We start from the raw sequence: 42,857 nt of genomic DNA, 5'->3' as shown, positions 1-42,857 counted from the left end.
TGGAGACCCTTCAAAGCAATATCAAAATTCCCAGAAGGATATGAAGTAAGCTATTGTGATGGAATTAACGGCGCATACAAAGGCAGTATTAACTCAAAGGAACCTCTCACAGTATTCTTCCGTAAAGAAGGCTGGATTGATATTGGTGGGAATCGTTGGGCACCAGAGAAACATTTTGACATTGTAGATATTCGATAAAAGGTTAAGGTCCACTCGTATGAGTGGCACAGATTAGGAACTTAATATATCGGATGTAGAATTAGTAAAGAAACAATTGATTAAGTTAATATAGACATTGCATCCACAAAAAATAATGAAATTAAAAAGTGGAAGGTGCTAAAAAAGTATCGTAGTAATACAATGAAGTTTCAAAAATATTAAAGAGATTATACAAACTCTTACTCCAGTGAAAAACACACAAGTAGAAATAGAAAAGCAGTTACTAAAATGAGACAGCCAAATGAAGGATTTAACAAATCTTTAGAAAAAATAAAGAAAAAAGATAGTGAAATCAAAAATAAATTAAACACATCAGAAGAGAATGTTAACGGTATAAATAGAAGATCCCTAAAGCACAATTAAAAACTGAAGAATTAACAAAAATAACAACTGAAAAGAAAATACAAACGGAGCAGCTATAAGCTGCTCTATTTTTGTTTTTTAGGGGGAGAGAACAAGATGACAAATCCTATCCAAAATAAACATCCAGAAGACAATCAATTACAGAGCCAAATTATCAATCAAATCATTCCAATCTTAGAGAAGTTAGTTATGCAATTCATTCAAAATCCAGCCTCGAATGAGGATGCGATTCCAGGTAATGACAATAAATTCATGGAAATTGATGATGTTGTAGATAATTTAGTGAATGCTGGGATTATTACCGCTAGCAATTTTAATGTTAACGTGGAGCTATTTAGAGGTAGTCCAATTACGGTTTCCATTGTCAAATCTGGGGATCCAGCAGTAGAAGTTCCTGTAGAAGTTGATGCTGGGAATTCTATCGAGGAACATATAGATGAAGCAGATAAAAAGGAAGGAACTAAATAATGAAACGGAAAGCCGAGCATATATAATGTAGGCTTTTTTATTTTAAATCAAATAAGAAATGGGAAAGAGGTGGCAATATGGATGATATACAAGAGATGAAAGGTGATGTTCAGGAAATAAGGCAAGATATTAAGGACATACGATTAGAGATTAGAAGTTTAGAAATGCGGACAACAGGTAATGAAAAAGATATTATTAATATCAATAAGCAATTAGATAAGATTAGTGCTAATACAACATGGATCTTACGCCTTATTATTGGTGGTCTAATTGGAGCAGCTCTGACTTTCCTCTTGAAAGGTGGCGGTATGTAATGATTGAAATTACGGCCATAATTGGAGTTGTTGTAGGATTATCACAAATTGCAAAAACAAATGGATTGCAAACAAAATATATTCCGATATTTAATTTGACGCTTGGCATTATACTGGGTGTTTTATTTTTGTCTCAAGATATCAAAATGAATATATTTCAAGGAATGATTATCGGATTGTCAGCAAGTGGATTGTTTGACCATACGAAAATTATGAAAAAGGATGACAATAGGAAATGAAAAAGAAATAGAAGCATATCTTACCCATAGTTGTTGCTATGATTTTAGTAATATCAATTGGAACAAACACATTTGCTGATAGAATTCTACTTATTCCTGATATAACTTACCAACCTTACCGTTATGTTGGTGCTTATGATGGAGTTATGGCACATTCTACAGCTACCCTGAGGCAACAGCAATTAATATTCAAAAATATGAGTCTTGTACATGGCGTTCAGCGTTTGTTCACTATGCAGTTGATGGGATGAAAAGATTCAAATTGCATCCCCATTACGAGAAGAGTGAAGCTGCTAGTTCAAATAGCTTGTTGGTATTATTTTCGATATTTTAAAAAATATACAGGAAAAGCAGATAAGTTAAGAACCTACCTGTTTCTGCTGTAACAAAAGAAAGAAGGATTAGCGGTGGAGACGGCGGATTGAAAATAGTATGTAGTATTATTTAAAAATATTCAAGGGGTGAAGAAACATGGAATGTTTGATAAATGGTATCTATGAAATTAATCAGCTAATTAGTAAAACAAAAGAGAAAAACAATGAGTAAATATAACAATAAGAAAGTTAAACTAGACGGTCATGTGTTTGATAGCAAAGCAGAAGCCGATTATTACTCCAGATTAAAAATTCACCAAGCTGCAGGTGAAATAACAGTTACAAGCTCTTGAAGAAGATTACAGCACGTTATTAAATGAATTCACTGCAATTACTACAGAAAAGGATCATGAACTAGAGCATGACCTTCGAAAAATGCATATCAATGTACGTGCTGTAGAAGAAACGGCTGCGAAAGAAAGTGAACATCGTTTGGAGTTACAAGGTAGATCACAAGCGTTTGGTATGGCGCTTAAGGCAGTCTTGTAGGTGGATGATATGAAACTGAAAAGAGAAGAACGAAAAGAGCTCACATACCAAATTGGCGATATTATCGAACAGAAATGTAGACGTTGTAATTATAATCGCACATCAAACGAATGTTTCAGTATCAATGAATGTAAGGCGTGGCCGACTGGTGAAGAATTACGCTAGTTGGGTAGATATTTTGATACACAACCTAAAAAGAATGGTGGACCTAGACGGGGAGCACCGAGCGGTTTAACACCTGAGGTTGTGAGGAATTTAGATATAAAAGGTATACGGGATAAAGATATTGGTATTATGTATGACCTTAGTCCCTCGTATGTCGGGAAAAAGAAAAAACAATGGAAACAAGCGGGTATTTGGAAAGGTCCCACTGATATGAGAGAAATCAAAATAAGTGGAGCGAATGCCTGAAGTAGTTGTTGTGAAAGCCATGTCGTATGATGAGTTTGTAAAAAGCATAAGAAGCTAGAATACAAGTTTGTATGGAGAAAGCATAGAGCTGTTTTGGAATCGATAAAAAGTACTACGGGCTTAGATGTAGAGGATTTAATTCAAAGTGGTATGTGATTTGAATGATGAAAAGTCCTAGCTTAAAGTGCTAGGACTTATGGAAGTAAAGTTATTACAATTGTCGATTCCATAATAATGACTGTTAGGAACTTTCATAGTATAACTAATTATTTATTATAAGTATATATAAATTTTTGAAAATTCTATAAAATATTTAATTTAATAAAAAAAGCAGTCAGCTTGCGCTAGGCTGCTTTGCTCCTTAATGGCGTTCTCGTTATGTAATTTAGATGAAAATACTACTTACTAGGAATAAAGCTCCTAGCAAAATTCGAGAATCAACTAAAATCAAGAACTGGTTTTTTTGTGGTTTTCGAAATTCCTTTATCAAGCTAAAAACTGCACTCATTACGAAACATATATATAACAAAATCATAATTGTTCCTGTTATAATTAACAATCCTAATATATTGATAATTTAATTATATAACGAAAAGTATATACATGTAAGTTTTTAACAAAATCATTATTTGAATTAAGAAGGGCACCGTTAGGGCGTATGGCGCTCTTTGACCAAGAACTATATTGTATATTTGTTATAGTCCGTATAAGTATATGGAAATTGAAAATAAGCCGTGAATTAAATTTTAATAAAATCGTTATTTGGTTACAGCGTATATAAACAAGGAAGAGCCTGATATGGCTCTCAGGCTCTTCCCTCAATAGCAAAGAGTAAGTCTTTTAATTACTCTTTGTTCATATAGTAAAGGATTGTTAACGAAAATCCAAGGCTCTTTATATTGAGAAATAAAGAAGAATTATTATAAAGAACCTCATCTTTTTTCGTAAATAAAAGAGCAGCAAGCAAAAGCTAACTGCTCAATACAAGGAGATACAAAGAAAACTACTTCAAATGAGTTATGGCATACAGCCTATATACAGTATTGACGGGAAATTTATTTTAAATCCAATTTACTTAAAGTAAATATCCCTACAGAAATAATGGCTGCGCCTACTGCAGAACCTATCCAGTCTCTCAAGCTTAAGGTATTTAAAGGTGTATCTGTTAGATCCATAATTAAAAAGATAGCAAAAATTAATATACCGAATGCCAAGCCTCCCCAAAATGTTTGTAACGATTTAATAATCTTTTTTCGGAATTTGTTCATATAAATCATCCTTACTAATACTTCGTATTTTTATAAATAAATTATTGCATGTGTAAAAATTGAAAGTACGAAATATGCAATATTGCATATTAGAACTCAAAAAAATAATCCATTCATAAGTAAATAAATTGAACGGAGGGGAACCGTATCGTATGAATCAAAAGGAAATTAGTATTATGTATAATCGTAGCTTTACTTATGTTGGAAAGCTTAAAAAGAAGTGGGAAAGTGAGGAGAAATGGAAAATAAGAAAAACTAAAATGGCCAATAGAATGATTGAAGAATTAGACCACTTTTTTTGTTCTGGTGTTCCAGGACCAATTGCTAACTTTTTCCTAGTTTTAGAGTTTAATTGCCAAATCATGCCCAATATGTAAACGATGATAAAAGGCCAAACATTTGGATAGCCGTTATATTTTTTTAAAAAGTAAAAACATTGCTAAACCGGAAATTATTAGCCAAATCCCATTAATCTTTTGTCTAGGGTATTTGTAGGTTTGTGTTTCCATGTTGTATTCTCCTCCTACGAACAGCCATTAAATATGTTTTTTTCAGAACCTCTATGTAGTCAAGCGAAATACCTAGAACATCATAACAAATATAGCTGACTGTGTTTGTGAAATTTTGTCTGATACTTTAGAAAAGTAGTATTGCAGAGAAAAACAGTATTTTTAATAGAGGAACACAATGATTTTTGAAAGGTTATTAAACAGAACTTATTAAGAAAATGTAGGAATTAATAAAACTTAACAAAATAGTTATTTCATTGTAAGTAAAAAGAGCACACATATAAGCATGCTCTTCGATAAGAAAGGTAGATCTCTATGAGCGGAGAGACTACATATAATATCGTATGTTGGTTTCATTTTAATGTGAAGAAAAAATCAACAAAATGTCAACGGAAAATCAACAAAAACGCTATTTTAAATAAAAGAACAGCTAGTGAAATCTAACTGCTCAGTTCTTTGAAAAATAAGAATTAGAATTTGTTTTATTAATGTTTTACATCAATCAACTAAATTGCTTTATAGAGGTTAATAAACTTTTATGAATACGCAATAATGTTTGAACATCATCTTCTTGAAGCTGCTGTAATGCTAGGGACATCGCTTTGTAGGAAGTAGAGTTTTCAATGGATTCTTTCGATGCCTCTTGTCCTTTGGGTGTTACTTTTAATTTTATTTCTCTACGATCTTCATCTGATTGTTTTCGTTCGATGAACTCTAGATTAACTAATTCATCTACATTTACACTCACTGTACTTTTAGGAACTGAAAGACGTTCTGAAATCTCTTTAAGAGTGATATTAGGAATTGCATAAATTGTATTTAAAATACCCATTTGTTGTACTGTTAATCCTAAACTCGAGGCGTTTTGATGTGTGAACTTTATAATTTCTTTGTTAATTGTTACAAATGACTGGACAACTTCTCCCGCTTGTTTGAAACTATGATTTTTTAAGTTCATTATATTCAGTTCCTTTCTTTCTTTTTTAGTTTAGACTAACACAAAATAGTTCATTGTTGAACTATCTATCTTTAAACTAATTCGGAAAAGAAAAAAATATATATTATTAATAGAAAACTTAATAAAAATTTCATTTTGTATAAAAGGGGAATGGATATGTGTTCTTATTGGGAAGACGCAGTTACAGATTTATTTAAGAAGCAAGAGCAGGAACGAAATAAAAGAGCAGCTAGAAAAAGCTAGCTGCTCGGCTGGTTCTCCAAAAAGGGGAAAGGTTAGAGACTGTAGTAAATGAGTTATGGTCATCGCCTAAGCGATATTTTAGCTAACCTAAAAAGAGCACCTTTAAAAAGTGCTCTTTAAGGGAAAAGTAAGATATTAAAAAGAAAATTAGAGTTTTATGCTTCGAGATAATATATGATCATTTCATCAAAATGTGACGATGAATCACAAAAGAACAGTTAACAAATGTTAACTGCTCGTTCTAAAGGTGACAATCTAGATGCATAAATGTAGTATGGCCAAGAGTAGGGATAGCCATTCAAGTAAGTAGATTGAACGGCGGGAAATCGTATCGTATGAATCAATTTTCATTTTTTGAAGACGGAAATGCATGGGATGCTTTTTTCTTTGTTATATAGCAATTATACATTAAGCGTGAATCTGAACAAAATGGGTATTTGAATAGATAATCTTCCTTAAAATAACCTTAATTAAAACATTAATTTTCTAGATATCCTAAATCAAGTTTATTTACCGTTACGTTCATAGGAATCCTGAGTAGTTCAATGGAAATGGTGATGTGAATGAATACAATAATAAGCAGTCAAGGCCGGACATAGATGATGCATGGCATGAAAATGTGTTTAAAAATGAATATCCAAAGCAATATTAAGATTTTGAAGGTTGGAACAAATAAAAGTAGCAAATCAGCTGCTTTTTTATTTAATAAAAAAGCATTTTAAACATTTCTTATAGAATCGAATACTTATGTAAATATGGGAAACAGATTTGATTCTTGGAATGAGGGTATCGATGTGGATATAACACATATTATGGCGAGAATAGTGGTGAATGGGAAAAATCTTCCGTTTACTTCAGTTAGAACCTCTACGTGGATTAATGGACCTGCGAACGATTTAATTGTTACGACTAAGCAAAGAGTGAATGAACTTTATCGGTTTATGTGGTCACGGGTGCCAGTTATTCTAACAATGTATTTCCTTCAGGGTGCTGACGTAATGAGATTTGCTAGGGTTGCTGGAGTTGATGAAAGTGTAACGGGAGAATATATATATCATTTTATTTGGTGATAAGAAAAACTTTAAGTAGCCTAGCAGCTGCTTTTTTATTTTGAACAGAAAAAAAGAACATGCAGTGGCTCCTTTTCATAATGCTATCTTGTACTTATTAATTTTTCGCTTAACATCCATAAAAGCTAGTAGTGCTGCAGTAGCGCAAACACCTTTAAACCAAAGAAATTCAGAAGAAAATAGTCCGCCAAAGAAAGCAACCCAGTGTACAAAACAAGTAATACCAAATAACCAAAGCATGATTTTTAATTCTTTTGAGGAATACTTATAGTTTTTGAATCTTTCCCACATATGTATCAACTCCTATTGTTATGAGGTTCTGTAGTTTTTCTTTTTAAAATCGCGCATGTTGAGGATAAAGAATAAAAGGAAGATAAAAGCTGCGATGCCATTAATTCAGTAGTATGTGCGCCCTGTTGTGAATCCGTTATAGAAGGAATAGACATTCCAAATTATAAGAAGTACTGAACAGATAGTAGAGATTATTAATGAACTAAAACTTCTCATGATTTTCACCTCGATTCAAAATGTTAGAACTTATTTATAATTTTACATTTAAATAAATAGATTTACAAGAAGAGGAATGAAAAAGAACCCGATGGAGTTCGGGTCCTTTCGTGAGTGATGATGTATTTTCGGTTTGGGAACTGAGAAAATACAAAAATATAATACATCGAGATTTAGAGAATTTCAATACTAAATTAGGGATTATCGCGAGGTGGTGAATATGGCTAGGCAACAAAGCTTAAATTGTAAGGTGGATAATTTGTTACTATATTTAAATTTTTACAAAAAATAACCATTTTCTTCAGATTTCAAGAAGGTTTTACAAAAAAATACATAGAAATATAAATATATGATAATGAAATGAGTCGAATTTTCATCATGACTGATATCTATAATATGTTCATTTCAATTAACATGAAATACATATAGAGGAGAGCGATTATGAAAAGGAAAATTGGTACAGCGGTCGTAGGTTTATCTGTTTTAGGATTTGGAATTTTTGGTTTTACTCATGGAAATGGTGGAGGAGTTGTTCAAGCGGCTTCAGTTGGGGATCATGGAGGAGCGCCTGCATATGCGCATGGAAATCATGGAGGAGCACCATCTTATACTCATGGAGAGGGATGGTCTCCGAGTTATGCACATGGACATACAGGAGGAGCACCGTCCTATACTCATAGGCATACAGGAGCACCAGTTTATGGATATGGAGACTATCCAGCACCTTCTTTTAATGGAGGAGACACTCCGGCGCCTAAGTTAGAAGCTGATGGGGATCATGGAGGAGCGCCAACTTATACTCATGGACATTTCCCTGCGCCGAAATCAGAATCACATGGGAATACAGGAGCACCAGCTAATACAGAGCCTGGTGGGGGAATTTAACTAATACTAATATAAAAGTTGTAAGTTTATATATAAGAAAAAAGACTTTGTAGTTTACAAGGTCTTTTTTCTTTGTAAAAAAGCTATTCAAAGAGGAAAATAACCGAATTTCTTCCTAGTTGTATAGAAGGTGGTGGGTGATATGACGTGAAGCAAAAACACGAGTTAGCTCAAGAAGGTACATGCAAGGTATGAAGTACAAGGAACTGGCTGAGAAATACGAGATTAGTATTAATATACTGTTAAGTCTTGGAGAAAAAGGCATGATTGGAATCGAAAAGGGGTGCACCTAGATGCGTAAAGATGAAAGAATGAATCGTTTGGCAGTAACATTACAAACTGATCAATCTATTCTAGGGTTTGTTACAGGGAGGGTACGATGGGAAGAAGAAAGTTCTTAAAATTAAAAAAATCCCAAAAGATAAAGCTGAAAAAATTAAAAAAGGTGATAAATTTGTTACATCTAGTCTAAGTGAAAAGATAATATCTGGTCTTGAAGTAGCAGAAGTGGTGGACTAAGAGTCAGATGAATATGGTCTTACTCAAATCATTTATTAGGGTAAAAAATAATTTATAAGTGCTAACAATTTTGCAAACGAACTTACTAACAATTATGTAGAATAGACAAAAATAATCGCTAATATGTCGTTTTTGAAAATAGCTGTAATTAATTAAATCACACTTATACGAAATGCTCATAATATTATTTGTGATATCAATCATAATGTCTAGAATTGTGTAGTATTCAATTGAGAAATCATCAATTTAAATAGGACGCAAGTAAGTTAATTGGATTAAAATTAAAGCAACAAATCAACGGTAGTAATAATAAAGCTGGATAAAATCAAGTTTTATGTATTAAAAGAGGCAAAACTGCCTCTTTTTTTATTTTTAACAAAATACGGATTTTGTATGGAATTTCCTCCAATGAATTCACCATGAATAGGGTTGTCTCATATCATGTAAGGATTGCTTTATTACGATTATAAAAGGGTGTGAACGTATTGGAAGATGTTTATGCAAAAATTGACAGTTTAAAAGCAGAACAAAAAGAAATTATGCGAGATATTCGTAATTTAGAAACTCGCACAACAATTAATGAGAAGGACATAGCTACAATTAATAAGCAATTAGAAAAGATTAGTCTGAATACAACTTGGATTCTACGAATTATTATTAGCGCAATCACTATGTCGGTTTTGGGTTTAATATTAAAAGGGCTGATTTAAAATTTAAAAATAAAAGTACTTATGGAGAGGGGGACAAGTGTCTCTCTTTATTTTAGCCAAGAGGGTTCCTTTAGAACATGTCATAGGTGATTTGTACGATTGGATGAGAGACATTAGTCATTACTTATCGATGGTAAAGTAGATATATATAATTTGAAAAAGTCCCTCAATAATATTAAAGGTACCTTGCTCACGCAAATGATCTGTAAATCAATTTATTTTTGATATACAGATCATTTGTATGATAATATTTATAAAAAATTGCTAAATCATGAAATTACATAAATGCTTTTAGAAGTTCTTGAATTAATGGTATTGCTCCACCTATAAATTTTAAAACTGCCATTGCGATTTCCATATTATTCTCTCCTCTGTTTTTGTATTAAGATGTGTTGAATCTTTATAACCTTATTATAGTAAGCGCTTACATATATAACAATACATTTTTGTATGCAATATTGCATATTTATACGTTTAGACAAAAATTATATCTCTACTAGTCATTTTTTAATGGTACCATACGGAGGTGAGAGTCTTTAAGGGTTCGCCATAATAGGAGGAAATATGGAAAGAGTACAAGTGATTTACAGTAATCTGAAAATTAAAAGTTGGGCTAAACAGGTATTAGCTGTAGGAGGAGTATTAGGGTTCTGCTACTTGGTGTTATATGTTTTTAGTGTATTAGTTGTTATGTAAATACTATATAACTAAACTAGTAGAGTCTTGCCTTGATAGGTAAGGCTCTTTTGTTATCTGTAATGAGCAAACTACATACAAAACCTTTCAAGTTTATCAGGTACCATATATGGTGCCTTATTTCTCTATATTTTAGAACACTAACTCCTATCATTGAAAGTAAATAAATTTCTATTTAAAAGTACTCATTTATATTAAAAACACAATTTTATTGATAAAAAATGCGTTTTTATTAGATACATCTTAAAAAGACAAGTATAAGTTATATTACGTTTTGGTGAAATTTTTTTATCTTTGAAAAGGATTTAAATCTTACAAATAGTTTTGATCCCTTTCTGTATACCATAATTCCTATATTATCATATGAATATAATATACTGAAAATGATTTAAAAGCAAGAATATTAGTAGTGGTCCGCCACATGTCCATCAACTTAATGTATGTGAAGTCTTTATTTCATAACAAGAGAAAAAGAGCACCTTGTATAAGTGCCCTTTAGAAAATAGCATAAGATAATTACTACATACTTAATCAACTGTAATATTTATCGCAAGAGTTGCTTTCACTATTACAGCAAATACAGAATGTTTTTTCAACGAATATACTAACACCACCATTTTCGTTAGTTGCATTTGTGAAAATAAGACTTTTAAAATCTTCTACTTGAAATATTCTAGTATCAAGCGCCTCCAAAGTAACAGTAATTGGTCTAGAAGAATTCCTTGTCACAATGGTTACTGTAACAGGAGGGAGACCGCCAATAACAAAAAATTGAAGTAATGCTTTATTATGGTTGTTAGTGAAATCTTCAAATGCAGTGATTGTTGAGTTAGGGGGAACAAAAATATCTAGTAGTATATTTCCATTTAAATTAATCCCAGTACCAGATATTGTATGTGTTGCAATGGAGCAGGAAGCTTTTTGCTGTGCAGAATTCGATTGTTTTTTATAACATTTTTTATCGTTTTTGTAAAAGTAATCAGCCATCTTTATCTTACTCTCCTTTTCGAGGTATCAATATATTCTATTTATCAAAAAGGAAAAGTGCTTGTACAAAAATATGAAATCCGCTCTATAAAGCTGAATGAAAACGCTGTTTTAAAAGATATTCTTTGAATTTCTATTTATACTAATATAAATAAAAAATGAATAAACTTGATATAACATACAAAAGATTGTTCAAGAAAGAGCAATATCCATAATAACATTTGAAGGTAAGAATTATGATTGGAAATTTAAAACGCCATCCTCATTATGGTCACACTTTAGCTGACCATCCTATGGAGCATCATCGTCATCCATTATCACATCACGGTCCTATTGTACATGTTAAAGGAATCATAAAACAAGTGGAAGAAGATGATACAAACCCTCAAGGGGGTACTTATCAACATATTATAGTTAATCAAATAGAACTTATTGATGCCCATGGATTACCAGAATCATTAACCATCGATACGATAGTATTTTGTGCAATTCGTTATGGGGATAATTTAGGAATACGAAATCGTATCCCAGATTTAGAAGAGGGAGAAGAAATTGAATTACGAGGTGAGTATTTAGATAAAACTACTGCGACTCCAAGCGAAGGGAATCCTGGGTATGTGGTAATACACTTTACTCATCGCCCTGTAGGATTTATTAAGTATCATGGGACAGAGTACAGATAGAGATTTGAATATCAGAAAAAAACAAAACTAATTTCCAATTTTTCGAATGGAATGTATCACATGTAAGTGATACATTCCATGAATTACTTTATTACTAATAAGTATTTTATATTTAAACGTTTTGCATAACTTTACTCGAACTTTATGGGTGGAAGAGTTAAGGAGGAATCATAGATGAAGAAGGAATTGAAATTAGCGTTTTCTGGAGGTGGGTTTAGAGCGACTTTTTATGCATTAGGGGGATATAAACGTTTAGTTGAATGCAAGCTAGATCATTGTGTAAATAGTATTAGTTCTGTTTCAGGTGGCAGCATTACTGCCGCCGCTATTATGCTTGCATTGCATAAAGGTGGATCATTCCGTAATGTAAATGATTTTGAAGAACGCGTAGTGAATCCATTGGTAAAGTTAGGACAAATAGATCTTCGTACCAAGTTACTCACGAATTCGTTTACAAAACAAGCATTATCTTTCAAGTCTATTCGTGAAAAATGCAGCAAAGCCTTTCCTACAATGTTAGATAAATATTTATGTGAAGGGGTAAGAATGAAGGAATTAGAAAATTCCTCTATAAAATGGTACTGTAATACAACTTGTTTAGATACGATGAGGATGTTTTATTTTTCCAATCAAGAAATATATGGAACACTTATTGGAAAATCAAATGATTTTGATGATATTACAGTTTCTTATGCTGTTGCGACCTCAGCTGCTTTTCCAGTTTTATTCGCACCTATATCACTATCATTAGAGGGAAGAAATTTTAGTGATCCAGAAAATAGAATGCAGGGGAATCCTTTGTTGAAATTTGACACACTTTGGTTTTCTGATGGAGGAGTATTTGATAATATCGGGACTGAGCCGATATTAATATCAGATGGTGAGAACAAAAACAGTAGCTCCTCTTCAAATACAAAACATAGAAAGGAGCCTATGAAATTTATTCCTGATCCAGACGCAGGTATTGATGAAATTTACCTTGTTTTAGACGCTTCTGCATCTGAAAAATTTTGGAAAGAAGATGAAATACCTTCACATTTTGAATTAACTAAACGGATTTTAGATACATCTAATAGTCAAATTGTAGTTTTAAGGAGAAGATTATTAAAAACCTTAGATTCCAAAATATACCCAGGATTGCAACTTATTCTTAGTAAACCTATTCAATCTTTATTCGAAAAAAATAATAATCCTTTTTATAATGATAAAACTCCTTTACCTGATTATAAATTACCAAATCGTTCTAAGGATGTTGAAAGTCTGTTAGCTGGTCTTCGCACTGATTTAGACAGCTTTCATGATAGTGAGATTAATACTTTAATGCGTGCGGGCGAAATAAGAATGGATATCGCGTTAAGGTCGTTATTACCTGAGTACATGGAGAATATAAATACCGTGCCTATTCCTGTATTTCCTTCGGAAGATATGGATGATTTAGAAAAAATATTACGCCGAGGTGGAAAACATAGATTTACGGGAGGATTTTTTGAGAATTTACATGATGTAGATAAATTTTAAAATAATGAAAATGTTTTGTGTAATTTTTATTTTGTTTAAAAATACTAATAATATTCATACGCTTGTAGTTTGAAATTATCAAATGGGGAATTTAAAAAAATAAATTAAAATAGTCAAAATGAGAATTAGCTAAATCAAACAATAGATAAAACTGAATATTATGTTGATAAAAGAAAATCATAGTTGTCATGCATGAGTGATAAAGTTAATCAAAAGAAATTAATAAATTTTAGAAGAGGGATTTTAAAGGGATATTATATAGTCCTACTAGAAAACTAGAGGACATCAATTCATTAAAGCAGCAATGAAAGTTGTTTTAGGAATAGGTGTTCTTTTTATTTTGAAAAGAGAGATGGGAAAATGAAGGTACTAAGAGATCAGTTACGTGAGTGAAAAAGCAATCCAAGAAAAGAAAGAAGAAAAAACAAAAAGAAAAATTAAGTACTCGTGAAATTGGGGGGAATGAGGATGCATAGTCCTTATTATGAACGTAGACGCGAAGCGTTAAGACAAAAGTGATTTTAAAATAAAAAGGAGTGCTTTTACATGATTAAACAATTATCTTTCTTACCAAAAATCGATAGAGCAGCAACGCAAGAGAAGTTAGAGGGTGTTCTTATATAAACAGTTAGGAATGATTTGTAAGGAAATGAAAGTCACTCCTCCTTATGAAAGGAGAGAACATGGCCCTATACATAATGTTGGAAAGGCTTTGGAGGATATAGCGATTGCTAATTTGCAACAAAGTGAGCATGAAGAGTGGCTGGAGTTAATGTCATTTTGTATTGATTAGTTTTTAAGCCGCTTAGATCATGGCTGTACTGGTAAGATACAGAGGGAGATTATTAATAAGCGTTATTTAGAAGAATCTGTATGTGATTATATGGTCTATAGCGAAATTGGAATGGCTGAACGTATTTATCATCGTTGGAAGTTCAGAGCAATTTCTAATTTAGCTTTTGCTCTTAAATTAGAAATTAAGAAGTAATTGATTTAAAGCCAAAAAAAGACCACCCTTTTAGGCGGTTTTCTTATTCATATATTTGTACCACAATTATTTTTTTGTATGTGGTTAAAACTAGTTTTTAAGAAGCATATGCTTTAGCAACTGCAGAAATTCTTTATCACTTTTATCATTTTTTATATAATCCTGTTCATAGTTAAAAATCATTCGCACTAACATAAAAGCTGTTAGCGGTAATGGTACCTTATGAAAAGTCCCTTGCTGATAACCTTTTTCAAGCAAATTACTTATCATTTTAATTGCTTCTTCTTCAGATTTTTTAAAACAAGCTATAATTTCAGGTGAATGGTATTCTTTATATTCTTGAAAGAGTGTAGAAACAAATGGGTCTTGATGATATTCTAGGCTGATATATTGAAGGATTTTTTGTATTCGAAGTAAAACATCCTTTTCCTCTTTATATAAATCAAATAATTGTGAGCGTTTAAGTTGAATATGACGCATATAGCAGTCACATAATATTTGAGTTTTATCTGTATAGTAATAATAAATAGTTCCTTTACCAACTTTAGCTTTCTTTGCAATTTCATCAACCGTTGTGTTACGGACACCACGCGTAGAGAACAGTATTGTGGCAGATTGAATGATTTTCATTTTTTTATTTTCTTTTTCTAATTTTATCATCGTCTACACCCTATCCTTGAGATATTTAGCGAAGTTTTCTGTCATTACATTCTCTATCAGTCTATTTGTCATTTATTAACGCCTAATAGAAAGTCCTCTAGTTGCTTCTTATAGAATAACACACATCATTCCTATATCTAGTATATAACCATAATAGAATACGATTTTACATCTTAAGAATAGAAATGAGAGTATGAGATCACAGGTTATTAATTGGATGATGAGAATTCAAGTGAAAGGAGACGGCAATCTCCTCATCGATTGAATAATTTGATTTTTTACTCAATTCATTTTATTATATAAACATGACTAAAAGATGTTTTTAGTCGGATTTTTTTTATGAAAAACCGACTGGTATTTGATTTTAGTCGGTTTCTATACTATTTGAGAGAAGGTAGACACTATGTGTGGAATTGCAGGGTGGATAGACTGGTCTAAAGACTTGTCTAATGAACAAGAAACGTTAAAAAAAATGACAGATGCTATCATTCACCGAGGACCTGATGCAGAGGGGCATTGGTTTTCAAAACGAGCGGCATTAGGTCATCGACGTCTCATCGTTATTGATCCTGAAGGTGGCCTTCAACCTATGCTGTATAAAGATGGAAATGATACGATTGGTCTTACGTTCAATGGAGAAATTTATAACTATCAAGAATTACGTAAAGAACTTGAGGAGAAAGGTCATGAATTTCAGACAAAGTCTGATACAGAGGTATTACTACATGCCTATTTAGAATGGCAAGAAGATTGTGTTCAACACTTAAATGGGATTTTTGCTTTTGGTATTTGGGATGAAAGATTTGGGAAATTGATGCTTGGTCGTGATCATCTAGGTGTGAAGCCTTTGTTTTTCGCTCAAAGAGGAAGTGCAATTTTCTTTGGTTCAGAGTTAAAAGTTTTACTTTCGCACCCACTTGTAGATGCAGAAGTAGATAAAGAAGGACTTTCTGAGATATTTTGTCTTGGACCAACACGTACCCCAGGTCATGCGATTTTCAAGGATATACACGAAGTGCGTGCTGGCCATTATATGACGTTTACCTCTAATGGCTCGAATACGACACAGTATTGGAAACTTGAAAGTAAAAACCATATAGATGATATTGATATGACAGTGGAGACAATCCGCTCCATTTTACAAGATACGGTTAAACGTCAGTTAATTGCTGATAGACCAGTGGTATCTATGCTTTCCGGAGGGTTAGATTCAAGTGGTCTAACAGGTTTAGCAAGAAACGAATTTGGGAATAAAGGGGAACACCTTCATACATATTCCCTGAATTTCATCAATGATGAAAAAGACTTTGAGCAAGACTTCCTTCGTTTTGATCGTGATGAACCTTGGGTGAAACGTGTGGCTGAATATGTAGGAACAAAGCATCACTCTATAGAGTTGGGATCAGATAGTTTAATAGAGCATTTATTAATTCCAATGCGAGCGCGTGATCTACCTGGAGTTGGAGAACTAGAAACATCACTTTATTTGCTATTTAAGGAAATGAAAAAAGACGCAACAGTTGCACTTTCAGGCGAATCCGCAGATGAAGTATTCTCAGGGTATCCATGGTTCCATCAAGAGAAGTTTCTAGATGCAGAGATATTCCCTTGGAGTGTTAATTTATGGTATAGTACAGAAATTTTATCAGAGGATTTTAAAGCGAAGATTAGCCCTGAAAAATATCAAAAACAAAAATTTGAAGATGCAGTTGCTGAGGTTCCCTTTTTAGAAGGTGAAAGTAATCTGCAAATGAAGCAACGTCAAATGTCTTACATGTTTATTACACGTTTCTTGCCATTTATGCTAGAACGAAAAGATCGCACAAGTATGATGAATGGCTTTGAAGTACGAGTTCCATTTTGCGATTACCGGCTTGTAGAATACCTATGGAATGTCCCATTCGAAATGAAAAGCATAGACAATATTGAAAAAGGTATTTTACGTAGAGCTTTTGAAAATGTACTTCCAGAGGATGTACTTTATCGCAAAAAAAGTGCATATCCAAGCACAAAGGATGCTTCATATCTACAAGGTATTAGCGATTGGATGCTACATGTGTTGAACAATCCTGAATCACCTATTTTGCCATTAATTAATGTAGAAAGAGTTCGTGCCATTGCAGAAGGAAAAGACGAAGTAATTTCAGGTAATGATGCACGAGGTATAATAGATTATTTACTTCAAGTTAACAGTTGGCTTCAGGAATATAATATTAAATTAGTATGGTAGATGTAATTTTCAAATAAAGAGAATAGCTGAAACATCAATGACCTAAGTGAACCGCACCTCCAATGTATTAGATAGTTATCTAATAATTGGAGATGCGGTTTTATTATTTTGATTTGCAATAACGCTAATCAGTTAGTAAATTAGAATTGAATAAGGGACATGGAAAGAACTAGGGGGAATAATATGAATTGGAGGTCCCACGTAAAGGAGAATACGATGAACCTTTTAATTAGAGAATTAGAAGTAGATGATTTAGACAATTTACCGGAGATTGATGATAGTTTTATAGTAGACTCTCGGTTAATTCTTTCTCTTTCAAAAGTAAATAAGCAAATAGAATATACAGTAGAAGACGTTCCAAGTTATGAGAAAAGTTATTTACAAGATCAATATAATGATGAATTAGCATACACTGAATATATAAATAAGCCTGATCAAGTAATTTACATAGCAATTTTACATGATCAAATTATAGGAGTAATGCTATTGAAAAAGAATTGGAATCACTATGCTTACATAGATGATATAAAGGTGGATAAAAAATATCGTTCACTTGGAGTTGGTAGGAGGTTAATTGAGCAAGCAACGCAGTGGGCAAAAGAAAGCAATATGCCAGGTATAATGCTTGAAACACAAAATAATAATGTAGCAGCATGTAGGTTCTATGAAAAATGTGGGTTTGTAATAGGTGGGTTGGATTTTTTAGTATATAAAGGGATACATGAAGAAAGCGATGAAGTTGCAATGTATTGGTATTTGCATTTCAAATGAAAGTAAACCAAAACTCGAATATATAAATTCCTCGCTGTTACATTCGTGACAAGCAAATAACTAAAAGAAAAAGGGGGTTTCTTTCCGAGGGTAGGGGGCATCTTTGATCTTGCTACCGATAATCAAATGATATGTGAATTAGATTTGAATAAAATCAATAGGTAAGTATTTACGGTTGCCTTTCTATTTTTTTAGAATTGTTTTAGTGAATCAAAATTCTATTTTTGTATATATCTTTTGTACTAGTAGATATAAGTCTTAAAGTATGTACAATTACACCATTTGGCTAGTGGGTAAATTTTACGAACTGATATATACTAGTATTGTGTCTTGCCTTTTAGGTACAGTACACAGCCGGTGATTGGCTAGTGGATGTTCTTCCATTTTGCCAGTGCCGGTTTTTTATTGGATAATAGAGAAAATGAAGTTTTTATAAAGAAAGAAGGGGTTGTTTTGAAAGATGTAAATTCTATCTTTATGAGAGAAAAGATTGCTAGTTCTTATCTTTATTTTATTTCTTTTCTTGGTTTGGTTACTATAACTATATCTTTACTTGAAATTAAAATCCCTTCTCATCCAACAATACTAATATTATTGTTACTATTTATGGGGATTGCAGAGTATTTTCCTGTAAGATTTTGGAGAGGAACTAGCTCGCTTACCTTTCCAATAATTTACGCTATGAGTTGGCAGTTTGGAATCCATATAACTATTGTTGCTATTGTACTCGTTACGCTAATTATTCATCTGCATCGCCGTTCACCGATACAAAGAATGTTATTTAATTGTACTCAGCATGCACTTAGTTTGATCTTGGCCGAATGGCTCTCAAACAAATGTATGTCCTTATTAATTAATAAAATAGATATGTCGGTTCTGTATGGAAATTTAATATCTTTATTATTATTTTGTGTATTTTTTTGTTTTTTCAACAATCGCTTTTACGATTTGTTAATGATACTTCTTCCGCAGCCATATTCAATTTATCAGTGGTATAAAAAAACTGTAACGGTATTTCTTTGCGAAACTTTTGGTTTCTCTTATGCGGCACTGATGCACGTATTAATTAGTACATATAGTGTGGAAGTAAACGAGATTACAGTATTGTTTTTCTTTTTTCCACTTGTAGCAACTTCAGTGATAAGTTCTTTTTCTGTACGGATAAGGATGGAAAAGGAACGATTATATGAGTTATTTCTTATTACGACCGAAATTAGTCGAGGATTAACCGGAGGAAACTTGAAACATATTAAACAAGCACTTAAAGGTTTTTTTGGCATACAAGCATATGTAATATGGACAAAAGATGATGGGAACTGGAATATTCTGTTAAAAGATGGGAAAGTCCACTCCTATATATCTGATGATTCAGAAAAGTTTAGGGCGTTTGAAGGAATCTCTAAAAATCATGTATTTAATGATTGGAAAGTTGGTACGGCTCCTGGAGATGAAATATTTGATAGTGTTATACGCTCACTTGTATATTTTCCTCTTATAGTAAATGATGAATTAGTCGGAATGTTTGTTGCAGGGAAAAGTAGAAATGCGGGTTTCTTTCCAGAAGATGTACAGTCGTTAGCTACATTTTCTAACCAATTAACTAACGTAGTTAAAACAAGGTTATTGATTTCTGAACAGGAAAAAAGAATGATCTTAGAAGAAAGGAATAGAATTGCCCGTGAAATTCACGATGGTATTGCGCAAACATTAGCTGGGGTGATATTCCAACTAGAATCCGCGCAGAAAAAATACCGTGATAAACCAATTGATATGCAGCAAGTAGTAGAGAAAAGCATAAAAGATTTAAGAGGAAGCCTAGGAGAAGTTCGCTATTCTATTTATGCTTTAAAACCATATCCGACACAACAATTAGGACTTAAGCAGGCGATAGCAAGTAAAATCAAATCTTTAAAACAAGAATATGAACTAGACATTACCTATCATGAAAGAGGTCATGCACGTGCGCTTAGCTTTTCAAAAGAAAGAGTGATATTTGATACATTACAAGAGAGTTTGCAAAACATTGTAAAACATGCACAAGCAAAAAAGGCTGATGTTTTACTCAGTTATCAAAGTGAGCACGTGCTTTTAAGGGTTAAGGATAATGGAGTTGGCTTTTCACTGTTTGAGTCTATGGTTAAAACGAAGAATGAGCCACATTATGGTATATTACATATGAATGAACAAGCTGAACAATTAGGGGCTACTTTACAGATTGATAGTTCTGTAGGGAAAGGGACAGAAATTACACTGGTAATTCCAGATTCACAAACAAGGGGTGCGTAAAATGATTAAAATATTAGTAGTAGATGATCATGCTTTTTTACGGGATGCAATTCGGAGCATACTAGAGGATGAATCTGATATGAAAGTGGTTGGAGAAGCTAGCTCTGGGGATGAAGTATTGGGAAAAGTAGAAGAATGTGGACCAGATTGTATTTTGATGGATATTAACCTTCCAGGGAAAAATGGGATTGAAGCTACCGAGTTAGTGAAAAAAAAATATCCAAATTGCCGAGTACTTGTGTTTACAATGTATGAGCATGATGAGTATTTAATGGATGCACTCCAGGCCGGTGCTGATGGTTATTTATTAAAGGATTCCTCATCAGAGCAGGTAGTAGCAGCAATTCGAATGTTATATCGAGGCGATTCCGTTATTCATCCGCGTATGACTAAAAAATTAATTACATATCATCAGCAAAAAATGAAAGTAGAATCAAATGAAAATGAACTGACGGAACGTGAAAAGGAAATTCTCTTTGAACTAGTAAAAGGACTTAGTAATAAAGAGATTGCTGAAGTTTTATATATTAGTGAGAAAACAGTTAAAATTCACATCAATAAAATTTTTAAAAAGCTAAATGTGAAAAGTCGTTCGCAAGCAGTGATTTATGCAGTCCGAAATCAATTGGTTCCGCTAGATTAAATAAGAAATCTTTCAAAGAACTATCGTGTTGCTTTATTCTGTATCACAAAGAATAAAGGACAAGATAGTTCTTTTGTACTATGTAGGCATAGAATCCTTAGAGAAAAGATACTCCTTTTGTTCAATTTTCAGAATAATCTAAATGCGGAATAATAAAAATAGAATTACATTTTAACCTTGTTAATAATTCATTTTGTAAAAATATTTTGTTGAAAATAAATGATGGGGGGCTCTTATAGAAAGAGTAGAGTGAGTGATTAGCTATATGAGGTATGGGGATGGTAGTAGTGTTGGAAATCTTTCATGATACAAAAGATTAAGATTAATAGAGTTTCCAATGCTAAATGGGAATTTAAGAATCAATTTGCTTCAAAAAATAATATTAAAAATGGGGAGATGCAATATGAAACGAGGGAAATTTGGAAAGATACTTATTGGAACGTTAACAGCTGGAATGTTATTGTCTCAAGGAATTCCATATAACGTATTAGCGGAAGAGGTAAATACATCTACTTTAACTGGAATTGATGATGCAAATGCTATCTTAAAAGGCCTTACAAAGGAACAACGTAATGCCTTAAAAACGTTAGATACAAAACCGGGTTTTGTTATTTCGCCAGGTATCAATACCACAAGTCCTAATAATGTGAATGTGATTATAGAATTTAAGCAAGCACCTAGCAAAATTGAAGTATTAAAACAAGCGGCTAAAGGGAAAAAGGTAGCTCTTTCAAATGCGGAACAAAAGGTAGAAGCATCACATAAAGGATTTAAAGCAGAGCTTGAACAGCTTCAAAAGAATAAAGAGAAAGGGACAAATTTAAAAGCTGCAAAAATAACAAGAGAATATAAGAATGCTTTTAATGGTGTAGCGATTTCTTTACCCGCGAACATGATTGAAGATTTAGTTCGTACCGGTATGGTTAAGCGTGTATGGGAAGATCAAGAGGTTAAAATTGATTTACCAAAAGAGACAGCTAAGACTGCTGTTGAACTAAAAATGGCAGATAGTGTACCGCAAATTGGTGTGGACAAGCTGCATGATGAAAAAATAACAGGTAAAGGAATAAAGGTAGGTGTACTGGACACAGGTATTGATTACAACCATCCAGATTTGAAAGATGCATATAAAGGATATCGTGCAAAGCAAGGTGAAGATCCAAGCAAAATAGATCCGAACTCAATAAAAGGATGGGATTTTGTTAATAATGATGCTGATCCAATGGAGACAACGTATAAGGATTGGCAGAATTCTGGAGGATATCCTGAGATTTATGAGGGAAGTGCATATTATACATCCCATGGTACTCATGTAGCTGGGACAATTTCTGCAGACAAAAAGAATAATGTAGATTATGCGGTTAAGGGCGTTGCTCCAGATGTAGATTTATATTCATATCGTGTATTAGGTCCATATGGAAGTGGACAAACAAGCGGTATTCTTGCTGCGATTGATAAAGCAGTGAAAGACGATATGGATGTTATCAATTTATCACTAGGAGCGTATATTAATGATCCTTTATATCCTACTTCTGTCGCAGTGAACAATGCGATGTTAGCTGGTGTTGTTACAGTAGTAGCAGCTGGTAATAGTGGTCCGGAAGAAGGTACCATTGGATCACCTAGTGCAGCAGCACTTCCCATTACAGTTGGAGCCAGTGACGCTGCAATGACTATTCCAACGTTTTCCGCCGATGCAGGTGATGTACATGTAGATAAGATGATGCTACTTGGAAAAAGCTTTACTGATAAGATTGAAGATTTGAAAGGACAATCCTTATCGGTTGTATATGCAGGGCTTGGGAAATCAGGTGATTTTGCAGGGAAAGATGTAAAAGGGAAGTTAGTTCTTATCCAACGCGGTGAGATTACATTTGATGAAAAAATTAAAAATGCTAAGGAAGCAGGCGCAAAGGCAGTAATTGTATATAACAATGTAGATGGGGAAATTACAAGTTATCTTGGGGAAAGTACTTCATCTATTCCATCGTTCCGCTTAACAAAAGTAGATGGTGAGAAATTACAAGCAAAAGCTGCCCAAGGGGATGTGGCTTTAACATTCGGTGAGCCTAGTAATATAAAAACAGAGGGAGATCACTTAGCTGATTTCAGCTCCCGTGGTCCTGCAACGAAAACAGATGATATTAAGCCAGATATTGTAGCACCAGGTGTGTCTATCTTCTCAACTGTTCCTGAATATATTAATGATCCAAAGGATGGAGAAAATTATCCGGTAGCGTATGGACGTATGTCAGGTACATCTATGGCAACTCCTCATACTGCAGGGGTTGCGGCACTGATTTTACAGGAACATCCAAACTATAGTCCATTTGAAGTAAAAGAAGCACTTATGAATACCGCAGTTGATTTAAAAGAAGAGCGTTCTGTATTTGAGGTGGGATCAGGAAGAATTGATGCATATCGTGCAGTTCATGCAGATACATCTATTGAGGTTATCGATAAAACATCAAACGTTGTAGATGATGAAGAAGTAGAAATTGAAGAAAAAACAGGTTCTATTGCATTTGGGTATAAAAATCAAATTGAAACTGGGCCTATTAAAGATAGCCGAAAAGTCTTAATTAAGAACAGCAGTAAAGCAGATGGGAAAGATTTTAAATTAGAAGTAGAGTTTTCACCTACAATTGTAGGTGTGCAAGATGCAGCGAAGAATGGTGTGAAGCTAAACGTACCAGATTCTATTAAAGTAGCTCCTGGTACATCAGGGGAAATTAGTCCTGAAATTATCATTCCGGAAAACGCTGAATTTGGTAGATATGAGGGCTATATTCATATTTCAAATAAAAACAATGAAAAAGAAGTATATCAAGTACCATTTGCAGTTAAATTCACAGAAAAAGGGATTGCGTCTGTGGATTTACTAAGAGATGCAATGGCAACAGATGCATCTAAATTCCATCCATTTATGGAAAGACCTAGTTCGCCTTTGACATTTAAATTGAATAGTCCACTTGAAACCATTGATGCAGTTGTAAAGGATCGAAATATAGGGAAGGCATTAGGAGTCGTTGGTACACTTAATGCAAGTAGTCTAACACCAAATGTTGAGTATATGATGTTTTCTGGTATGGGAGGGTATGTACTTCCATTCACAGGAGATCCAACTCATCCAATTGGGGATAAACCTGTTATGTTGCCTGATGGAGATTACGAATTGAACTTCGTTGGATATGATAAAGAAGGAAAATCGTATACAAAAGGCGATAGCATAATCATTGATAATGTAATACCTGAAATGAAATTTAAGGATGTACAACCTGGTATACACGAAGTCAATGATTCCATGTTTAAAGAAGAAGACGGCCAACGTGCATTATGGGTGCATGGTAATATTTATGATTCTACAGTAGATGCATTAAAGGCAAAAGGCTTGCAGTATGATCAAAAAGCGAATCAAATCGTATATTATCAAAACTCAGCCTTCCCATCAGGTTGGTTAAATACAATTCAAGCAAATGGTGATTTTAAATTTGGAGTACTTCCAGAGGAAATAAATGAGCCGTTAAATTTAAAATTATTTGGATATGACCTTGCCACTGCAGGGAATATGGCAACTGGATATAAAGATTATGTCTTTGTAAAAGAAGGGACAGAATACGCTGTTCCAAGTTATGACAAAGATAAAATAAAATTAGGTGAAAAAATTACGTTAACTTTGAATCTCAATAATGTAAAACAGCTTATGTCAGGTACGTTTGAAATTCCTTATTATAAGCAGCTCTTTAAATTTGCAGATGTGAAACCAAATCCAGCATTTACGGAATATGTAAAACAACATGGACTGAACCTTAAATTAGAAGATCCCAAGGTAAGTGAAGAGGGAGCTTGGGAAAACAAAGTGAAAGTTGGCGCGTCATTGGAAGGAAAAGAATTTAAAGGATTAGATGGAGATACACCATTTTTAGATGTTACATTCGAGATGACGAGCGATGAATACTTTAATGATTTAACTGCATTTGGAGTAGATAAGTTCTCTTATACAAAAGTTGGTGCAACAGAAGGTAATGAGATTCCTGTGTTTAAAGATAAATCTTTTGCTATTGTTTCGAAACATTCAACGGTTACAGGATATATTGGTCCGGAAGCTTTCTTGAATGAAGAGGGGTATTTAGGTAAGAAAGACTATACAAAACTAGGAGCAAAAGTGTACGCAGTTGGCAAGGATGGAAAGAAATATACAGGAACAGTTAATGAAAATGGACAATTTGAAATTCATAGTGTCCCAGTGAGCGATAAAGAATATGATATTTTCGTAGAAATGCCAGGTCATTTAAATAGTAAATTAACAACAAAAATAGGAAAAATGCAGGATGGAGAATTAGTGGGACAAAACTTTAGAGCTGACATGGATGATAACCTTGCAGGTGATGTCAAAGGCGATAAAATGGTGGATATTCAAGATGCTAGAATAGCAGCTCTGTCATATGGAAAAGGAAAAGTATCTGTAAAAGATGGAGATATAAATCAAGACGGTGTTGTGAACGAAACTGATATTCGTTTTATTGAGAAAAACTTCTTGAAAAAGGGTCCAGATGCTAAAGAAAATCAGAAACCGAAAGAAAATGTAGGGCCAGTGACGTTAGAGAAAATTTTACGCTCTATCGGTTTAGAACCAAAAAAATAAGTGGACAAATTTCTAGAGTAAATAAAGCAATCAGACAATGAATAGTAAATGAAATGGATTGGATTGGTTAACAAATAACGGGTAATGATTTACGGTATCATTGCCCGTTATTTTAAAAGTAATAGTCGTTGGGGTACAGGAGGTAACTAGTTTAAAGGTAGTTCACTTTCGTTATGGGACAAGGTAGTTGCTTAATTAGTATTGTTTGTGGGATGGAAATAAGGTTTGTAGTTTGAACTTTAAAAATAGGGGGACTTGTGAAATGGGTATGAAGAAAAAACTTGGTATGGGTGTCATAACTGCAGCGCTAGGCTTATCTTTAATTGGCGGGGGAACATATGCGTATTTTAGTGATAAGGAAGTATCACAAAACACGTTTGCAGCGGGTACTTTAGATTTGAGTGTGAATCCTGAAGTTGTTATTAATGTCGACAATCTGAAACCAGGTGATGAAATGGAGCGTGGTTTTCAATTAGTTAACAAAGGAACCTTAGCAATAGGAGATGTGAAACTCCTGACAGATTACAGTGTAATCGATGCGAAAGGGGATAATGGAAATGCTGATTTTGGTGATCATATCCGTGTGGATTTCTTGTGGAATTTGGATAAAAATGAAGTTCCAGTATGGTCTACCACATTATCTGAATTAAAGGTAGCTACGCAAAATGGAAGTATTCCTGACCTTGTAAAGAAAGGTATTGTAGATCGAGAAGGAAATGGACTTGCTCCTGGTGATGATGATACATTTTATGTAATGTTCACATTTGTAAATAGCGGTGAAGACCAAAATGTATTTCAGGGAGATGCATTGAAATTAAATTGGACTTTTAATTCCATGCAAGCAAGCGGTGAAGAAAAGTAAGTGTAAAAATTTGTATACTCTATGTTTAAAACTGTAACAAGAAGCATAAGATGGCCGTTTTGATCAACTTGGCCAACTTATGCTTCTAATATGTATACAACAAAAATAACAACTAGCCCCTCTTAAGAGATGCTAGTTGACGTGAAATTCGAAAGAGGAAGTTAAAAGTTTTTGGTTTCTTGCTCAATTAAAGCCCCAATTAGTTTAATAAACATAATTAAAATTGCAAACTAAATCCTTTGAATTTATGAATTCCAGTTCCGAATCTTACTTGATCTTTTTCTTTAAGTTCCTCAACTGCATTTCCCACTTCTTTTAAAAGGCTTGCATCAAGACCTATTGTATTATGTCCTCCATAAATCTTCGTAACATTGGGGATTTTGGATATTTTCTTTAACGATTGCGTTAAATCCACAGGGTTGGTCGTAGGGAAAAAAGCATACACTGGAGTCTCATCATAAAGCAAATCACCTGTAAATAAATAACCTTTACTATTATCTAAAATTGAAATATGTCCCGGAGAATGTCCTGGAGTATGGTAGATAGTCAATTTTCTATTGCCTATCTCTATTTCATCACCGTCATTTAACAAACCTGTAGGATTACCCTGAAAGGGTTTATAGGTGTCTGGATTAAACGTTTTTGGTGTAGGAATTGTAATATCACGACTTACATCTTTTCTGATTTGTTCGATAGAAAGTTTCTTAATACCATTGACTAGCCAGTCTTCTTCATCCTTATGTACATAAATATTCTTAAATTCACCATGACTTCCAATATGATCCCAATGGACGTGTGTTGTTAAAACAATAATCGGTAAATTTGTAAGCTGGTCTGTAATCCTTTTTATGTTATCAATCCCAAGACCCGTATCAATTAATGCAGCTTTCTCCTCACCGATTAATAAATAAGAGTGAACTTGTTCCCAATGTCCATACTCACTAATAGCGAAAGTTGTATTATCTATTTGATTTACTGTAAACCATGAGTCTTTAATTTTAACCATTTATTAAATTCTCCTTTCTAAACTCTCATACCAACAATTTTCTCTATTAACTTACTTGAAACCTTCTACTGTCATTCTTGAACTAAAATGTCATTTGGTTGAATAAGGAACAGTGTATATCCTATACATGTTCGGTTAACGTAACGTCTCATTATCAGAAGTTCTCCTTATCAACAATCCCCGACTAATTAATATTCGTGAAACATCCTATTCACCTACGTATGCAGTTTCTTATTCATTCCATTATATCAGTGGTTAAAAGCAATCATTATCTTTATTTCCTTTACTCCATATGTATAAAATTTCGCATAAAATAATGGCCAGCTTATAGGTTAATAATTAACACAAGGCCAACTTATGGGTAAAGCTCCTCATAAATATATGGGTTAGAAAACTGATGCCGATTTCCCTTTTAAAATACATCTTAAGATATATTTTACGATGTATTTTGTTGTATGTTGGAGAGTATAGGAATATTAAATAATTGTCCTGCTTTTGAGATACCTTGAGGGGATTTTTCTCGTAATGTGGAAGAAAAACAGTTTTGGGAGGTGCTGAATTATATACTATATTCATTGGCAAGGGAGAGAAAAGAAGTAAAAAATCATGAATGAAAAGGAGGGGGATATATTATGTTACGACAAATGAACCTTTTGTATATGTGAAGTAGAAAAAGTAAAAAATCACCTGTAAAGGGCGGTTGAAAATCGGTCTTACTATTTATTTTTTAATGCTCTTTTTAAGAGTTCAATTATTTGTTCTAGCCATTCTATAGGAGTAAGGTTTAAAGCAGGAAAATAAATTTTGGTATTATATATGATGAATTCTTCTTTTTCATGAACGGATAAACCACTTTGTAGGAATGCTGTAATGTCTTCAATAGTATTCTCTAAACATATATTAGTAACTTCAGTGATAAATTCGTTTATGGCAAATTGGAGTGATTCAATATCTTGATGGAAAGTTCCTGCTAAAAAATCACCTAATTCTTCATATTGTATGTAATTATCTTTCATGTAAACTCACCTATATCTTTCTGGATATCCTGTACTCAAAAAACTACCATTTTATGAGTATCTATTTCTAAATGATTTATTTCCATCCATTTAATATTTTTCAAGTTTCCCAAAAACTAAAGTATTTACTAAAGTCTTTATAAGGAGATAAAAAGCTTTTTAATTCTTGACTAATATCTTCTAGACTCCCATATATATTATCTGCGGCTAAATTAATTTCCTCATTAAAATTATATAGCTGTTCATCTACATAACTGAATCCCTCAAAGCAATTATTATGTATCAAATTAGATATAAATGGTTTTATTTTCAATACATTTTCTGCATTTAGAATAAATTTATCCCATAACAGTCCCAGTATTATTTTTACGGGTAATTTTTTATCATACGTTCCTTTTACATTTTTTAATTTAGGTACGATGTCAACCAACTTATCATTACTAGATAGAGAAACTTCTATAATTTCAATAGAAGGGCTATCTAATGCTTCAACTGTCTGATCAGCCCAATCAATTATTTCAGTTTTTGAAAATAAACCAATTTGTAACCCTATACTCAGAACCTCAGCTATTATTTTTATATTAGCCATATATATAACTCCTTAGATTTTTTGATAATTATACATCGCAGTAACCTAAATTTCAAAAGGTTGTTGCTAGTATGCAGTAACTACAGGGATTTATAAACTTAGGATCCCTTCACATTGTTACCAAGCCATAAGATAAAATCCCTCCTAAAACGAAAAAAGATGAACAAAATAATAAAAAAGGTTCATTTCTATTTCTTTTTTAGTTTCTATTCTTTAGTAAAAGAACTTAGTAGATGAAAAGGGTAGATTGTACAGCTAATTGGGAGATAAGTACAAGTAACTTTGAACAATATTAAGTTCACCATTTTTATGATGCCCCTTTTTCTATAACAGTAAGTTCAAATTATGTTTCTATTAAATAAAAAATACATCCTTATAGGGATGTATTTTTTATTAATGATAATGTTATAAATTATTCTACATGAACCGATATGCTTTTAGATAATACTTGCATTGAGAAAGGAACTCTAGCTTCAAAAGCTATAGTGTTTGTTGAATTTGATGTGTTTGAGAAGATGTACGAATCTTTGATACGTAATCTAAATGTTTTTTCAGATCCGAATGGACCAGTATAAGAACTGACTTCGTCTAAAGAACTGCCTGCATATCTAATACCATTAACAGTTAAAGCTTCTGAATATGAATCCGGTTTACCTACTTCACTAACTTTCACATAAAGCTAATCGCCTTTAAGAACAGGAATAGATAAGTAAGAACTTGCACTATACATTTTGTTATTATCGCCTACAGCACTAATGCTAACACTTCGTAATGGAGAAGAATCCGCCTTTGAAATAGTTGGTAAAAATGCTAGTGTAAGTGCAAAACACATAGCTAACATGCCCATAAATTTTTTCATATTAACAACTCCTTAGGTATTTAACATCCTGTATTTTACAGGTTAAAAATGTAAATTTTAATATCGTTATATAAAGAATAATTATGTAATTATGCATATTTAATATAAAGTACACCAAAACTCGGATACATAAATCCCTTGCTGTTACATTGGGGATACGCAAATAGCTAAAAGAAAAAGGAGATTTCTTTCCGAGAGTAGGGAGTCTATTTGCTCTTGGTATCGAGAATGAGACGTTATACTAACCTGACATGTATAGAGTATACAACCAAAATCAAACAATAAATCACTTCTTAAAAATGGTGAAATAGGGAAAAAGAGGTCCTGTATAGTGCCTTTAGAAAACTCTATTTATTACATTGGATTTACTATTATATTAGTGATCATCGGTGCACTGCTTGGGGGAATTATACGTATAATTCGACATACTAGTAATCACAAAAAGCAAGATTCAGTTGAGCAAAAGTTAGATAAGGTTATTCCACTATTAGAAAAACAAAATAAAGATTAACCCTACTCAAAAAATAAGTAGCTTGCAATAGATCCCAATAACGAAAATTATGTAAATGAGCTGTCCATATGGACGGCTCATTTTTTTCTTAGCGAAATGCTAGCAGTACCCCATGATTACCAACTTAAGAATTTAGAGTTACCCCAAAACGAAAAAATTTCGTTCTGGAGGTACTATAAAATTTTAGCTTGAGAGTGATGGGGCTTCTTGGTTAATATTACTTATGATAGCTAACGAATTTGTCCTAAGACAGCCGAGATACGTATGAAAATAGGTCGCAGAAAATCATCTTCACTCTTGTATCTCCCTTTGTATAAATTCGCTATCTACACTTTTAGTTTAGGGGCAATAAACAATAATAGAGCCAAGGTTGGTTTCAATTTAAGATATACGAATAGCTACTTTGCGGTCTACAGCAAGAACCTTGTGATTAAGCCAATAATAAAGAATTCAAATCAGTTTTAAACAAAACCTTGCCTCTCGTATTTCATTCTATATTCAATGGTATCTTCAATTTTGGGGAGTATGAACTTTTTCATGATTCAAAGTCCCAAATCAAGTTCTGAAGTGACTCCTCTTACAATAACAATATTCCCTTAATAAACAATTCTGTAACTAGATTTAAGAAACTTTGCAACACAACCTCACGGGTTATAAATTGATTTAATTATGTTAAATCTCGTTGTTTTATTTTATTTTTAGTCTCATTTTCTATATAATTTCGAAGTGTTTTAATAATCGGATTATGTAATAAAAATTCTTTACCATATGTAACATTAAACTCATGGTTAAAATCTAAGGGAGTATAACCCTGGTTATGCTGAATAATTGTCTCCATTTTATCTAATGCTTTTACTAACTTTGCTTCTTCAGTTTCCCCTTTATTGTATTCCTCCCACAGTTCAAATATTTTGTTACGTGTGTTTTCCGAAAGGGAAGCAGTTAATTTTGAAATAGATTGACTTTCTTGTTGGAGTTTTTCTTGTTTGTTTATGTTTAGTATAGCGGGTGTATCTCCCTCGTAAGCCTCACCCAAATCATGTATCAGGCACATGCGAATGATTTTATTAAAATCCATATTTAAGAAATGATCTTCTAGTACCAAAGAGAAAATAGCTAGTCGCCATGAATGTTCTGCAACACTCTCTTGTCTTTTATCTTTTGTCCAAGCAGTTCGAAGCGTATTTTTTAGATGCTCCAGTTCTTTGACAAAAGAAATAATATTTTGTAAATCACTATTCTGATTGTTCATTTTAACAGTCCTCTCTAATTTATGTTCATACAGTCTATTTATACATAAGTTAAATGTTATGTCTTAGATAAAGGTAATTACTTCATTGAAGTTTTTATTTTTGTACAATATTGTTATTTAACCATTAGTTAAAAGTTTACAAAAGGACAATTGTCCTTTTGCGTAAAATCATTTTAGTTTTTAATTACTCTGTGGACAGAACAATGGAGGTGATTCTTTGAAAGGTATACTCTTTGCAATTATAGGTGGTGCATTAATTATACTTCAAGGTACATTTAATGCCCGACTCAGTTCAGATATTGGAATTTTGTCAAGAAGTATTATTACACATTTAATTGGTTTTCTAATTGCAATATCCTTATTTTTTATAAAGAAAGAAGGTTCGTTAAATGATTTAAAAAACGTGAAAAAGGTATATTTATCTTCAGGTACATTTGGAGTAATTATTATTTTTGCTGAGACTCTTGCTATTTATTCAATGGGGATTACATTAACAGCTGGAACTCTCATGATTGCCCAACTTTTAACGGCTACTTTTATTGAAATTAATGGCTTGTTTGGAATAAAGAAAATTAAAATAATGAGTCATCATGTAATTGGGACTATCGTTATGATTTTAGGTATTGTTGTGTTTAATATGTAAGCTTGAAAGGATTGGTGGAAATGATAGGTGATAGCAGATCAGAATTAATTACTCATTATTTGAAAATCCATAATATCTTTGATTCATTAGTTAAATCTCATGTCTTAGATAAAGGTAATTACTTCATTGTAGTTTTTATTTTTGTACAATATTGTTATTTAACCATTAGTTAAAATTTCACAAAAGGACAATTGTCCTTTCGCGTAAAATCATTTTAGTTTTTAATTACACTGTGAACAGAACAATGGAGGTGATTTTTTGAAAGGTATACTCTTTGCAATTATGGGCGGTGCATTAATTACACTTCAAGGTACTTTTAATGCCCGACTCAGTTCAGATATTGGAATTTGGTCAACAAGTATTATTACACATTTAATTGGTTTTCTAATTGCAATATCTTTATTTTTTATAAAGAAAGAAAGTTCGTTAAATGATTTGAAAAACGTAAAAAAAATATATTTATCTTCAGGTACATTTGGAGTAATTATTATTTTTGCTGAGACTTTTGCTATTTATTCAATGGGGATTACATTAACAGCCGGAACCCTCATGATTGCCCAGCTTTTAACGGCTACTTTTATTGAAATTAATGGCTTGTTTGGGATAAAAAAAATTAAAATAATGAGTCATCATGTAATTGGGACTATCATTATGATTTTAGGTATTGTTGTGTTTAATATTTAGGCTTGAAAGGGTTGGTGAAAATGATAGATGATAGCAGATCAGAATTAATTATTCATTATTTAAAAATCCACAATATCTTTGAGACTTTTAAAAAAATAAATATAAGATACTTTCAGTTGAAGCATGTCAAAAAAGGGGAACTTATTTGTAATAAAGATGAAAAAATGGATCGTTTATTTTTTGTGGTTAAGGGGAAAGTGAAAGTTTATACCATTACACCAGACGGTAAGAAGCTTATCTTGCGATTCATTAATCCTCTAGCAATTGTCGGTGATATTGAACTCATTCAAAATAGTACATCTCATAATGTAGTTGAAGCATGTTCTGATGTGGAAACGATCTCTATACCATTTGAAGTGATAAAAAATGAATTAAAACATGACATTGCACTTATGAATTTTTTATTTCAAAACATGGCGAATACCTTAAAAATAGCAACTGATTTCACGGCGCTCAATTTACTTTATCCTGTAGAAATACGTGTAGCAAGTTATTTGTTGTCTATATCAACGGATAGTACTGGTAACATATATAGAGAAGATATAGATTCTACATCTGTATCAAGCATAGCAGATTTTATAGGAGTAAGTTATAGGCATGTTATTCGGATTTTACAAAGGTTTTACAAGGAACAACTGATTGAAAAGAAAAAAGGAACTATTTTAATTAAAGATGTTTCTAAAATGAAAGAAATTGCTAGAAATAATATTTATGAATAAGAAAAAAGGAGGAAAAATATATGGGGTTAATTTTTGCTATCTTAGCAGGAGCATTAATCAGTTTGCAATCAGTCTTTAATGTCAAAATTAACGAGAGAGTAGGGCATTGGCTAACGACCTCCTGTGTTCTTGGTTTTGGATTGATTAGTTCCTTAATAGCTTATTTTATTACGGAAAAAACTTTGTTCATAAACTATCACACGACAAATTATATATATTATTTAAGCGGTTTATATGGTATAGGCTTGGTTGTTTTTATTATGAGTGCTATTAAATTGTTAGGACCGTCTTATACAGTATTAATCAGTCTTATAACTCAGTTAGTACTTGCGTTGTGTATAGATACATTTGGATTGTTTGGAATAGAGAAAGTGCCTTTTCAAATAAACAAACTAATTGGTATAGGCATGTTGGTACTAGGAGTCGTTATCTTTAAGAATCTTCTTCCTTACAAAAAGAGAATTGAAAAAGATAAGCAAGAGCTTAGTAAACTGGAATGATAATCAATTTAAATATTCGTAGTTTAGATTTGAGGTATTGTCGAAAAAGCACCTCTTCAAATGAACAAATTAGTCGGTATAAGCCTACTTGTAATTGATGTATTGATTTTTAAAGATTTTTTTCTTATAAGAAAAAGAAAGTTTACTCAGATAAAATAGGGCTTCAAAAAGCATGGATTGAACAGATTAATTAGGAAAAATCCGATTTTCCTAGTATAAAGAAAATCGGATTCTTCTTTGTAGAATATAGCTTAGCGTACGAAATTCGCGTTTTGTGGCTGGCCCCATAAACATCATAGGCAGGCAAGATATCCATTTCATCGTCTAGATTCATACAAACTTTTATACAACCATCCGATGTTGTAAATTTTGAAGGGTTATCATCAGTGTTTATGAAAGCGTAATCAAAAGTTGGGATTTTTAAATGTTTATGAAAATGTTTCTTCTTAAAACATCATGGGAAGGAAATAGGGGGACAACTGTACACAAAGGAATCCCGGTATGAAACTAATGGTATAAAAATTACTGACCCCAACCTTTTACGAAAGGATCAATTAGTAGTTAAAAGCATGACAATAATAACTCAGGAAGAAAATTTTCCTGTACAACAAAAGGAGAGAAATATAGCTATGTCTACAATAAGTGGGGATGTAAGCATGAAAAAAACTCAAGAATATAGTGCTAGGAAAGCAGTACCTGTTATCTTACTGTTATTTCTACTATGTTTGGTAATTGACAATTCATTTAAGATTATTTCTGTTGATATGGCAAAGGATTTTCACATTTCAGCAAAAACAGTTAGCTGGCAAGCAACATTAGCTGGCCTTGTGATTGGAATTGGGGCAGTTGTTTATGCAGCTTTAGCGGATTCTATTAGTATGAGAAAACTTTTTAGTGTTGGTATTATCTTTATCTGTGTCGGTTCAATCATGGGATATGTTTTCCAACATTCATTTTTACTAGTTGTTATCTCTAGGATAATCCAAACAGCGGGTCTAGCATCAGCTGAAACATTATATGTTATCTTTGTAACAAAACATTTACCTGCAGATGAACAAAAGAAATTTTTAGGATTCAGTACGAGTAGTTTTGCTCTTTCACAGCTTATCGGTGGATTAACTGGAGGCTATGTTTCTACGTACTTCCATTGGACAACTCTATTTTTACTTTCTTTAGTAACACTTTTCGCTCTTCCTTTTATTTTGAAATATCTTCCTAAGGAAGAAACGAAAAACAGTAATGTAGATGTAGTAGGATTATTTTTAGTAGCAACGATTTCAGCATCCCTATTACTATATATTACCGATTTCAATTGGATGTACCTTCTCTTGTTTATTGTTGCAATCACATTGTTCCTTGCTTATATTGGTAAGAACTCAAAAGCATTTATCGGAATATCATTCTTTAAAAATAAACAGTTTGTCTCACTGCTTGGCGTTGCTTTTGTAATTTACTCTGTACAGCTAGCATATATCTTCATATTCCCTTTCTTACTTGAAAAGATTTATGATTTGAAGCTAGATACTATTTCACTATTATTGATGCCAGGTTATATAGCAGCAGCTACTGTCGGCGCTCTTTCTGGAAAAATTGCAAAAGTTTTAGGAAGCAAGCAATGTATTACAATTGCTATGTCTAGTATTGTAATCAGCTTACTATTAGGCGGATTCTTTATAAAAACTTCTGTTGTGGTATTTGTGATATCCATGGTTCTATTCTCTAGTTCATTTGCATTCATGTACGCACCATTACTTGATTCTTGCATTTGTACAATTGAGAAAGATAAAACAGGAACAGCAATCGGTTTTTATAACTTAACTCTTAATGTCGCTATGTCAATCGGAATTGCCTATACAGCAGTTATGATGAATCATTCCTCACTGCGAAAAAGCATTCTAGACATTACAAGTAATGCGGATATTTCCATGTATAGTAATATCCTATTCATTCTCGCACTCATTACTCTTTTCAGTTTATCTCTGTACTGGGTATTAGTAGAACGAAAAACGACAAAGTAGATTACGTTTTCTAATTAGAATTTCAATGTAAGAGTACTGTGAAACAAAAAGGAGAAGTGAACGTTTATACAATCACACCAGAAGGTAAGAAACTGATCTTACGTTTTATAACCCTTTAGCGATTGTCGAAGATTTCGAATTGATACAAAATAATAAAGCACATAATGTCGTTGAAGTATGCTGTAAATATCGATTTTATTATAAGAAAAACCCTACGTATTTGAAACAAGGATTGATCAAAATACATAGGGTTTCTTTTCGATTAGGGGGGGACCGTCATATCACTATCCATTTAAAAGAATGACCCACGTTTTATGCAAAAATTAATTTGTTTAGATTGAAAGTAGATTATAAATTTAATATTTAAATATAAATAATTTGAATATTAATATATTATCATTTAAATGATTCAGACCTCAGCTACAAAGTTAATATTTGTAGCTGAGGTCGTTTATACATAGAAAAGAATAAAATTATGAAAAGGCGGTATTTATTATGAAAGCAATTAAATTAGCAGGTTTAACACTTGCAGCAGGTTTATTATTGGCTGCGTGTGGTACTGAAGAAGCGAAAATAGAGCAAGATGCGAAGAAAGAGGAACAAAAAGAAAAAGTTAAAGCATTTCAGGAAGAAAAGCAGCAAGAACATAGGGAAGTACCTGTGCAACAATCGATGGATAAATCAAAACAGCATGAAAATGTAATTAAGGAAACAGTTAAAGAAGAACCAAAAGCAGAGTCAACGCCAGTTGAACAAGCGAAAGCCAGTGGGTTAAATGAAGCGCAAGCAGAAGAAAAAGCGGGTCAACCAGTTACAGCACAAGGCCAGGGAGCGCGAAATAAGGATGTGAAATTAAGTCAATTAGGTATCCAAACAGCAAAGGATGGAATAAAGGTGGCTGCACAGGCACAAGACGTCCATATTGAAGCAAAAGACAGCCTAACTCGAATTGTTGTTATCGTTCCAGCTGGAACAACGAAAGAACGAGCGCAACAAGTAGGCGACATAGCAGCGCGCCAGGTGGCAAGTTTCGGGACAATGGGATTATATGTAGATTTGAAAACACCGTCAAAAGACTATTTAGGGGAATATTGGGAAAATTTTTCTGGTGATATCGGTATCTATGACAGCAATGAAAAACAATTGGCACGTGGATATATTTCCAAGTTAAATCCAATAAAAATTAAATGGTAAGAAAAACAAGGTCCCTACACAATGTGTGGGGATTTTTCCATAAAAAAAGACACCCTTAGGTGCCTTTTCCAATAGTTTTTAGCAGAAGCAACTGCATCCGATAATGAATAAATATGAGACGATATAAATATAACTTTATATATTAGTATTATACAATTAGATTTGTCTCAAATACTATTAGGAAATTTGAACAAAAAGGATATTGAAAGGGTCCTGATATGAATATCAAACCCTTTTCAATATGTATAATTATTTCACTGCTTCTTTTAATTCTTTTCCAGCCTTAAAAGCAGGTACTTTTGAAGCGGCAATTTGCATTTCTTCACCTGTTTGTGGGTTACGTCCTGTACGTGCAGATCTTTCACGTACTTCAAATGTACCAAAACCAAGAATCTGTACTTTCTCTCCATTTGCTAACGCATTTGTTATTGTATCTAATAATGCTTGTGTTGCTACAGCAGCATCTTTTTGTGTAAGTTCAGCTTTTTCTGCTACTACTTTTGTTAATTCTGTTTTATTCATTTTCTGCACCTCTTCATATGTAATTAGGTGACTATTATAACGTGTGATTACTTATGATGCAATTATACTGTACATAGGAAAAGCCATAGCAAGAGCTAGGTGACAATATCTGTGTAAAAGGCTTAAGAAGTTTATTAATTATCGCGCTAAATCTTGTTCATATTTCTTTACTTCTTCCAAAGTTTTAAATGTTAACACATCAAAAACTCCTTTTTCATTCCCACATACAACAACAAAACCATCCGTTGCTTCCAGAACTCTACCGACGCTACCATCTGTAAGCGGAATACTGGTGAGCTGTTTTACGTTCAGTTTTTCTTCTTTTCGAATGTAGGTAGTTATGGGTGTCCCAACAGGAAATGCGTCTGTGATCTCTTTTGTTGTATAAGTGCCATCATCTATTGATTGAGTTTTAGCTGTAATAGAATCAGTTTGAGTGGCACATCCTGTTGAACATATTAAAAGAATTCCAGTAATAATACTTGCACAAGCTGTTTTTACCATTCACAAAATCCTCCTATAACTGATCGTATTGTCAACCCATTTAGGGTAACAAATTGTATATACGAAGTTTGTTGGATTATGTGAGTCGTAAATTAACAAAGATACAGGTATTTTGGCAGAATGTGTTTCAAACAAAAAAAGACACCCTAAGGTGCCTTCCTGCGACTTGAACCATCGTAATATGGTATTGGATGCCAATCCAATTATTATTTTATCACATTAAATAATTTTGGTTGTTGAGAAATATAATTCAAATCTATATGTTGTTTACTTTTACTTTGTTAGCCTTTTTTTGTTGTGGATTCTTGAATCTGTTCAGATTTGCTTTTAATTTCATCGGTATTTGCTATCTCGACACTTCCTTGAGCCTTTTTATATTTTTGAATTGAAGCATTAACATTCTGATTAAATGAAATCAAGTTACCAGTTGGTGAAGACATTTGTTCATTAAGCGCCGTTATAATATTATCTATCTTTTTATATTCTTTTTGGTGTTCTTTAGAAGCCTCTGAAACAAGTTTTAATTGTTGCTTCATTTCTGTATGGAGTATATCAGCATGCTTGATCATGGGCTCAGATTCTATTTTTCAAGCGTATTCTTTCTGTAGATTCATAGGGGAAGGGAAAGGAAGGCGTTTTTAATTTTTAAACTTGCTTATTGTGTTTCATTGTGTGAAAATAACCGAAGAAATTATTGAATACAGTACTGATAAATGATAATAGAAAGTGAGCTTTTGTGATGATACCTTATTATATAGAGATAGCTCATGAGATAGCTAAAACGGCCCATGCTGGACAAGTAGATAAAGCAGGTATGGATTATATCAAACACCCTGAGGCAGTTGCTAGCTTTGTAAATACGGCCGAAGAGAAAGCTACTGCTTATTTGCATGATGTTCTGGAAGATACTGAGATAACTGCTAATGATCTGTTAAGTGCCGGTATACCTCATAATGTAGTTGAGGCAGTGCAGGTACTGACAAAAAAGAAATACACGCCTTATTTTGAGTATCTGAGCAAAGTGAAAGAAAATTCTCTTGCCCGTACTGTCAAACTTGCAGACTTAAAACATAATTCTGACCGCTCACGACTTTCTAGGATAACGGATAAAGACCTAAAACGATTAGAAAAATATCGCAAAGCGATTCAGTTTTTAGAGGAATAAAAGAAACAGCAACTTTTTTAGTAGCAATTTTCTAGAATACTAATTGTTTAAAGAAATTACTTCATGCAAATATTAAATGAACCTTGTATATAATTTTTAACAAAATGTAAAAACTAATATACAAAATGTTAAAAATTATATACAAAATGTTAAAAATAGGATAAAGTTTTTGTAGGAGGTGGGGGTAGTTGTTAAACAACCGGATAGTTGTCTGCCGTGCCGAAAAAGGTTGGACACAGCAAGATTTAGGAGAGAGAGTAGGTGCTAGTCGACAGACTATCGCTTCTATGGAAAGGAATAAATATAATCCCTCTTTAATTCTTGCATTTAAAATAGCCCAAGCTTTTGGAAAACCGTTAGAGGAAGTTTTCGAATTTAAGGAGGAATAAACAAATGGAATTTATAAAGTATGCTGTAATTATTATTATAGTTTTATCATGCTTAAGTGAATTATATATGTTTAAATTTCAAAAAAGCCAAGAGGCAAGAGATGAGAGAGGTTTAGATATTCAGTATAAAACTACTAATTTTTTATATAATACTCTTTATCTGGGAATAGTTATATTATTTCTCCTTAACATGCTTCAATATATTACAGCAGAACAATTTGTGAATATCCTCTTATATTTCTTTATTTCTTTAGGGATATTAAAAGTTGCTTATTCATATTGGAGAAGGAGCTATTAAATATAAAAAGAAATACTAAAAATAAGGGGGCATATTTTTAATATACTTGTTCCTGAATTAATAATAGATTAATTTCTGCGGAGGTATTAGTACTTAATATTAGGAGAAATTGGCCGCAGCTTACTAATATAATTATAGATACGCCTATGTACTTAAAGAATAAATGCAGAGTTTTTATAAGCGTGGAAAAATTGCAGTTTCAATTGAAACTGCAATTTTTAATTCATCCTTGCCATTATAGGGGAGGGGATTTGAAGTGTGCTAAGATAAAGTCATTTTAGTAAACTTGCTTCATTTTAAAATAAGTTTGAATGAAGGAGACAATTTGCTAAATACACTATGTTGTTCATTTCCTTCTTGATTCATACTTACTTGATAAGGTGAAAATCCTTTATACGTTTTTCTTTTCCATTGCCATAAGCCATTATTTTGATCGAACTCACCATAGTATTGATTGTAATCAAGCTTGTTTCCGGTGTTTTTATTAAAATTATTGCTAATAAAGATACGACTATTACTTGCATAGATTTGGTTATTGGTAATTACATTATTACGGGTATCATAATTTAATTCTATTTGGCCACTCTCTTGATCTTTTGTATCATTTTTATAAATTACATTGTTCGTAATCGTGTTATTTTCAGCATATCCTTGCTGACTGTCATATCCACCAATTGCAATACCACTCATGATATTATTGGATATCGTATTGCCTCTAACGGTAATTTGACTTGCGCTTTTTCCTGCATGTTCGCTTGCCACCTCAATACCAAGGTCGTTTTCATAGCTTTGATTTTGCTCAATAATAATTTCCTTCCCGCCATCCACGTAAATACCATCAGCTGAATATTCATTATAACTCGTATTAGTGATGGATGAATTGTGATGGACAATATTGTTACGAACAATTCCATTCCGTGCTTGATCTAAAGCAGCTACCGGAGATACTCCTTCATGTCCAATCAGAACAATACCGATGTTATTGTTATCACGTACTTTGTTATTAGTAACTTCAAAAGAATCTACATTCCCGTTCATAGCAATTGCTTCACTCAGTCCTAACTTCAAATTTGCTACTTCGTTATTATCGATGACAATATGATTTAAATTATTTTGTGCACTAGATGAAGTACCGTATACAGCAATGCCGTGTGCATTTCCATCTTTAACATTTGCTTCAATGTGATGGATATAATTATTTCTAATCTCGATATGACTTCCTGTTCCAGTAATATAAATACCAATAGGTGTTTCATTAACTTTTGTTGATTTTAAATTGCGAAACTCTAATCCTTTTACCTGGATATAATTTTTGTCCGCTATTGTAAATAACCCATCATCCTCTAACTTGACTGTGGAACCATCAAGAATTACTTTTTCATCCTGGTAATTTTGAAAAGTAATAGGTGCTCCTGAGGCACCGGAATGAGTGACACGAACCTTTTGGTTATAAATCCCGCCTCTTATGTAGATTGTGCTTCCTTCTTTAGCAACATTAGCAGCTTTTTGAATGGTAGCAAAAGGTCGATCTAATGTGCCGGGATTGAGGTCGTTACCTGTAGGAGATACATAGTAATTTATAACAGAATTTGTATTGATATTGGATTGTGCAAAGGCTGATACTGGAAGTGTGAAAATTAACATACTGAGAGAAAACATGAAGATAAAAAGAGATTTTTTGAATGAGGGGAATATTTCTTGATAGTTCATCATTTTCTTCCTCCTTTTTATTTATCATTTTAGCCAAGAAGACTCCTTCCTCAAGGAGCGTGAAGGGTCACAGCCCAGTGAGTAGGTGGGAGATGAATTGGCTTCGAACAAGGGATGGCAGGAAGCCATCTTAATTGTTCGACATATAGAAAGTGTTACTTTACTATCTATCGAATGTACGTTTGGTATATAATAGTTATATACCGAAATGGAGGTGAATGAAATGATGATCAATAAAGCCTATAAGTTTCGTATCTATCCAAATCAAGCACAAGCAATTCTAATCAACAAAACGATTGGTTGTTCTCGCTTTGTATTCAATCATTTCCTAACCTTATGGGATTACGCATACAAAGAGACAGGAAAAGGCTTGACCTATGGTACATGCTCTGCCAAACTCCCTGCCATGAAGAAAGAGTTTGTTTGGCTAAAGGAAGTGGATAGTATTGCGATTCAGTCGTCTGTTCGCAACCTTGCCGATGCTTATACGCGCTTTTTCAAAAAACAAAACAGCGCACCGCGCTTTAAATCTAAGAAGAACAACGTACAATCTTACACCACAAAACAAACAAATGAAAACATTGCCGTTGTAGGGAACAAAATAAAGTTGCCGAAACTAGGCCTTGTTCGATTTGCCAAAAGTCGTGAAGTAGAGGGACGTATTGTAAATGCGACTGTTAGACGAAACCCTTCTGGCAGATATTTTGTGTCACTATTAGTTGAAACAGAAGTACAAGAACTTCCGAAAACACATTCTTACATT

General features: G+C 32.9%; 42 protein-coding genes and 11 pseudogenes. 36 read left to right on the top strand and 17 right to left on the bottom strand.

Translation table 11 applies throughout. From position 1 onward, the window contains the following. The 9 genes and pseudogenes from CER22_RS24845 to CER22_RS24810 form a co-directional block, all read left to right on the top strand. Positions 1–198: pseudogene (locus CER22_RS24845) on the top strand (N-acetylmuramoyl-L-alanine amidase); the annotation flags it as partial. A gap of 249 nt (positions 199–447) precedes the next feature. Next, the gene (locus CER22_RS33785; protein WP_256943733.1) at positions 448–582 is read left to right on the top strand and encodes a hypothetical protein; all 135 of its coding nucleotides are present in this window, start codon (positions 448–450) and stop codon (positions 580–582) included. A 96-nt stretch (positions 583–678) separates the two neighbouring features. Beyond that, positions 679–1,050: a hypothetical protein gene (locus CER22_RS24840; RefSeq protein WP_088609837.1), complete on the top strand. Its 372-nt coding sequence runs from the start codon at positions 679–681 to the stop codon at positions 1,048–1,050. Positions 1,051–1,127: 77 nt separating this feature from the next. Then, positions 1,128–1,364: a hemolysin XhlA family protein gene (locus CER22_RS24835; protein ID WP_046955422.1), complete on the top strand. Its 237-nt coding sequence runs from the start codon at positions 1,128–1,130 to the stop codon at positions 1,362–1,364. Beyond that, positions 1,364–1,603, top strand: a complete 240-nt coding sequence (locus CER22_RS24830; RefSeq protein ID WP_088609836.1) for a holin — start codon at positions 1,364–1,366, stop codon at positions 1,601–1,603. The genes CER22_RS24835 and CER22_RS24830 overlap by 1 nt, the downstream gene beginning before the upstream one ends. Positions 1,604–1,641: 38 nt before the next feature. Next, positions 1,642–1,873, top strand: a pseudogene (locus CER22_RS33780) (N-acetylmuramoyl-L-alanine amidase); the annotation flags it as partial. A 268-nt stretch (positions 1,874–2,141) separates the two neighbouring features. Further along, positions 2,142–2,270, top strand: a complete 129-nt coding sequence (locus CER22_RS24820; protein WP_088609835.1) for a DUF1064 domain-containing protein — start codon at positions 2,142–2,144, stop codon at positions 2,268–2,270. Then, positions 2,254–2,701: pseudogene (locus CER22_RS34225) on the top strand (hypothetical protein); the annotation flags it as partial. The gene CER22_RS24820 and the pseudogene CER22_RS34225, both read left to right, overlap by 17 nt. Further along, on the top strand, positions 2,632–2,877 hold the full coding sequence (locus tag CER22_RS24810) for a hypothetical protein (protein WP_088609834.1): 246 nt from the start codon (positions 2,632–2,634) through the stop codon (positions 2,875–2,877). The pseudogene CER22_RS34225 and the gene CER22_RS24810, both read left to right, overlap by 70 nt. A gap of 1,055 nt (positions 2,878–3,932) precedes the next feature. Here CER22_RS24810 and CER22_RS24800 read toward each other — a convergent pair. From CER22_RS24800 to CER22_RS24790, 3 genes and pseudogenes are all read right to left on the bottom strand, one after another. After that, on the bottom strand, positions 3,933–4,145 hold the full coding sequence (locus CER22_RS24800; protein ID WP_048559838.1) for a hypothetical protein: 213 nt from the start codon (positions 4,143–4,145) through the stop codon (positions 3,933–3,935). Positions 4,146–4,380: 235 nt separating this feature from the next. Then, positions 4,381–4,654: pseudogene (locus CER22_RS33775) on the bottom strand (DUF6609 family protein); the annotation flags it as partial. A 502-nt stretch (positions 4,655–5,156) separates the two neighbouring features. Next, positions 5,157–5,612, bottom strand: coding sequence for a MarR family winged helix-turn-helix transcriptional regulator (locus CER22_RS24790; protein ID WP_088609833.1), 456 nt, complete (start codon positions 5,610–5,612; stop codon positions 5,157–5,159). A 998-nt stretch (positions 5,613–6,610) separates the two neighbouring features. Here CER22_RS24790 and CER22_RS24780 point away from each other — a divergent pair. Further along, positions 6,611–6,925, top strand: a complete 315-nt coding sequence (locus CER22_RS24780; protein ID WP_088609831.1) for a hypothetical protein — start codon at positions 6,611–6,613, stop codon at positions 6,923–6,925. Between the two features lie 75 nt (positions 6,926–7,000). Here CER22_RS24780 and CER22_RS24775 read toward each other — a convergent pair whose 3' ends face one another. Both CER22_RS24775 and CER22_RS33770 read right to left on the bottom strand, forming a co-directional pair. After that, positions 7,001–7,216 (bottom strand): hypothetical protein, encoded by a 216-nt coding sequence (locus CER22_RS24775; protein WP_088609830.1) that lies wholly within the window; start codon positions 7,214–7,216, stop codon positions 7,001–7,003. Between the two features lie 18 nt (positions 7,217–7,234). Next, positions 7,235–7,432 (bottom strand): annotated as a pseudogene (locus CER22_RS33770) (hypothetical protein). A gap of 441 nt (positions 7,433–7,873) precedes the next feature. On the opposite strand from CER22_RS33770, the gene CER22_RS24765 reads away from it, so the two are divergent. The 4 genes and pseudogenes from CER22_RS24765 (at position 7,874) to CER22_RS24760 (ending at position 9,546) form a co-directional block, all read left to right on the top strand. Then, positions 7,874–8,317, top strand: coding sequence for a hypothetical protein (locus CER22_RS24765; RefSeq protein ID WP_088609829.1), 444 nt, complete (start codon positions 7,874–7,876; stop codon positions 8,315–8,317). A 147-nt stretch (positions 8,318–8,464) separates the two neighbouring features. Continuing rightward, positions 8,465–8,606: pseudogene (locus tag CER22_RS34140) on the top strand (helix-turn-helix domain-containing protein); the annotation flags it as partial. Between the two features lie 13 nt (positions 8,607–8,619). Continuing rightward, positions 8,620–8,833, top strand: a pseudogene (locus CER22_RS32675) (rod shape-determining protein MreC); the annotation flags it as partial. 488 nt (positions 8,834–9,321) lie between these two features. Further along, positions 9,322–9,546 carry a hypothetical protein gene (locus CER22_RS24760; protein WP_088609828.1) on the top strand — a complete coding sequence of 75 codons (225 nt, stop codon included), beginning with the start codon at positions 9,322–9,324 and terminating at the stop codon, positions 9,544–9,546. Positions 9,547–9,823: 277 nt separating this feature from the next. Here the strand turns inward: CER22_RS24760 and CER22_RS33540 are convergent. Further along, positions 9,824–10,010, bottom strand: a pseudogene (locus tag CER22_RS33540) (hypothetical protein). Positions 10,011–10,110: 100 nt separating this feature from the next. On the opposite strand from CER22_RS33540, the gene CER22_RS33765 reads away from it, so the two are divergent. Beyond that, complete coding sequence (locus CER22_RS33765; protein WP_256943731.1) at positions 10,111–10,242, top strand: hypothetical protein; 132 nt, start codon at positions 10,111–10,113, stop codon at positions 10,240–10,242. Between the two features lie 531 nt (positions 10,243–10,773). On the opposite strand, the gene CER22_RS24750 is transcribed toward CER22_RS33765, so the two are convergent. Continuing rightward, positions 10,774–11,229, bottom strand: coding sequence for an exosporium protein D (locus CER22_RS24750; RefSeq protein WP_088609827.1), 456 nt, complete (start codon positions 11,227–11,229; stop codon positions 10,774–10,776). A 236-nt stretch (positions 11,230–11,465) separates the two neighbouring features. On the opposite strand from CER22_RS24750, the gene CER22_RS24745 reads away from it, so the two are divergent. The 3 genes and pseudogenes from CER22_RS24745 (at position 11,466) to CER22_RS33760 (ending at position 14,418) form a co-directional block, all read left to right on the top strand. After that, on the top strand, positions 11,466–11,912 hold the full coding sequence (locus tag CER22_RS24745) for a hypothetical protein (protein ID WP_088609826.1): 447 nt from the start codon (positions 11,466–11,468) through the stop codon (positions 11,910–11,912). 174 nt (positions 11,913–12,086) lie between these two features. Next, positions 12,087–13,430 carry a patatin-like phospholipase family protein gene (locus tag CER22_RS24740; protein ID WP_088062873.1) on the top strand — a complete coding sequence of 448 codons (1,344 nt, stop codon included), beginning with the start codon at positions 12,087–12,089 and terminating at the stop codon, positions 13,428–13,430. A gap of 546 nt (positions 13,431–13,976) precedes the next feature. Then, positions 13,977–14,418, top strand: a pseudogene (locus tag CER22_RS33760) (ArpU family phage packaging/lysis transcriptional regulator). Positions 14,419–14,508: 90 nt separating this feature from the next. Here CER22_RS33760 and CER22_RS24730 read toward each other — a convergent pair. Beyond that, positions 14,509–15,078 (bottom strand): TetR/AcrR family transcriptional regulator, encoded by a 570-nt coding sequence (locus tag CER22_RS24730; protein ID WP_088609825.1) that lies wholly within the window; start codon positions 15,076–15,078, stop codon positions 14,509–14,511. A gap of 403 nt (positions 15,079–15,481) precedes the next feature. Here CER22_RS24730 and asnB point away from each other — a divergent pair, with 403 nt between their 5' ends. The 6 genes from asnB to CER22_RS24700 all read left to right on the top strand — a co-directional run bounded on the left by asnB (position 15,482) and on the right by CER22_RS24700 (position 26,515). Continuing rightward, the gene (asnB, locus tag CER22_RS24725) at positions 15,482–17,308 is read left to right on the top strand and encodes an asparagine synthase (glutamine-hydrolyzing) (RefSeq protein WP_088609824.1); all 1,827 of its coding nucleotides are present in this window, start codon (positions 15,482–15,484) and stop codon (positions 17,306–17,308) included. A 216-nt stretch (positions 17,309–17,524) separates the two neighbouring features. Beyond that, entirely contained in the window at positions 17,525–18,079 is a 555-nt protein-coding gene (satA, locus tag CER22_RS24720) for a streptothricin N-acetyltransferase SatA (protein ID WP_088609840.1), read from the top strand. 453 nt (positions 18,080–18,532) lie between these two features. Next, positions 18,533–20,365, top strand: coding sequence for a GAF domain-containing sensor histidine kinase (locus CER22_RS24715; RefSeq protein ID WP_088609839.1), 1,833 nt, complete (start codon positions 18,533–18,535; stop codon positions 20,363–20,365). Position 20,366: 1 nt separating this feature from the next. Then, positions 20,367–21,008 carry a response regulator gene (locus tag CER22_RS24710; RefSeq protein ID WP_088609823.1) on the top strand — a complete coding sequence of 214 codons (642 nt, stop codon included), beginning with the start codon at positions 20,367–20,369 and terminating at the stop codon, positions 21,006–21,008. A gap of 403 nt (positions 21,009–21,411) precedes the next feature. Beyond that, positions 21,412–25,653, top strand: coding sequence for a S8 family serine peptidase (locus CER22_RS24705; protein ID WP_088609822.1), 4,242 nt, complete (start codon positions 21,412–21,414; stop codon positions 25,651–25,653). A 262-nt stretch (positions 25,654–25,915) separates the two neighbouring features. Beyond that, positions 25,916–26,515, top strand: a complete 600-nt coding sequence (locus tag CER22_RS24700) for a TasA family protein (protein WP_088609821.1) — start codon at positions 25,916–25,918, stop codon at positions 26,513–26,515. Between the two features lie 217 nt (positions 26,516–26,732). Here CER22_RS24700 and CER22_RS24695 read toward each other — a convergent pair whose 3' ends face one another. From CER22_RS24695 to CER22_RS24680, 4 genes and pseudogenes are all read right to left on the bottom strand, one after another. Then, positions 26,733–27,521 (bottom strand): MBL fold metallo-hydrolase, encoded by a 789-nt coding sequence (locus CER22_RS24695; protein WP_088609820.1) that lies wholly within the window; start codon positions 27,519–27,521, stop codon positions 26,733–26,735. 716 nt (positions 27,522–28,237) lie between these two features. Beyond that, the gene (locus CER22_RS24690; RefSeq protein WP_088609819.1) at positions 28,238–28,537 is read right to left on the bottom strand and encodes a contact-dependent growth inhibition system immunity protein; all 300 of its coding nucleotides are present in this window, start codon (positions 28,535–28,537) and stop codon (positions 28,238–28,240) included. A 100-nt stretch (positions 28,538–28,637) separates the two neighbouring features. Next, positions 28,638–29,126, bottom strand: a complete 489-nt coding sequence (locus tag CER22_RS24685; RefSeq protein ID WP_088609818.1) for a hypothetical protein — start codon at positions 29,124–29,126, stop codon at positions 28,638–28,640. A gap of 412 nt (positions 29,127–29,538) precedes the next feature. Then, a pseudogene (locus CER22_RS24680) lies at positions 29,539–29,985 on the bottom strand (hypothetical protein). Positions 29,986–30,316: 331 nt separating this feature from the next. Here CER22_RS24680 and CER22_RS24675 point away from each other — a divergent pair. Continuing rightward, complete coding sequence (locus tag CER22_RS24675; protein ID WP_088609817.1) at positions 30,317–30,496, top strand: DUF4083 family protein; 180 nt, start codon at positions 30,317–30,319, stop codon at positions 30,494–30,496. A 667-nt stretch (positions 30,497–31,163) separates the two neighbouring features. On the opposite strand, the gene CER22_RS24670 is transcribed toward CER22_RS24675, so the two are convergent. Beyond that, the gene (locus CER22_RS24670) at positions 31,164–31,748 is read right to left on the bottom strand and encodes an HD domain-containing protein (protein ID WP_088609816.1); all 585 of its coding nucleotides are present in this window, start codon (positions 31,746–31,748) and stop codon (positions 31,164–31,166) included. A 217-nt stretch (positions 31,749–31,965) separates the two neighbouring features. On the opposite strand from CER22_RS24670, the gene CER22_RS24665 reads away from it, so the two are divergent. The 7 genes and pseudogenes from CER22_RS24665 (at position 31,966) to CER22_RS24635 (ending at position 37,506) form a co-directional block, all read left to right on the top strand. After that, a complete protein-coding gene (locus CER22_RS24665; protein ID WP_088609815.1) occupies positions 31,966–32,391 on the top strand; it encodes a DMT family transporter in 426 nt (141 codons plus the stop codon). Positions 32,392–32,649: 258 nt separating this feature from the next. Then, a complete protein-coding gene (locus CER22_RS24660) occupies positions 32,650–33,075 on the top strand; it encodes a DMT family transporter (RefSeq protein ID WP_088062885.1) in 426 nt (141 codons plus the stop codon). A 20-nt stretch (positions 33,076–33,095) separates the two neighbouring features. Continuing rightward, positions 33,096–33,794, top strand: a complete 699-nt coding sequence (locus CER22_RS24655; protein WP_088609814.1) for a Crp/Fnr family transcriptional regulator — start codon at positions 33,096–33,098, stop codon at positions 33,792–33,794. Positions 33,795–33,814: 20 nt separating this feature from the next. Then, on the top strand, positions 33,815–34,294 hold the full coding sequence (locus tag CER22_RS24650) for a DMT family transporter (protein ID WP_088609813.1): 480 nt from the start codon (positions 33,815–33,817) through the stop codon (positions 34,292–34,294). A gap of 629 nt (positions 34,295–34,923) precedes the next feature. Beyond that, positions 34,924–36,312, top strand: a complete 1,389-nt coding sequence (locus CER22_RS24645) for an MFS transporter (protein ID WP_088609812.1) — start codon at positions 34,924–34,926, stop codon at positions 36,310–36,312. Between the two features lie 47 nt (positions 36,313–36,359). Continuing rightward, a pseudogene (locus CER22_RS24640) lies at positions 36,360–36,493 on the top strand (Crp/Fnr family transcriptional regulator); the annotation flags it as partial. A 314-nt stretch (positions 36,494–36,807) separates the two neighbouring features. Beyond that, entirely contained in the window at positions 36,808–37,506 is a 699-nt protein-coding gene (locus tag CER22_RS24635; protein WP_088609811.1) for a DUF874 domain-containing protein, read from the top strand. A gap of 249 nt (positions 37,507–37,755) precedes the next feature. Here the strand turns inward: CER22_RS24635 and CER22_RS24630 are convergent, their stop codons facing one another. The 3 genes from CER22_RS24630 to CER22_RS24620 all read right to left on the bottom strand — a co-directional run bounded on the left by CER22_RS24630 (position 37,756) and on the right by CER22_RS24620 (position 39,101). Further along, a complete protein-coding gene (locus CER22_RS24630; protein ID WP_088609810.1) occupies positions 37,756–38,028 on the bottom strand; it encodes an HU family DNA-binding protein in 273 nt (90 codons plus the stop codon). Positions 38,029–38,166: 138 nt separating this feature from the next. Further along, the gene (locus CER22_RS24625) at positions 38,167–38,532 is read right to left on the bottom strand and encodes a hypothetical protein (protein WP_088609809.1); all 366 of its coding nucleotides are present in this window, start codon (positions 38,530–38,532) and stop codon (positions 38,167–38,169) included. A 281-nt stretch (positions 38,533–38,813) separates the two neighbouring features. Then, positions 38,814–39,101 carry a hypothetical protein gene (locus tag CER22_RS24620; RefSeq protein WP_373452624.1) on the bottom strand — a complete coding sequence of 96 codons (288 nt, stop codon included), beginning with the start codon at positions 39,099–39,101 and terminating at the stop codon, positions 38,814–38,816. Positions 39,102–39,271: 170 nt separating this feature from the next. Between CER22_RS24620 and CER22_RS24615 the strand changes: the two genes are divergently transcribed. From CER22_RS24615 to CER22_RS24605, 3 genes are all read left to right on the top strand, one after another. Next, positions 39,272–39,697, top strand: a complete 426-nt coding sequence (locus CER22_RS24615) for an HD domain-containing protein (RefSeq protein ID WP_088609808.1) — start codon at positions 39,272–39,274, stop codon at positions 39,695–39,697. Positions 39,698–39,885: 188 nt separating this feature from the next. Next, positions 39,886–40,086 carry a helix-turn-helix transcriptional regulator gene (locus tag CER22_RS24610; RefSeq protein ID WP_000933886.1) on the top strand — a complete coding sequence of 67 codons (201 nt, stop codon included), beginning with the start codon at positions 39,886–39,888 and terminating at the stop codon, positions 40,084–40,086. 4 nt (positions 40,087–40,090) lie between these two features. Further along, entirely contained in the window at positions 40,091–40,384 is a 294-nt protein-coding gene (locus tag CER22_RS24605; protein WP_088609807.1) for a hypothetical protein, read from the top strand. Between the two features lie 291 nt (positions 40,385–40,675). On the opposite strand, the gene CER22_RS24600 is transcribed toward CER22_RS24605, so the two are convergent. Further along, positions 40,676–42,094 carry a right-handed parallel beta-helix repeat-containing protein gene (locus CER22_RS24600; protein ID WP_088609838.1) on the bottom strand — a complete coding sequence of 473 codons (1,419 nt, stop codon included), beginning with the start codon at positions 42,092–42,094 and terminating at the stop codon, positions 40,676–40,678. Positions 42,095–42,317: 223 nt separating this feature from the next. On the opposite strand from CER22_RS24600, the gene CER22_RS24595 reads away from it, so the two are divergent. Next, on the top strand, positions 42,318–42,857 hold a 540-nt coding region (locus CER22_RS24595; protein WP_142293552.1), incomplete at its 3' end, for an RNA-guided endonuclease TnpB family protein.

Origin of the sequence: Bacillus sp. K2I17 (assembly GCF_002209985.1) — a bacterium.
Taxonomy (GTDB): Bacteria; Bacillota; Bacilli; order Bacillales; family Bacillaceae_G; genus Bacillus_A; species Bacillus_A wiedmannii.
This window is presented reverse-complemented; position numbering and strand designations above follow the sequence as displayed.

What these genes read in the sequence shown, in the direction of transcription:
- CER22_RS33785 (WP_256943733.1), top strand. Translation starts at nt 448, where the DNA reads ATGAGACAGCCAAATGAAGGATTTAACAAATCTTTAGAAAAAATAAAG.
- CER22_RS24840 (WP_088609837.1), top strand. Translation starts at nt 679, where the DNA reads ATGACAAATCCTATCCAAAATAAACATCCAGAAGACAATCAATTACAG.
- CER22_RS24835 (WP_046955422.1), top strand. Translation starts at nt 1,128, where the DNA reads ATGGATGATATACAAGAGATGAAAGGTGATGTTCAGGAAATAAGGCAA.
- CER22_RS24830 (WP_088609836.1), top strand. Translation starts at nt 1,364, where the DNA reads ATGATTGAAATTACGGCCATAATTGGAGTTGTTGTAGGATTATCACAA.
- CER22_RS24820 (WP_088609835.1), top strand. Translation starts at nt 2,142, where the DNA reads ATGAGTAAATATAACAATAAGAAAGTTAAACTAGACGGTCATGTGTTT.
- CER22_RS24800 (WP_048559838.1), bottom strand. Translation starts at nt 4,145, where the DNA reads ATGAACAAATTCCGAAAAAAGATTATTAAATCGTTACAAACATTTTGG.
- CER22_RS24790 (WP_088609833.1), bottom strand. Translation starts at nt 5,612, where the DNA reads ATGAACTTAAAAAATCATAGTTTCAAACAAGCGGGAGAAGTTGTCCAG.
- CER22_RS24780 (WP_088609831.1), top strand. Translation starts at nt 6,611, where the DNA reads ATGGGAAACAGATTTGATTCTTGGAATGAGGGTATCGATGTGGATATA.
- CER22_RS24775 (WP_088609830.1), bottom strand. Translation starts at nt 7,216, where the DNA reads ATGTGGGAAAGATTCAAAAACTATAAGTATTCCTCAAAAGAATTAAAA.
- CER22_RS24765 (WP_088609829.1), top strand. Translation starts at nt 7,874, where the DNA reads ATGAAAAGGAAAATTGGTACAGCGGTCGTAGGTTTATCTGTTTTAGGA.
- CER22_RS33765 (WP_256943731.1), top strand. Translation starts at nt 10,111, where the DNA reads ATGGAAAGAGTACAAGTGATTTACAGTAATCTGAAAATTAAAAGTTGG.
- CER22_RS24750 (WP_088609827.1), bottom strand. Translation starts at nt 11,229, where the DNA reads ATGGCTGATTACTTTTACAAAAACGATAAAAAATGTTATAAAAAACAA.
- CER22_RS24745 (WP_088609826.1), top strand. Translation starts at nt 11,466, where the DNA reads ATGATTGGAAATTTAAAACGCCATCCTCATTATGGTCACACTTTAGCT.
- CER22_RS24740 (WP_088062873.1), top strand. Translation starts at nt 12,087, where the DNA reads ATGAAGAAGGAATTGAAATTAGCGTTTTCTGGAGGTGGGTTTAGAGCG.
- CER22_RS24730 (WP_088609825.1), bottom strand. Translation starts at nt 15,078, where the DNA reads ATGATAAAATTAGAAAAAGAAAATAAAAAAATGAAAATCATTCAATCT.
- asnB (WP_088609824.1), top strand. Translation starts at nt 15,482, where the DNA reads ATGTGTGGAATTGCAGGGTGGATAGACTGGTCTAAAGACTTGTCTAAT.
- satA (WP_088609840.1), top strand. Translation starts at nt 17,525, where the DNA reads ATGAACCTTTTAATTAGAGAATTAGAAGTAGATGATTTAGACAATTTA.
- CER22_RS24710 (WP_088609823.1), top strand. Translation starts at nt 20,367, where the DNA reads ATGATTAAAATATTAGTAGTAGATGATCATGCTTTTTTACGGGATGCA.
- CER22_RS24705 (WP_088609822.1), top strand. Translation starts at nt 21,412, where the DNA reads ATGAAACGAGGGAAATTTGGAAAGATACTTATTGGAACGTTAACAGCT.
- CER22_RS24700 (WP_088609821.1), top strand. Translation starts at nt 25,916, where the DNA reads ATGGGTATGAAGAAAAAACTTGGTATGGGTGTCATAACTGCAGCGCTA.
- CER22_RS24695 (WP_088609820.1), bottom strand. Translation starts at nt 27,521, where the DNA reads ATGGTTAAAATTAAAGACTCATGGTTTACAGTAAATCAAATAGATAAT.
- CER22_RS24690 (WP_088609819.1), bottom strand. Translation starts at nt 28,537, where the DNA reads ATGAAAGATAATTACATACAATATGAAGAATTAGGTGATTTTTTAGCA.
- CER22_RS24685 (WP_088609818.1), bottom strand. Translation starts at nt 29,126, where the DNA reads ATGGCTAATATAAAAATAATAGCTGAGGTTCTGAGTATAGGGTTACAA.
- CER22_RS24670 (WP_088609816.1), bottom strand. Translation starts at nt 31,748, where the DNA reads ATGAACAATCAGAATAGTGATTTACAAAATATTATTTCTTTTGTCAAA.
- CER22_RS24655 (WP_088609814.1), top strand. Translation starts at nt 33,096, where the DNA reads ATGATAGATGATAGCAGATCAGAATTAATTATTCATTATTTAAAAATC.
- CER22_RS24650 (WP_088609813.1), top strand. Translation starts at nt 33,815, where the DNA reads ATGGGGTTAATTTTTGCTATCTTAGCAGGAGCATTAATCAGTTTGCAA.
- CER22_RS24645 (WP_088609812.1), top strand. Translation starts at nt 34,924, where the DNA reads ATGTCTACAATAAGTGGGGATGTAAGCATGAAAAAAACTCAAGAATAT.
- CER22_RS24635 (WP_088609811.1), top strand. Translation starts at nt 36,808, where the DNA reads ATGAAAGCAATTAAATTAGCAGGTTTAACACTTGCAGCAGGTTTATTA.
- CER22_RS24630 (WP_088609810.1), bottom strand. Translation starts at nt 38,028, where the DNA reads ATGAATAAAACAGAATTAACAAAAGTAGTAGCAGAAAAAGCTGAACTT.
- CER22_RS24625 (WP_088609809.1), bottom strand. Translation starts at nt 38,532, where the DNA reads ATGGTAAAAACAGCTTGTGCAAGTATTATTACTGGAATTCTTTTAATA.
- CER22_RS24620 (WP_373452624.1), bottom strand. Translation starts at nt 39,101, where the DNA reads ATGATCAAGCATGCTGATATACTCCATACAGAAATGAAGCAACAATTA.
- CER22_RS24615 (WP_088609808.1), top strand. Translation starts at nt 39,272, where the DNA reads ATGATACCTTATTATATAGAGATAGCTCATGAGATAGCTAAAACGGCC.
- CER22_RS24605 (WP_088609807.1), top strand. Translation starts at nt 40,091, where the DNA reads ATGGAATTTATAAAGTATGCTGTAATTATTATTATAGTTTTATCATGC.
- CER22_RS24600 (WP_088609838.1), bottom strand. Translation starts at nt 42,094, where the DNA reads ATGAACTATCAAGAAATATTCCCCTCATTCAAAAAATCTCTTTTTATC.